Source organism: Streptomyces rugosispiralis, assembly GCF_024505145.1.
In the GTDB taxonomy this organism is placed as follows: domain Bacteria; phylum Actinomycetota; class Actinomycetes; order Streptomycetales; family Streptomycetaceae; genus Streptomyces; species Streptomyces rugosispiralis.
This window is the reverse complement of sequence record NZ_JANIAA010000003.1, coordinates 1-57671: the sequence shown is the minus strand read 5'-3', so window position 1 is coordinate 57671 and position 57671 is coordinate 1. Positions and strand designations below refer to the sequence as shown.

General features: G+C 73.4%; 42 protein-coding genes and 2 pseudogenes (1 of these 44 running past the window's edge). 27 read left to right on the top strand and 17 right to left on the bottom strand.

Features of this window, described 5'->3' with window-relative positions; genetic code table 11:
• Window positions 1-651, bottom strand: partial view of a PP2C family protein-serine/threonine phosphatase gene (locus NP777_RS06760; RefSeq protein WP_256649138.1) — the 5' portion only. Its footprint begins 924 nt before the window's first position; only the first 651 of its 1575 coding nucleotides appear in the window; its start codon is at window positions 649-651; its stop codon lies off the left edge, out of view.
• A gap of 313 nt (window positions 652-964) precedes the next feature.
• Here NP777_RS06760 and NP777_RS06755 point away from each other — a divergent pair, with 313 nt between their 5' ends.
• The 8 genes from NP777_RS06755 (at window position 965) to NP777_RS06720 (ending at window position 11658) form a co-directional block, all read left to right on the top strand.
• A complete protein-coding gene (locus tag NP777_RS06755; protein WP_256649137.1) occupies window positions 965-2389 on the top strand; it encodes a HEAT repeat domain-containing protein in 1425 nt (474 codons plus the stop codon).
• Window positions 2390-2750: 361 nt separating this feature from the next.
• A complete protein-coding gene (locus NP777_RS06750; protein ID WP_256649136.1) occupies window positions 2751-3917 on the top strand; it encodes a glycosyltransferase family 4 protein in 1167 nt (388 codons plus the stop codon).
• Between the two features lie 32 nt (window positions 3918-3949).
• The gene (locus NP777_RS06745; RefSeq protein WP_256649135.1) at window positions 3950-5179 is read left to right on the top strand and encodes a glycosyltransferase; all 1230 of its coding nucleotides are present in this window, start codon (window positions 3950-3952) and stop codon (window positions 5177-5179) included.
• A gap of 95 nt (window positions 5180-5274) precedes the next feature.
• Window positions 5275-6594 (top strand): SGNH/GDSL hydrolase family protein, encoded by a 1320-nt coding sequence (locus tag NP777_RS48035; RefSeq protein WP_308405035.1) that lies wholly within the window; start codon window positions 5275-5277, stop codon window positions 6592-6594.
• A complete protein-coding gene (locus NP777_RS06735) occupies window positions 6591-10235 on the top strand; it encodes a hydantoinase B/oxoprolinase family protein (RefSeq protein WP_256649134.1) in 3645 nt (1214 codons plus the stop codon). The genes NP777_RS48035 and NP777_RS06735 overlap by 4 nt, the downstream gene beginning before the upstream one ends.
• The gene (locus NP777_RS06730) at window positions 10232-10576 is read left to right on the top strand and encodes an ankyrin repeat domain-containing protein (RefSeq protein WP_256649133.1); all 345 of its coding nucleotides are present in this window, start codon (window positions 10232-10234) and stop codon (window positions 10574-10576) included. The genes NP777_RS06735 and NP777_RS06730 overlap by 4 nt, the downstream gene beginning before the upstream one ends.
• A 394-nt stretch (window positions 10577-10970) precedes the next feature.
• Complete coding sequence (locus NP777_RS06725; RefSeq protein ID WP_256649132.1) at window positions 10971-11168, top strand: hypothetical protein; 198 nt, start codon at window positions 10971-10973, stop codon at window positions 11166-11168.
• 223 nt (window positions 11169-11391) lie between these two features.
• The gene (locus NP777_RS06720) at window positions 11392-11658 is read left to right on the top strand and encodes a WhiB family transcriptional regulator (protein WP_256649131.1); all 267 of its coding nucleotides are present in this window, start codon (window positions 11392-11394) and stop codon (window positions 11656-11658) included.
• On the opposite strand, the gene NP777_RS06715 is transcribed toward NP777_RS06720, so the two are convergent.
• Genes NP777_RS06715 through NP777_RS06705 form a run of 3 tightly spaced genes read right to left on the bottom strand, consistent with a single transcriptional unit; the run spans window position 11655 to window position 13989 of the window.
• Window positions 11655-12566: a 5-oxoprolinase subunit C family protein gene (locus NP777_RS06715; RefSeq protein WP_256649130.1), complete on the bottom strand. Its 912-nt coding sequence runs from the start codon at window positions 12564-12566 to the stop codon at window positions 11655-11657. The genes NP777_RS06720 and NP777_RS06715 overlap by 4 nt on opposite strands.
• A complete protein-coding gene (locus NP777_RS06710; protein WP_256649129.1) occupies window positions 12563-13213 on the bottom strand; it encodes a 5-oxoprolinase subunit B family protein in 651 nt (216 codons plus the stop codon). Before NP777_RS06710 ends, NP777_RS06715 begins: the two co-directional genes overlap by 4 nt.
• Window positions 13210-13989: a LamB/YcsF family protein gene (locus NP777_RS06705; protein ID WP_256649128.1), complete on the bottom strand. Its 780-nt coding sequence runs from the start codon at window positions 13987-13989 to the stop codon at window positions 13210-13212. Before NP777_RS06705 ends, NP777_RS06710 begins: the two co-directional genes overlap by 4 nt.
• Before the next feature lie 222 nt (window positions 13990-14211).
• Between NP777_RS06705 and NP777_RS06700 the strand changes: the two genes are divergently transcribed.
• The 8 genes and pseudogenes from NP777_RS06700 (at window position 14212) to NP777_RS06665 (ending at window position 26739) form a co-directional block, all read left to right on the top strand.
• Window positions 14212-14958: a GntR family transcriptional regulator gene (locus NP777_RS06700; RefSeq protein WP_256649127.1), complete on the top strand. Its 747-nt coding sequence runs from the start codon at window positions 14212-14214 to the stop codon at window positions 14956-14958.
• A 140-nt stretch (window positions 14959-15098) separates the two neighbouring features.
• Window positions 15099-15821 carry a DUF969 domain-containing protein gene (locus tag NP777_RS06695; protein ID WP_256649126.1) on the top strand — a complete coding sequence of 241 codons (723 nt, stop codon included), beginning with the start codon at window positions 15099-15101 and terminating at the stop codon, window positions 15819-15821.
• The gene (locus NP777_RS06690; RefSeq protein WP_256649125.1) at window positions 15818-16786 is read left to right on the top strand and encodes a DUF979 domain-containing protein; all 969 of its coding nucleotides are present in this window, start codon (window positions 15818-15820) and stop codon (window positions 16784-16786) included. Before NP777_RS06695 ends, NP777_RS06690 begins: the two co-directional genes overlap by 4 nt.
• 14 nt (window positions 16787-16800) lie before the next feature.
• Window positions 16801-17445 carry a pyroglutamyl-peptidase I gene (pcp, locus tag NP777_RS06685; protein ID WP_256649124.1) on the top strand — a complete coding sequence of 215 codons (645 nt, stop codon included), beginning with the start codon at window positions 16801-16803 and terminating at the stop codon, window positions 17443-17445.
• Between the two features lie 301 nt (window positions 17446-17746).
• Window positions 17747-18484: pseudogene (locus NP777_RS06680) on the top strand (DUF2891 family protein); the annotation flags it as partial.
• A gap of 130 nt (window positions 18485-18614) precedes the next feature.
• Window positions 18615-20147 (top strand): hypothetical protein, encoded by a 1533-nt coding sequence (locus tag NP777_RS06675; protein ID WP_256649123.1) that lies wholly within the window; start codon window positions 18615-18617, stop codon window positions 20145-20147.
• A 67-nt stretch (window positions 20148-20214) separates the two neighbouring features.
• On the top strand, window positions 20215-21075 hold the full coding sequence (locus tag NP777_RS06670) for a hypothetical protein (protein ID WP_256649487.1): 861 nt from the start codon (window positions 20215-20217) through the stop codon (window positions 21073-21075).
• A gap of 63 nt (window positions 21076-21138) precedes the next feature.
• Window positions 21139-26739, top strand: a complete 5601-nt coding sequence (locus NP777_RS06665) for a hypothetical protein (protein WP_256649122.1) — start codon at window positions 21139-21141, stop codon at window positions 26737-26739.
• 10 nt (window positions 26740-26749) lie between these two features.
• Here NP777_RS06665 and NP777_RS06660 read toward each other — a convergent pair whose 3' ends face one another.
• The 6 genes from NP777_RS06660 to NP777_RS06635 form a co-directional block, all read right to left on the bottom strand.
• Window positions 26750-28561 (bottom strand): Ig-like domain repeat protein, encoded by a 1812-nt coding sequence (locus NP777_RS06660; protein WP_256649121.1) that lies wholly within the window; start codon window positions 28559-28561, stop codon window positions 26750-26752.
• A gap of 72 nt (window positions 28562-28633) precedes the next feature.
• Window positions 28634-30100: an aldehyde dehydrogenase family protein gene (locus NP777_RS06655; RefSeq protein ID WP_256649120.1), complete on the bottom strand. Its 1467-nt coding sequence runs from the start codon at window positions 30098-30100 to the stop codon at window positions 28634-28636.
• Window positions 30097-31254: an aromatic ring-hydroxylating oxygenase subunit alpha gene (locus NP777_RS06650; RefSeq protein ID WP_256649119.1), complete on the bottom strand. Its 1158-nt coding sequence runs from the start codon at window positions 31252-31254 to the stop codon at window positions 30097-30099. The genes NP777_RS06655 and NP777_RS06650 overlap by 4 nt, the downstream gene beginning before the upstream one ends.
• Window positions 31255-31385: 131 nt before the next feature.
• On the bottom strand, window positions 31386-33860 hold the full coding sequence (locus tag NP777_RS06645; protein ID WP_256649118.1) for a GcvT family protein: 2475 nt from the start codon (window positions 33858-33860) through the stop codon (window positions 31386-31388).
• Between the two features lie 113 nt (window positions 33861-33973).
• Window positions 33974-35059, bottom strand: a complete 1086-nt coding sequence (locus NP777_RS06640) for an S-(hydroxymethyl)mycothiol dehydrogenase (RefSeq protein ID WP_256649117.1) — start codon at window positions 35057-35059, stop codon at window positions 33974-33976.
• 323 nt (window positions 35060-35382) lie between these two features.
• Entirely contained in the window at window positions 35383-36180 is a 798-nt protein-coding gene (locus tag NP777_RS06635; protein WP_137976695.1) for an IclR family transcriptional regulator, read from the bottom strand.
• A gap of 151 nt (window positions 36181-36331) precedes the next feature.
• Here NP777_RS06635 and NP777_RS06630 point away from each other — a divergent pair, with 151 nt between their 5' ends.
• Together NP777_RS06630 and NP777_RS06625 are read left to right on the top strand one after the other, a co-directional pair.
• Window positions 36332-36694, top strand: coding sequence for a bifunctional 3-phenylpropionate/cinnamic acid dioxygenase ferredoxin subunit (locus NP777_RS06630; protein ID WP_086880347.1), 363 nt, complete (start codon window positions 36332-36334; stop codon window positions 36692-36694).
• Window positions 36691-37893 (top strand): NAD(P)/FAD-dependent oxidoreductase, encoded by a 1203-nt coding sequence (locus NP777_RS06625; RefSeq protein WP_256649116.1) that lies wholly within the window; start codon window positions 36691-36693, stop codon window positions 37891-37893. The genes NP777_RS06630 and NP777_RS06625 overlap by 4 nt, the downstream gene beginning before the upstream one ends.
• Here the strand turns inward: NP777_RS06625 and NP777_RS06620 are convergent.
• A complete protein-coding gene (locus NP777_RS06620; RefSeq protein WP_256649115.1) occupies window positions 37841-38260 on the bottom strand; it encodes a hypothetical protein in 420 nt (139 codons plus the stop codon). The two genes, NP777_RS06625 and NP777_RS06620, sit on opposite strands and share 53 nt — an antisense overlap.
• 365 nt (window positions 38261-38625) lie before the next feature.
• On the opposite strand from NP777_RS06620, the gene NP777_RS06615 reads away from it, so the two are divergent.
• From NP777_RS06615 to NP777_RS06600, 4 genes are read left to right on the top strand one after another with little or no spacing between them, the layout of a single operon-like run.
• Window positions 38626-41310, top strand: coding sequence for a sensor histidine kinase (locus NP777_RS06615; protein ID WP_256649114.1), 2685 nt, complete (start codon window positions 38626-38628; stop codon window positions 41308-41310).
• Window positions 41307-41735 (top strand): roadblock/LC7 domain-containing protein, encoded by a 429-nt coding sequence (locus NP777_RS06610; protein WP_137976693.1) that lies wholly within the window; start codon window positions 41307-41309, stop codon window positions 41733-41735. The genes NP777_RS06615 and NP777_RS06610 overlap by 4 nt, the downstream gene beginning before the upstream one ends.
• Window positions 41736-41750: 15 nt before the next feature.
• Window positions 41751-42146, top strand: coding sequence for a DUF742 domain-containing protein (locus NP777_RS06605; RefSeq protein WP_256649113.1), 396 nt, complete (start codon window positions 41751-41753; stop codon window positions 42144-42146).
• On the top strand, window positions 42127-42717 hold the full coding sequence (locus NP777_RS06600) for a GTP-binding protein (RefSeq protein WP_256649112.1): 591 nt from the start codon (window positions 42127-42129) through the stop codon (window positions 42715-42717). The genes NP777_RS06605 and NP777_RS06600 overlap by 20 nt, the downstream gene beginning before the upstream one ends.
• Window positions 42718-42806: 89 nt before the next feature.
• Here NP777_RS06600 and glpK read toward each other — a convergent pair whose 3' ends face one another.
• From glpK to NP777_RS06580, 4 genes and pseudogenes are all read right to left on the bottom strand, one after another.
• The gene (gene glpK / locus NP777_RS06595) at window positions 42807-44339 is read right to left on the bottom strand and encodes a glycerol kinase GlpK (RefSeq protein ID WP_256649111.1); all 1533 of its coding nucleotides are present in this window, start codon (window positions 44337-44339) and stop codon (window positions 42807-42809) included.
• A 14-nt stretch (window positions 44340-44353) separates the two neighbouring features.
• Window positions 44354-45118 carry an MIP/aquaporin family protein gene (locus tag NP777_RS06590; RefSeq protein WP_256649110.1) on the bottom strand — a complete coding sequence of 255 codons (765 nt, stop codon included), beginning with the start codon at window positions 45116-45118 and terminating at the stop codon, window positions 44354-44356.
• A 313-nt stretch (window positions 45119-45431) separates the two neighbouring features.
• Entirely contained in the window at window positions 45432-46622 is a 1191-nt protein-coding gene (locus tag NP777_RS06585; protein ID WP_256649109.1) for a lipid-transfer protein, read from the bottom strand.
• 95 nt (window positions 46623-46717) lie between these two features.
• Window positions 46718-47158 (bottom strand): annotated as a pseudogene (locus NP777_RS06580) (Zn-ribbon domain-containing OB-fold protein); the annotation flags it as partial.
• A 153-nt stretch (window positions 47159-47311) separates the two neighbouring features.
• Between NP777_RS06580 and NP777_RS06575 the strand changes: the two are divergent.
• The 4 genes from NP777_RS06575 to NP777_RS06560 all read left to right on the top strand — a co-directional run bounded on the left by NP777_RS06575 (window position 47312) and on the right by NP777_RS06560 (window position 51399).
• Window positions 47312-48409 carry an ABC transporter ATP-binding protein gene (locus NP777_RS06575; RefSeq protein ID WP_256649108.1) on the top strand — a complete coding sequence of 366 codons (1098 nt, stop codon included), beginning with the start codon at window positions 47312-47314 and terminating at the stop codon, window positions 48407-48409.
• 91 nt (window positions 48410-48500) lie between these two features.
• Window positions 48501-49682 carry an ABC transporter substrate-binding protein gene (locus NP777_RS06570; protein ID WP_256649107.1) on the top strand — a complete coding sequence of 394 codons (1182 nt, stop codon included), beginning with the start codon at window positions 48501-48503 and terminating at the stop codon, window positions 49680-49682.
• Window position 49683: 1 nt separating this feature from the next.
• A complete protein-coding gene (locus NP777_RS06565) occupies window positions 49684-50529 on the top strand; it encodes an ABC transporter permease (RefSeq protein ID WP_256649106.1) in 846 nt (281 codons plus the stop codon).
• A 57-nt stretch (window positions 50530-50586) separates the two neighbouring features.
• Window positions 50587-51399, top strand: a complete 813-nt coding sequence (locus NP777_RS06560; RefSeq protein WP_086880336.1) for an ABC transporter permease — start codon at window positions 50587-50589, stop codon at window positions 51397-51399.
• A 15-nt stretch (window positions 51400-51414) separates the two neighbouring features.
• Here the strand turns inward: NP777_RS06560 and NP777_RS06555 are convergent, their stop codons facing one another.
• Both NP777_RS06555 and NP777_RS06550 read right to left on the bottom strand, forming a co-directional pair.
• Window positions 51415-52215: a M15 family metallopeptidase gene (locus NP777_RS06555; RefSeq protein ID WP_256649486.1), complete on the bottom strand. Its 801-nt coding sequence runs from the start codon at window positions 52213-52215 to the stop codon at window positions 51415-51417.
• Window positions 52216-52628: 413 nt separating this feature from the next.
• Window positions 52629-55361, bottom strand: a complete 2733-nt coding sequence (locus NP777_RS06550; RefSeq protein WP_256649105.1) for a TIM-barrel domain-containing protein — start codon at window positions 55359-55361, stop codon at window positions 52629-52631.
• Window positions 55362-55569: 208 nt separating this feature from the next.
• Here NP777_RS06550 and NP777_RS06545 point away from each other — a divergent pair, with 208 nt between their 5' ends.
• Window positions 55570-57588 (top strand): acetoacetate--CoA ligase, encoded by a 2019-nt coding sequence (locus NP777_RS06545; RefSeq protein ID WP_256649104.1) that lies wholly within the window; start codon window positions 55570-55572, stop codon window positions 57586-57588.
• Window positions 57589-57671: the final 83 nt, after the last annotated feature.

Below are 57671 nucleotides of genomic sequence, written 5' to 3'. Positions count from 1 at the left end.
CTCGTCCTCGCGCACGACACGGAACTCGCCGTCGATGGGCTTTCCGTCCACCAGGCAGTCCGTGACCATCCCGGTCAGGATCGGCTGGTCCTCGGAGAAGACCCAGGAGGGCAGCTCGTCGAGGGTGAGCCCGCCGTCCCCGGGGTCGCGGCCGAAGATCCGGCAGAGCTCGTCGGACCAGGTCACCTCGTCGGTGAGGAGGTTCCACTCGGCGCTGCCGACCCGGCTCAGCGGCGAACCGTGGCCGGTGGGGGCATGACCGGCGGCCTCGCTCCCGGCCGTTGCGTCCGCCTCGGGCCCGGCGGGATCGGCCGTCTCGGGGGAGTCGACCGGCTCGGATGGCTCGACCGTCGTCTCGGCGGCATCGGCGGCATCGGCGGCATCGGCGGCATCGGCGGCATCGGCGGGCAGTCCCTCGCGCAGCTCGCCCAGATGTCGGCCCAGATCGTCCAGCTGGTGGACGGCGAGCTCGCACAGCGCGCGTTGCCAGCGCACCTGCGCGTCATCCGTGCCGCCCAGCTCCGCGACGGTGTCGCGGCGGACGGCGTCGAGCCCGCCGCGGAGCCGCCGGGTCTGCGAGATGAGGGCGTCCACCGTGTCACGCTGGGGAGGCGATACGGCGGGATGGTCCGCGGAGCGGGGGGACGGCATGACGTTCTCCGATACGGGCGCGGCGCGGCCGGGTCTTGAGGGAGGGACCGGTAACGACTCTTGCACAGGCTGCGACATCCCGTAAGCGGTTTGGCAATACCCGATCCGGTGGTGCTTGCGGCATATGCCGATGGCCTTCCGGGGGCATGTCGGGCGGGAATCGGCGGAGGGCGCGATTCCGGGTAGGCTGCGGCGCTCGGGAGTCCCTCAGTCTCGCACCGTTCATCAGGCATACGGCGGCAGGACATCGGCAAGAATGCCGATCGACGGAAATCCCGTTGCCAGCGAACCTCCCGCACCGGATGCTGACCTCATGTTCGATCCAGACATAGCGCCCAGCGGCACCCTGCTCGGCCTCCTGCAGCGAGGCCGCGGCGACGGGACCCTGCACGCCCTCGCCGCGCCGCGGGCCGAGGCGCTCGCGGCACTGCACCACTGTGTGCTGCGCGACCCCCGCCGTGACTGGCAGGTCGAGAACCGCTCGCTCTATTACGCCAGGCTCTGTCTGGACCTCGACGCCGGGCTCGACGAGATCGAACAGCATCTGTTCCACCCCGACGACCTGGTCGACGACGACGAGGAGCGCACCGGGCTCGCCCTCTCCGTCCTCGGCCACCTCGCCGCCTACGGCAGGTCCGACGCGCTGCGGCTGCTGCGCCGCTACGCCGCGGCCGGCAGTAACTGGGAATGGGCCCTCGACGAGCTGGCCCTGCGCGACGACGACACCGGGCTGCGCGGCCTCGCCCCCGCGATCCTCGCCCACTTTCCCCCGACCCCCGACGGCGACGCCGAACTGGCCGCCGTGGTGCGCGGCGCCTACGAACCCCGGCCCTGGCGGCTGTGGGCCGACGATCCGGACCACGGGCCGCGGGTGCGCGCGGCCGCCGAGCGCGGCGCCTTCGACCGATGGCAGCGCCAGCTGCGGCCCTCGGGGCCGCGTCCGGGCTGGAGCGTCCACGACATCCTGCTGTGGGCCCAGCGGGAGCACGATCTGAAGCCGGACGCCCGCCGTCCCGACGCGGCCGCCCGCTGTCTGGCCGCCGTCGCCGGTCCCGAGGACCGGCCCGAGCTCCTCGCCGCCGCCGCGTCGGCCCCCGACGCCGCCCGCGCCGCGGCGCTGCGGCACCTCGCGGAGATCGGCGACCCCGAGGTGCTCGACCTGATCGAGGCCGCCGTGACCGAACCGGACGCCTCACAGCTGGTCTCCCAGGCGGCCCTCTCCGCCTTCGAACGCATGCGCAGTATCGCCGCCCTCGACCGGGCCCGGGTCTGGGCCCACCGCCCGGACGCGCTCGGGGACGCGGCGGCCGCGATGCTCTCCTGCCGCGGCGGTCAGTACGACTCCCCGCTCGTGCTCGCCGCGCTCCGCCGCGCGGTGCGGGCCGAGGGCCCGGACGCCCAGACCCTGTGGACGCTGGTCGACGGCGCGGGGCGCCTGACGATCTCCTGCGCCGCGCCCGTCCTGCGCCATATCTACCGCGAGACGGCCTCCTCCCATCTCCGTGGCCGCGCCGCCCGTGCGCTGGCCGCCACCGATCCGTCCTTCGCGGCGGGCTTCGCGGTCGAATGCCTCTGGGACTGTGAGGAGAGCACCCGCGAAGTCGCCGCCCGCCACGCCGCCACCGCCGACGCCCGCGTCGTCGAACAGCTCCGCCGGCTGGCCGCCGACCCGGCGGAGGAGGCCGAGGTCCAGACGGCGGTCCGCAGCCGCATCGGGCCCGAGACCCCGGGCTTCTGACCCCGGGCCGCCCCCGGCGTACGGCCCCGGGGGCGGGCACCCCGAGACCGCCCGGGGGACGGGCGCCTGCGAGGTGTCGGACCCAGGCAACCCTCGGGGCGCCCGGCGCGTCTTTCCTGGCACGGGTGAGAGGATCATCACCCTCCGTGTCTCCGCTCCGCCCCGAGCAGGGCGTTCGCAGCGAAACATTCACGCCGAGTGACCGGACGCCGATTCCAGCGGGTTCATACGGGTTTGCGGTGGTCCCTCCAGGGGCCCTCAGAGGGGCCCGTGGGGTGCGAGGGCCAACGCTCATGGGACGTTCTACGGCGCGAAACGTTCACGATGCCGGGGCCACCCTTCGTACGCCGACAACACCGGTATGCGTGTCGCCATCGTGACTGAATCCTTCCCACCCGACATCAACGGCGTCGCTCACTGCACGCTGCAGACCGCGGACCACCTCCACCGCCGTGGCCATCACCCCTTGGTCATCGCACCGGCCGGTCCCCCCGGAGGCCCACCGCCCGCCGCGGCCGGCGGTCCACCCGAGAGCCAAGGGGAGATGGACCGGTCGCACCCCTACCCCGTCGTCCGTATCCCGTCCCTGCCCCTGCCCGGCTATCCGCAGGTGCGGGTCGCCCTGCCGAGCCGGAAGCTCGCCGCCGCGATCACCTCCCACGGCAGCGATGTCGTCCACCTCGCCAGCCCCTTCGTCCTGGGTGCGCGCGGGATGACGGCCGCGCTCCGGCTGCGGATACCCGCGGTGGCCGTCTACCAGACCGACCTGGGCTCCTACGCCCGCACCTACCTCGGCGCGGGCGAGAACGCGGCCTGGCGGCGCATCCGCGCCGTGCACACCGCCGCCGACCGGACCCTCGCGCCCTCCACCGCCGCCGCTCGCGACCTGGACGAGCACGGCGTGCCGAGGATCCGGCTGTGGCCGCGCGGGGTCGACACCGAGCGCTTCCACCCGTCGCGCCGCGACCCGGAGCTGCGCCGCTCGCTCGCCCCCGGCGGTGAGCTGATCGTCGGATACATCGGCCGCCTCGCCCCGGAGAAGAACGTCGAGCTGCTCGCGCCGCTGAGCGAGCTCCCCGGCATCCAGGTCGTCGTGGTCGGGGACGGGCCGAGCGAGCCCGCGCTGCGGGCGGCCATGCCGACGGCCCGCTTCCTCGGCCGCCGCACCGGCGACGACCTGGCCCGGGTCTTCGCCTCGCTGGACGTCTTCGCCCACACCGGGCCCCAGGAGACCTTCTGCCAGACCGTGCAGGAGGCCCAGGCCAGCGGCGTTCCGGTGATCGCGCCCGCGGCCGGCGGCCCGCTGGACCTCATCGACCACGGGCGCACCGGACTGCTGGTGCCGCCCGGGGACACGACCGAGGTGACCGACGCCGTATCGCTGCTCGCGGCCGACGCGAGGCTGCGCGCGGCGCTGGGGCACGCCGGCCGGGAGGCGGTCGAGGGCCGCACCTGGGAGGCGATCGGCGACCAGCTCATCGACCACTACACCGAGATCCTGGCGGCCCGCACGGCGGTCGCCGCATGAGCGTCGTCGGAGCTGTGGGAGGAGAGCAGAACATGAACGACGGCAAGGGGCTGCGCATCGTCCGGCTGGCCAACTTCGTCACCCCCGCCTCCGGCGGCCTGCGCACCGCGCTGCGCGAGCTCGGGGCCGGGTACCAGGCGGCCGGGCACGAGGCCGTCCTGGTGGTGCCGGGCGAGCGGGTCTCGGACGAGCACACCCGGCAGGGGCGGGTGATCACCCTGCCCGGGCCGACCATCCCCGGCACCGGCGGCTACCGCGTCCTGACCGACCGGCGGCGGCTGACCCGGCTGCTCGACGGCCTCGCACCGGACCGGCTGGAGGTGTCGGACCGCACCTCCCTCCGCTGGACGGGGGAGTGGGCGCGGCGCGCCCGCGTACCGGCCGTGATGGTCTCCCACGAGAGCGCGGACGCCGTGCTGCGCACCTGGGGTGTGCCGGACGCGTTCGCCGAGGGAGCCGCGGACCGGCTCAACCTCCGTACCGCGCGGGCGTACTCGCGGATCGTCTGCACCACCGAATGGGCGGCGCGCGAGTTCGTACGGATCGGCGCCCGGAATGTCGTACGCGCCCCGCTGGGCGTGGATCTCGGCCACTTCCACCCCTCCCACCACGACGCCGACCTGCGGGACCACCACCGTGGTGAGGCGGCCGTGCTCATCGCCATGTGCTCGCGGCTCTCGCCGGAGAAGCGGCCGGGCCGGGCGCTCGACGCGCTCGCCGAGCTGCGGCGCCGGGGCGTCTCCGCGGCGCTCGTGGTCGCCGGGGACGGGCCGCTCCGGCCGCGCCTGGAGGCCCGCGCCCGCGCCGAGGGGCTGCCGGCCGTCTTCCTCGGCCATGTTGCGGAGCGGGCGGGGCTCGCCGCCATCCAGGCGAGCGCCGATGTGGTGCTGGCGCCGGGTCCGGCGGAGACCTTCGGCCTCGCGGCGCTGGAGGCACTGGCCTGCGGTTCGCCCGTCGTCGTCAGCGCGCTCTCCGCGCTGCCGGACATCGTGGGCGCGGCGGGCGAGACCGCGGCCGACAACGGAACGGCCTTCGCGGACGCCGTCGAGCGCGTCCTCGGCCGCTCGGAGCCCCTGCGCCGGGCGGCGGCTCGGGCGCGGGCCGAGCGCTACGGCTGGCCCGCGGCGGTCGCCTCCTTCCTGGCCGCCCATGACGCGTCCACCGAGGGCGTCCGGTGCGCCGACGGCGGCCGGCTCCCGGCCGCCGCGCTCCCGGCCGCCCCGGCGGTCCCGGCGCCCCGGGCCGTCGGCGGTGTGCGGTGAGCGCAGCCGGCGCTCACACGGGGGACCGCGCTGGTACGGAACCGTCTCGTAAGGAGGCCGCCGTTACGGATGGCGCCCTTACGGAGGCCGTCGTCGTGGAGGCCGTCCTTACGGAGACGGGGTGTGCGGGGCAGGACGCGGCCACTGCCCCGCACCGAGCGGGCACCGCTCCGCACCGGGCGGCCCGGACCCCGGGCACGACACCGGGCACCGCCCCGCACCGGGCGGCCCGGACCCCGGGCACGACACCGGGCGACGGGGACGCAACGGGCGAGTGCGCGGGCGAGGGTCCGGGCGAGGGCGCGGAACCGCGCAGGCTGCGGTTCGCCGCCCTCGGCGACTCGCTCACCGAAGGGCTCGGGGACCCGGCGCCCGGCGGCGGATGGCGGGGCTGGGCCGCGCTGCTGGCGGCGGCGGCCGGGCCGCACCCCGACGAGCCCGTGGAGTTCGTCAACCTGTCCCGCAGCGGGGCACTGGCCGCCGATGTCGCCGACGAACAGCTGCCCGCCGCCCGCCGCGCCCGTCCGCATCTGGTGTCGGTCGTGGTCGGCGGGAACGACACGCTGCGCGACTCGTTCGACATCCACCGGGTCGCCGAGGCCCTCGACCGCACGATCGGCGCGCTGCGCGCCGACGGCGCCGTGGTGCTCACCGCCTGTCTGCCCGACCCCGGGCGGATGCTGGGACTGCCATCCGCGCTGGCGCGCCCGCTGGGGCGCCGGATGCGCGCGGTGAACACCGTGGTGCACGCGCTGTCCCAGCGCCACGAGGCGGTCCATGTGGAGCTGAGCGACCACAGCTGGGTCACCGACCGGCGGGCGTGGAGCGTGGACCGGCTGCATCCGAGCGAGCTGGGGCACCGGCTGCTGGCCAGGGAGTTCCACAGCGCCCTGCGCGCCCGGTCCATCGCGACCGGGGTCCCGCCGTCCCTGGAGCTCGACGGCTCCGCGCCCTCGCGCGCCGCCTCCGCGTGGTGGATGGCCACCCGCGGCACCCGCTGGATCGCGGACCGCTGCACCGATCTCCTGCCCGGCCTGGTCGCGCTGGCGGCCCTGGAGTGGCGCCACCGCCTCAAGGGCACCGGACATCTGCTCGAGGACCGGGACCGGCGGGCGACGCTCGCCGCGCTCACCGCGGTGACCCGCGGCCCGGTCCCCGCCCACCTCCCGCACCCGTCCGCCACCGACCCACTGCCCCGCCCGTCCGCCGAGCCGCTCGCCCCGCAGCCCGCGCCCGCCTCCGCCGGTCCGCGCGTCCAGGTGCCCGTGTCCGCCGATCCGCGTGTCCAGACCGCCGCGTCCGCCGAGCCGCTCGCCCCGCAGTCCGCGCCCGCCTCCGCCGACCCGGTGCCCCACCCGCCCGCCGAGCCGCTCATCGCCGACACACCGCCGTCCGCTGCGACAATGGCGGGGTGACGGGTCGCTGGGAATTCTGGATCGACCGGGGCGGAACCTTCACGGACGTCGTCGGCAAGCGTCCGGACGGCCGCCTGGTCACCCGCAAGCTGCTGTCCCACCACCCCGAGCGCTATACGGACGCCGCCGTCGCCGGGATCCGGCAGACGCTGGGGCTCGGCCCCGGCGATCCGGTCCCGGCCGACCGGATCGACGTCGTCAAGATGGGCACCACGGTCGCCACCAACGCCCTGCTGGAGCGCAAGGGTGAGCCGACTGTCCTCGTCGTGACCGAAGGGTTCCGGGACGCGCTGCGCATCGCGTACCAGAACCGCCCCCGCCTCTTCGACCGCCGGATCCTGCTCCCCGAGGCGCTGTACGACCGGGTGGTGGAGATCCCCGAGCGGGTGGACGCCCATGGCGAGGTCGTCCGCCCCCTGGACCTCGACGCCGCCGCCGAGGCGCTGCGCACCGCCCACCGCGACGGCTTCCGCAGCGCCGCCGTGGTCCTGCTGCACGGCTATCGGCACGCCGCCCACGAGCGGCGGGTCGCCGCGGTGGCGCGCGACCTCGGCTTCACCCAGGTGAGCTGTTCCCACGAGGTCAGCCCGCTGATGAAGCTGGTGTCGCGCGGCGACACCACCGTGGTCGATGCCTATCTCTCGCCCATCCTGCGCCGCTACGTGGAGGGCGTGGCCGCCGAACTGAGCGGTATCCGGCTGATGTTCATGCAGTCCAACGGAGGGCTGCGGGAGGCCGCGCACTTTCGGGGCAAGGACGCGGTGCTGTCCGGGCCCGCGGGCGGTGTGGTGGGCATGGCGCGCTCCTCCGGCGAGGCCGGACACGGCCGGGTCATCGGCTTCGACATGGGCGGCACCTCGACCGATGTCTCGCACTACGCGGGCGAGTTCGAGCGCATCTTCGGCACCGAGGTCGCCGGGGTGCGGATGCGCGCCCCGATGATGAACATCCACACCGTGGCCGCGGGCGGCGGTTCGGTGCTCCACTTCGACGGCCGGCGCTACCGCGTGGGGCCGGATTCGGCCGGGGCCGTCCCCGGACCAGCCTGCTACCGGCGCGGCGGCCCGCTGACCGTGACCGACGCCAATGTGATGCTCGGCCGGATCCAGCCGGACCACTTCCCGGCGGTTTTCGGCCCGCACGCCGACCAGCCGCTGGACGCGGCGACGGTCCGGGAGCGCTTCGCCGCGCTCGCCGAGGAGATCGCGGAGGCGACCGGCGACCGGCGCGGGCCGGAGGAGGTCGCGGCGGGCTTCCTGGACATCGCGGTGCTCAACATGGCGAACGCGGTCAAGAAGATCTCCGTGCAGCGTGGCCGTGACGTCACCCGCTACGCGCTCACCAGCTTCGGCGGCGCGGGCGGCCAGCACGCCTGCGCGGTCGCCGACGCGCTCGGCATCGGCACGGTGATCGTGCCGCCGCTGGCGGGCGTCCTCTCCGCGTACGGCATCGGGGTGGCCGACGCCACCGCCATGCGCGAGCAGGCCGTCGAGGCCGAGCTGGGCGAGGAGACGCTGCCGCGGGTGCGTGAGCTGTGCGCCCGGCTGGCCGATCGGACCCGCGGCGAACTGCTCGCGGACGGGGTCCCGGAGAACACCCTGGACACCGTCGCCCGGGTCCATCTGCGGTACGCGGGCACCGACTCCAGCATCCCCGTACCCGTAGGCTCCGCCCCCGCGATGACCGAGGACTTCGTCCGGGCGCACCGCGCCCGCTACGCCTTCACCATGGACAAGCCGCTGGTCGTCGAGGCGGTGTCGGTCGAGGCGGTCGGCGCGTCCGGGCCCACCGGCGGCCATGCCGTGGAACCGCCGCCCAGGGAGGGCGAACTGGCGCCCATGACGACCGTAAGGATGTTCTCGGAAGGGCGCCGGCAGCGGGCGGAGCTCTACGAACGCGACCGTATGCGCCCGTCGGACCGGGTCACCGGGCCCGCGATCCTCGCCGAGGAGGACGCCACCACCGTGGTCGACCCGGGCTGGCAGGCCACCATGGGCGAGCGCGGCCATCTGCTGCTCACCCGGGTCCGGCCGCGCCCGGGCACCACCGCGGTCGGCACCGACGTGGACCCCGTGATGCTGGAGGTCTTCAACAGCCTCTTCATGGCCATCGCCGAACAGATGGGCGTCCGCCTGGAGCACACCGCCCACTCCGTCAACATCAAGGAGCGGCTCGACTTCTCCTGCGCCCTCTTCGACGCCGAGGGCAATCTCATCGCCAACGCCCCGCACATCCCGGTGCACCTGGGCTCCATGGGCGAGTCCATCAAGGAGGTGCTGCGGCGCAACGGGGGCGCGATGCGGCCCGGCGATGTGTACGCGATCAACGACCCGTACCACGGAGGCACCCATCTGCCGGATGTCACCGTGGTCAGCCCGGTCTTCGACGAGGCGGGGGACCAACTGCTCTTCCTCGTCGCCTCGCGCGGCCACCACGCCGAGATCGGCGGCATCACCCCCGGCTCCATGCCCGCCTTCAGCCGCACCATCGAGGAGGAGGGTGTCCTCTTCGACAACTGGCTGCTGGTACGGGACGGGGCGCTGCGCGAGCGGGAGACCCGCGAACTGCTGACCGGCGGGCCGTACCCGTCCCGCGCCCCGGACGCCAACCTCGCCGATCTGCGCGCCCAGATCGCCGCCAACGAGAAGGGCGTCCAGGAACTGCGCCGGATGATCGGGCAGTTCGGCCTCGATGTCGTGCACGCCTATATGGGCCACGTCCAGGACAACGCCGAGGAGTCGGTGCGCCGTATCGTCGCCGGGCTGCGCGACGGCTCGTACCGCTACGAGACCGACGGCGGGGCGGTCATCCGCGTCGGTCTTACGGTGGACCGCGAGGCGCGTGGCGCCGTCCTGGACTTCACCGGCACCTCGCCCCAGCGGCCGGGCAACGACAACGCGCCCAGCTCGGTGGTGATGGCGGCCGTGCTCTATGTCTTCCGGACGCTGGTGGCCGAGGACATCCCGCTCAACAGCGGCTGTCTGAAGCCCCTGGAGGTCCGTATCCCCGAGGGCTCCATGCTGGCGCCCGTCTTCCCGGCCGCCACGGTCGCCGGGAACGTCGAGACCTCCCAGGCCGTCACGGGCGCCCTGTACGCGGCCCTGGGCGTCCAGGCCGAGGGCTCCGGCACGATGAACAACATCACCTTCGGCAATGACCGCGTCCAGTACTACGAGACGGTCGCCAGCGGCTCCGGCGCGGGGGACGGCTTCGACGGCGCCGACGCCGTGCAGACCCATATGACCAACTCCCGGCTGACCGACCCCGAGGTGCTGGAGTGGCGCTATCCGGTGCGGGTCGAGAGCTTCACGATCCGCCGGGACAGCGGCGGCCGCGGCCAATGGCACGGCGGCGACGGCGTCACCCGCCGCATCCGCTTCCTGGAGCCGATGACCGTCGCCCTCCTCACCGGCCACCGCCGGGTGGCGCCGTACGGCATGGCGGGCGGTGAGCCGGGCGCGCTGGGTGCCAACCTGATCGAGCGCGCCGACGGTTCGGTGGACCGCCTGGACGGCCGCGACGCGGCGGATGCCGGGGTAGGGGACATCCTGGTCGTCCACACGCCGGGCGGCGGCGGCTACGGCCCACCGGAGGAGGCCGGGGACGGATTGTCGGTGGCGGATGCCAGATTGGACGCATGACCGACTGGCAGGACATCCACGACTGGACGGATCTGCGGGCCGTGCGCGCCGCGCTCGCCGCGGGGGCCGACCCCGACCGCGTCCTCGGCGGCCATATGGCGCCGCTGCACTCCGCGGGCTACTCGGGAAGCGCCGAGGTGCTGGCCGAACTGCTCACGGTGGCGCGGGAGGCGGACCAGCCGGACGCGGCGGGCCGCACCCCGCTGTGGCACGCGGTGCGCGACTGGGACCGGGAGAAGGTGTCGGCGCTCATCGCGGCCGGGGCCGACCCCTGGCGGCCCCGGGCACCGTGGCCGTCTTGGTCTTCGACCACCCCGACGCGTGAATCTGCGCCTCCATAGCCCGCGACGGGGTGCTGGCTGCTGTTCGAGGGGTGAGCGTGAGGTCGTTTTAGCTCGATCGTGTGATGGTCGGTTTCCGGGGTTGCGGTGGTCTTTGCGGGTCGGGGTAGCGTGAAGTCGCGATCTGGGACGCCGGGTTCGGTGCCAGCGTGCGGGGCCCCTGCTCCACCGGAGTGATGGTTCAGGGCCTCCCCGTCGCCTCTGGCTGAGCCCACAGGCCAGGTCGCGCAGGGAACCGGCCTCCCGGGATTGGACCACGGACAGGATCCGTGTCGCTGCCCCGGGGTCGAGTACGCCGGGGACCAGTGCGCTCAAGACCGTTCGGGGCGTGCCAGTGCGCGGGGTCACTCCCGCTCACTGCTCAGGAACGGTGATGTGCCCCTGCGAGGAGGTCATGCCCGACCCGGAGCCGGGCGATCCGGACGAGGCGTGGCGCTATCGCTTCGGGGACGGCGGGCATCCGTCCGGCTGGACCGCTCGGGCGCTGGCGATGGCCGCCGCGGTCACGGGGGTCGCGGTCGACGGCGGGCCGAGGTGGATCGGCCGGCCGGGCAGCAGCGTCATCCTGCTGCCCGAGCGACTGCGGGACTGACGCCCCTGGGAGGGGTCTCGGTCCGCCCCGGGGCTCAATCGGGCAGCCCGATATGAGGCATGGCGTGTTCGGATCCGTTTGCCGCCGCCACGATCGGAAACCCGAACCTTGTCAAAGCCCGCCCGGACGCGCCCGCATGACCCACGGGCGCACGCCGCGCGCACCCCGCGCGTGAGCCCGACGGCGGGTGCTTTCAGGAACGTCGCTCAGGGAAGGGGCAGCCATGGCCTGGTGGCATGACGCCGAATGCACGCACGAGGATCCGGAACTGTTCTTCCCCGTGGGGGTGGCGGGTCCGGCCGCGCGGCGGCAGGAGACGCTGGCCAAGGAGGTCTGCCGGCGCTGTCCGGTGATCCAGGAATGCCTGGACTACGCGCTGGAGAGCGGAATGACCCACGGGGTCTGGGGCGGCACCGGTGAGGAGGAGCGCCGCGCGCTGCGCCGCAAGGCACAGCGCAGGGAGCGCGTCGGCGCACGGCGCGCCCGCTAGCCGCCGTCCGGCGCGGTCCGCCGGGCGGGCGGCCCCCAGGAGGGCCGGCCCAGCGGGGTGAACCGCACCGGAGTGCCGGGGACGGCCTGCCCCGCGGCGGCCAGATACCGCTCCGGCACGACGCCCACGACCGGGTAGCCGCCGGTCGTGGGATGGTCGGCGAGGAAGAGCACCGGCCGTCCGTCCGGCGGGACTTGGAGCGCGCCGAGCGCCATGCCCTCACTGGCCAGCTCACCGTCCCGCGCCCGCTCCAGTGAGGGGCCCTCGGTCCGCAGGCCGATCCGGTTGCTCGCGGCCGAGACACGGAAGTCCCCGGTGGAGAGGGTGCGCAGCGCCGCGGGGGTGAACCAGTCGTCACGCGGGCCGAGCACCACGGGGAGCACCAGCTCGGGTGCGACGCCCCGATGCGGCACCGCGTCCACGGCGGGCACCGGCCCGCCCGGCCGCCCGAGCCGCAGCACCGCGCCGTCCGCGAGCGGCGCCGGGCCCAGGCCGGAGAGCACATCCGTGGCCCGGCTGCCGAGCACCGGCTCGGCCTCGACACCGCCGTCGAACGCCACATAGCTGCGCACCCCGTGGGCGGCGGCCCCGGCCTCCAGGAGCGCGCCCGACGGCACCCGTACGGGCCCGCCCCACGCGACCGGGCGGCCGTCGACCGTGACCGGGCAGGGCGCGCCGGTGACCGCGACCGTCGCCGGGCGGCGCAGCCGCACCGCACAGCCGGTCAGCGTGGTCTCCAGGGTCGCGGCCCCCTCGGCGTTGCCCACCAGGCGGTTGGCGAGCCGGTGGGCGGGCTGGTCGAGCGCCCCCGAGCGGGGCACCCCGAGATGGGCGTGGCCGATCCGGCCCAGGTCCTGGACGGTGGTCAGGGCTCCCGGCCGTACGACGACGAAGGCGCTGTCGGTCATGGCGCCGCCCCTTCGGGGATCGCGCCATCCGACACCGCGACGAAGCGGACGCGAGTGCCGGGGGTGAACAGCGCCGCCGGTTCCCGTTCGGTGTCCCACAGCACGGCGTCCGTGGTGCCGATGAGCTGCCAGCCACCGGGGGAGGAGCGCGGATAGACGCCCGTGTATCCGCCCGCGAGGGCCACCGCGCCGACCGGCACCCGGGTCCTGGGCGTCGCGTGGCGCGGTACGTGGAACCGCTCGGGCAGTCCCGTCAGATAGCCGAAACCGGGCGCGAAGCCGCAGAAGGCCACCCGGAACTCGGCCCCGGAGTGGATCCGTACGGCCTCCTCGGGCGGCACCCCCCACCGCTCGGCGACCGCGGCCAGATCGGGCCCGTCGTAGCGCACGGGCACCTCGACGATCTCGCTGTCGCCGCGGTCGAGGGGCGGTATCCGCCAGCCGGGCAGCTCGGCGGCGAGCCGCCCGGGATCGGCGAGCCCGTCGAGGAACACGGTGCGGGCGGCGGGCACGATCTCGCGCACGGCGGGCAGCCGCCGCGCGGCGGCGCGGCGCAGCAGCTCCGCGTGGAGCGCCTCGGCCGCCTCGCCGCTGTCGAGCTCGATGAGCAGCCCGTGCTCACCGACGGGCAGGGTCCGCAGCGTCATGTGAACGCCGCCACGCGCACCCCCGCGGCGGCCAGCTCGGACCGCACCCGGCGGGCGAGGTCGGCGGCGCCGGGGGTGTCGCCGTGGACGCACAGCGAACGCACGTCCACCTCGACGCGCCGTCCGTCGATCGAGGTCACCGCGCGGTCGCGGGCGAAGCCGAGGGCGCGCTTGACCACCGTGTCCGGGTCATGGACCACGGCGCCGGGCTCGGTGCGCGGCACGAGCGTCCCGGCGGCGGTGTAGGCGCGGTCGGCGAACGCCTCGGCGATCACCGGCAGCCCGGCCGCGCGGGCCGCCTCGTGCAGCCGGGACCCGGGCAGCCCCAGCACCGGCAGTGGACCGCCGGCGGCCAGTTGGACGCCCCTGACCACGGCGCCGGCCTGCGCCTCGTCGTGCACGCTGCGGTTGTAGAGCGCGCCATGGGGCTTGACGTAGTGCACCCGCGTCCCGGCGGCACGCGCGAAGATCTCCAACGCGCCGATCTGGTAGGCGATCTCGTCGGCCAGCTCCCGGGGCGGGACGTCCATGCTGCGCCGGCCGAAACCGGCCAGGTCCCGGTACGAGACCTGGGCCCCGACGCGCACCCCGCGCTCGGCGGCCAGCTCGCACACCCGGCGCATGGTCGAGGGGTCCCCGGCGTGGAAGCCGCAGGCGACATTGGCGCTGGTGACGATGGACAGCAGGGCCTCGTCGTCGGTGAGCTGCCAGCGGCCGAACCCCTCGCCGAGGTCGGCGTTGAGATCGATGGACAGGTTCGCCAAGGATGCGGTCATATCCGTCCGTTCGGGCGTGGGGGATACGTGCGGGTTGCGGATGGCACCACAAGGTAAGCGATCGTTGAACGATCCGACAAGATGGTTGTTGTCCGGTGACGGTTTCTGGGCTTGACTTCTCGCTATACGGGACGAACGAGACACCGAACAGGGGCTGATGTGGCGAACGGTGCAAAGGGTGCGAATCGCCGTTCCGGCGGGTCGTCGGACGAGTCGCCGGAGATGCCGGATGCGCCGGGGGCAGCGGAGCCGGCCGAGCCGGACGGGTACGCCCCGGCCCCCGGTCTCGCCGCCGGACTCGAGGCCGACCGGGCGCTGCTGGGGCGCACCAGCACGGCGGAGCGCGTCGCGGACATCCTGCGCGACCGCATCGCCGAGGGGTTCTTCCCGCCCGGTACCCGGCTGTCCGAGGACAGCGTGGGCGGCGCGCTCGGCGTCTCGCGCAACACCCTCCGGGAGGCGTTCCGCCTGCTGACCCACGAGCGGCTGCTGGTGCACGAACTGAACCGCGGCGTCTTCGTCCGCGTCGTCACGGTCGACGACCTCAACGACATCTACCGCGTGCGCCGCCTCGTCGAATGCGCGACGGTGCGCGGCCTGGGCGAGCCGCCGTACGAGGTGCGGGCGGTCGAGGCGGCGGTCCTGGCGGGCGAGCGGGCCGCGCGGGACCGGGCCTGGCAGGACCTGTCCACCGCCAATATCCGCTTCCATCAGGCGATCGTCTCCCTCGCCGGAAGCCCCCGCGCCGACGAACTCATGCGCGCGGTGCTGGCCGAGCTGCGGCTGGTGTTCCACGTCATGGCCGATCCCCGCCGCTTCCACGCCCCCTATCTGGTGCGCAACCGCCAGATCCTGGAGGTGCTGCAGGGCGGTGACGCGGTGGAGGCCGAGCGGCTGCTCGCCTCCTATCTGGACGATTCCCAGGGGCAGTTGGCCGATGCCTACGGGCGGAAGATGTCCCGGCGATAGGGGTTTCCCGGCGGTAAACGATCCGGCGGCGCCGGAACAAGTTTGTTTCAGGCTCTTGTCGGATCGTTGAACGAACGCCTAGCCTCCGGTGCACCCTCCTCACGCCCCCGTGAGGTCCTTGTGCGCGGAAGGCCGGACGCATGATCGTTCTCCTTGGCGTCCTCGTGGTGATCCTCGGATTCGCCACACGACGCAACCCGTTGCTGGTGGTGGGGGTCGCCGGCATCGCCACCGGACTGCTGGCCAAGCTCTCGCCCCAGGAGATCCTGGCGGCCTTCGGCAACGGCTTCGCCTCCAGCCGCTCGGTGACGATCTTCGTCATCACCCTGCCCGTGATCGGCCTCCTGGAGCGCCACGGCCTCCAGGAACAGGCCCGTACCCTCATCGGCCGGCTCGGCAAGCTCACCACCGGCCGGTTCCTCGCCCTCTACCTGTTGCTGCGCCAGCTCACCGCCGCCCTCGGCCTCACCAGCATCGGCGGCCCGGCCCAGAGCGTCCGGCCGATGGTCGCGCCGATGGCCGAGGGCGCCGCGGAGCGCCGCCACGGCCCGCTGCCCGAGCGGGTCCGCGAGCGCGTCCGCTCGTACTCCGCCAGCGCCGACACGGTCGGGCTGTTCTTCGGCGAGGACTGCTTCCTGGCCATCGGCTCGATCCTGCTGATCACCGGGTTCGTCAACACCACGTACCACACCCATCTGGAGCCGCTTCAGCTGGCGCTGTGGGCCATCCCCACCGCCGTCTGCGCGTTCCTCATCCACGGCTTCCGGCTGCTGCGCCTGGACCGCTCACTGGAGCACGACCTCGCCGCATCCGGCGGCCGAACCGCTGCCGAGGGCAGCCGCACCGCGGAGGAAGCCAAGTGATCAAGGCGGAGTGGTTCTACTGGCTCGTCGGCGCCGTCTTCCTCGCCATGGCCGCCCAGATGGTCGTCGACCGCACCAACCCCAAGCGCCTGGGCTCGGCCGCCTTCTGGGGGCTGCTCGGCGGCTGCTTCTTCTACAGCAGCTGGGTGGTGGAGAAGAAGGCCCCGGCCGAACCGCTGGGCGTCGCCGTCCTCGCCATGGTCTGTCTGGGCGGCTTCCAGCTCACCGGGCGCGGTGTGCCGCGCACCACCACGCCCGAGCAGCGCACCGCGTCCGCCGCCCGGCTCGGCAGCAAACTGTTCGTCCCGGCGCTCACCATCCCGCTGGTCGCCGTCGTCTGCGCCTCGGCCGTCAAGCACTGGCACATCGGGGGCGAACCGGTCCTGGAGGCGGGCAGCGAGACCATCCTCGGCCTCGGCTTCGGCGCGATCGCCGGGCTGGTGGTCGGCATGGTCGTGGTGCGCGAGCGGCGGCCCGCGGTGCCGCTGCACGCCGGCCGGAGCCTGCTGGAGTCCATGGGCTGGGCGCTGCTGCTGCCCCAGTTGCTCGCCGTGCTCGGCTCCATCTTCCAGGAGGCGGGAGTCGGCACCCAGGTCGGCAAGATCACCGAACAGGTGCTGCCGGAGGGCCAGAAGTACGTCGCCGTGGCCGTCTACTGCGTGGGAATGGCCCTGTTCACCGTCATCATGGGCAACGCCTTCGCCGCCTTCCCGGTGATGACCGCCGCCATCGGCTGGCCCGTGCTCATCCAGCAGATGCACGGGGACGCGCCCGTCGTCCTCGCGGTCGGCATGCTGGCCGGATTCTGCGGCACGCTCGTGACACCCATGGCCGCCAACTTCAATCTGGTGCCCGCCGCCCTGCTGGAACTCAAGGACCAGTACGGGCCCATCAAGGCGCAGATCCCCACCGCCGGGGCGCTGCTGGTCTGCAACATCGCCATCATCTCGCTGTTCGCCTTCTGAAGGGGGCCGCTGCTGTGACCCGTGTGCTTCTCACCGGCTTCGAACCCTTCGCGGGCTCGGCCAACAACCCGTCCTGGCAGGCCGTGTCCCTGGTGGCCGCCGATCCGCCGCCCGGCACCGAGGTCACGGCGGTACAACTCGCCTGCGTCTTCGGCACCGCCCTCGAGGAACTGTCCGCCGCGGTGGCGGAGGCCGACCCCGACCTGGTGCTGTGCGTGGGCCAGGCGGGTGGCCGTCCCGGTGTCACCGTCGAGCGGGTCGCGATCAACGTGGACGACGCCCGGATACCCGACAACGCCGGACGGCAGCCCATCGACGAACCGGTGGTCGAGGGCGGCCCCGCCGCCTACTTCGCGTCCCTGCCCGTCAAGGCGTGTGTCGCGGCCGTCCGCGAGGCGGGAATTCCGGCCGCCGTCTCGCAGACTGCCGGAACGTTTGTGTGCAACCACGTCTTCTACGGTCTGGCCCATCTCATCGCCACCGAGCGGCCCGCGCTGCGCGGCGGCTTCGTCCATCTCCCGTACGCGCCCGAACAGGTCGTGGACGGGGCGGAACCCGCACTGCCCGCCGCCATGGCCGCCGACGCGCTGCGGGCGATCATCGGGGCGGCCGTGAGCACCCGGACCGATCTGCGCGTCGCCGAGGGGGCAACGCATTGAACGCGCCTGATGAATTCGACGAACCGGACGAGCGGGGCGAGCCGGACGGGACGGGGAGCGAACTCGGCCGGTACGCGGCCCGGTTCGCCGCCCTCGCCACCGCCAACCAGTCTCCTTGCGAGAGGGCCACCGTCTTCAGCCGGTGGGGAATCGCTTGTCGGGATCTATGGTATTTTCCTTCCGTCCCGGAAGGGATCGGTTCGGGCTGGACCGCAACATTTGGGTTGGAAGCCCCCTCCTTCGGATGGGGAGCGGAGTCACATGCACTGGCTGCTGGTACAGCCGGTTACCTCGCGCCGGGGCTGGCTGTTTGCGGGCCCGTCCCGGTTTCGAGCGCCCTTACGGATGGGCCTGGCTGCTGGCGCTGACCGCCGAGTGCCGGAGCCTGCCGGGGCCCGCGGGCGAGCGCTGGGCCGAGGCCCTGGAACCGGCCGCCGACGCCGTCTGCGCACTGCTGGGCGGATGGCTGGAACGCGCCACCTACCCGGTGCGGCACGGCGTCCACACCAACAGCGCCTTCGCCCTGGGCCTGGTCCTGGACAGCGCGGCCGCCGCGGGCGCCAAGGGGATCGTCGAACCGGTCACCGAGGCCGTCGTCGACTGGTTCGCCGACGACCACGACGCCCCCGTCCACTGGGAGCCCTCCGGGCAGGACTTCCTCTCGCCCGCGCTCACCGAGGCCGAGGCGGTCTGCCGGGTGCTGCCGGAGGAGGAGTTCGCGCGCTGGCTGGAACGCTTCCTTCCCGGCGTCGAATGGGGCGCGCCGGTCACCGTGCTCACCCCGCCCATCGTCTCCGACCCCACCGATCCGCAGATCGGTCACCTCCTCGGCCTCGTCCTCAGCCGGGCCGCCGCGCTCCGCCGGCTGGCCACCGCCCTGCCGCACGGCGATCCACGGGCGGACGTGCTGCGGACGGCGGCCCGTGACCATCTGGCCGCCGGGCTCCCGGCCACCGTCTCCGGGGACTTCACCGGCGACCACTGGCTCGCCACCTTCGCCGCGCTCGCCCTGGACGGACCACCGGCCGGTGAGCCGTAGACTGACGGCTCGGTGAGGTGCGGGGGACGCGCCGGTGTACGCGCGTGCACGCGCGGGGGACTTGGTATGCCATAGCGGGATCTCCGTGCCGTTTCGTACGTTGTCGGTGCGACCGCCTACTCTGTGCGACGTGACATCTCCACCCCCGGGGGCCGCCGCGCCCCAGCTCAACACCGCTGAAGGGGCCGCCCGGCCGGCCCCGGGCCCGGCCGCCGACGAGGGCCTGGCCCGGCGGCTGCGTGCGCTCGCCTGCACCGCGCCGCTGCACGACCTGGACGCGCGCAAGGCCAACCTCGCGGGGGAGTACGGGGTGTACGCGATGGCGGAGGTCGCCCTCGCCGCCATCGACCTCGTCACGCTCCACATGGACTTCGACACCGGCGCCGACCACGAGCAGATAGTGGCCAGGCTGCTGCCCCGGGTGGCGGCCCAGGCCCCCGGGCGCCCCGCCGCCGAGCACGACCGGGTCGCCCGCTGGGTGCTGGAGAACCTGATCAACGTCGGCAGTGTGGACCGCGGCTTCCGCGCCGTTTACGGCACGTTCGGGCCTGATGGGGTGTATGTCCGCAGGGACTACGACTTCAAGCTGATCGAGGAGGTGCCGGGGCCCGGCGGCAGCGTCTATCTGCGCACCACCGACGAGGCGGTCAACGTGCTGGTCGGCGCCCTCGACACGGACGTCACCAGCGCCCAGATCGCCGCCGAGGTCAAGCTGGAGGTCCTGATCAGCCGGGGCCGCCTCGCCGACGCCCAACTCGCCGCCGAGCAGGCCCGCTACCGCACCGTGCAGTACTCGGAGACGCTGCGCCGCACCCTCGACGCCACCCGGCGCAACGTCCGCGCCGTCGACTGGCTGAGCACCGTCCCCGAGCTGATCAGCGAGGCGCTCGACCACGTCGCCGACCGCTACCGCCACGAGAACGCGATCCTCACCAACATCCGCAAGGCGCGCGACGAGGCCGAGAGCGCCGAGCACAAACGCCGCGCCGCCGAGCTCGTCGACATCGTCAAGGACTGCATCCGGCGCCACACCCAGCTGCAGTCCCGGCTGCTGGAGGCCGGTCCGCTGTTCCGCGCCGAGCAGGACCGGCAAGCCTTCGCGCCCCCGGCCCCGCGCTCCGGTTACGACCTGTACGGACAGCTGCTGGCCCCCGTCCTCCCGCTGCCCCTCGAGCGCGCGGGCCGGGTCACCGACGCGTTCTTCGCCCGCGGCACCGGGCTGCGCACCCCGACCTCGGTGCGGATGAGCGACCTGGTCGAGATGCTGCTCACCCCGCCCGTGGAGCGGGAGCACCTCGGCGCCGAGATGCCCGAGCCCGATCTCATCGCCACCCCCGACGACAGCCGGTTCAGCGAGGAGCAGCTGGCGGTCGCCATGGAACTGCTCGAACTGCCCGCGGACGCCCCGCGCCGGCTGTCCGGGCTGCTCGCCGACGCCCGCCGCCGCGACCCCGAGCTGCCCTATCTGATCGCCCTCCTCGCCGTCCACGCCGCCAGCCCCCCGGTCGGCACCGCCTACCGCCAGGGCGAGCAGCGGCTGCTGTTCGCCGTGGACGACGGCACCGAGCTGGACGACCCCGAATTCGGCGGCGCCGACCTGATAGTGGGCACCGCCCTGCTGGACGCGGTCGGTATGGCGGCCGACCGCGCGGAGGTGGCGTGATGACCGCGATCGACGAGTACGCCCCAGGCGAGGAGGTTCAGCCGTGACCGAATACGACATCGACGAGATGACACCGCCGGACGCGGCGCCCGCCCCGGCGGCGGCCGGGCTGACGCCCGCCGACGCGGCCGACGCCGCGCGGCTGGTGGCCTTCGGGCTCCAGCCCAAGCTGCTGCCCGCGCGGGACGTCGAATACTCCGAGCTGCTGCGCCGCCACCGCGACGAACCGGCGTTCGCGCGCCTCACCGACGCCATCGCCGCCGGGCTCGGGCTCATCGTGCTGGAGGTGTCGACCCGCGCCGGAATGGCGGTGACCGCCGCCGAGGACTCCGTCTTCGCCGTCCGCATGGGCGACTACGCCCGCCGCGCCGCCACCGACTCCGCCGACCGCTTTCTGCACGGCCTCGCCCATCTCGCCGTCGCCGCCCTGGCGTTCCCCCGCCCCGAGGACCTCGCCGACGACGGCTATATCGGCCGCGTCACCGTCAACGGCGTCGACGCCTTCGTCCGCCAGGCGTGCCGGCGGCTGGAGGAGCGCGCCGAGGAGCAGGGGGAGAACACCGACCCCGCCACCGGTGCGCCCATGCTGGAATCCGCCTGGCGGGTCTACGCCCGGCGCAGCGCGACCGGCGCCACCAAGGACGCGCGCAGGCTCGCCGGTTCCACCACCGGCATCGTCGGCAAGGCCGTCGCCTTCCTGGTCGACTCCGGCTTCCTCCAGCGCACCGGCGACGAATCCGGCGGCACCTACCGCACGACCGCCCGCTACCAGCTCCAGGTGCGCGACATGGCGGCCTCCGCCGCCATGGCCGAGCTGCTGGAGCTCGGCGTCGTCCCCGTCGGCGACGGCAGCGCCACCCTGCTGCCCCCCGACCAGGGCGACGACCTCGACCTGGTGGCCGACGCCGGTCTCCCCTTCCACTCCTGAACCCGACTCCCGGCCCCCACCGCCCGACACCACCACACCTTCCGACAACGAGAGTCCGCCGCCATGTACGAGCTGTCCCGGATCCGCCTCTACTCCATCGGGCCGGCCGGTGCGCGGTACGCCGACACCGTGCTGGACCTGCGCGGAGTCGGCGAGCCGGTGCCCAGCCCCGCGCCCACCCAGGCGGAGTTCTTCGAGGAGGAGCCGGTCGGCCCGCCGCGCCGCCCCGCCCCCGCCGGGGTGCTTTTCCTGGAGAACGGCGGCGGCAAGTCCGTCCTGCTCAAGCTGATCTTCTCGGTGATGCTGCCCGGCCATCGCAACACCCTGGGCGGGGCCAGCTCCGGTGTGCTGCGCAAGTTCCTGCTCGCCGACGACTGCGGGCATGTCGCGCTGGAGTGGCAGCACACCGTCACCGGTGAGACCGTCGTCGTCGGCAAGGTCAGCGAGTGGCGCGGCCGTCAGGTCTCCAACGACCCGCGGAAGTTCGCCGAGGCGTGGTACTCCTTCCGGCCCGGCCCCGGGATGAGCCTGGACTCGCTGCCGGTGGCCGAGTCCGCTGCGGTGCGGCCCGCCGTCGACGGCGCCTCCACCGCCCGCGGCCGCCGCCGCACCATGAAGGGCTTCCGTGACGCCCTTACGGAGGCCGTCAAGACGTATCCGCATCTGGACATGGTCTGGGTGGAGATCCACGAGCGCTGGAACGAACACCTCGGCGAACTCGGCCTCGACCCCGAACTCTTCCGCTACCAGCGGGAGATGAACGCCGACGAGGGCGAGGCCGCCGGGCTCTTCGCGGTCAAGAACGACTCCGACTTCACCGACCTCCTGCTGCGCGCCGTCACCGACACCCGCGACACCGACGGGCTCGCCGACCTCGTCCACGGCTTCGCCCACAAGCTGGGCCGCCGCGCCGAGCTGACCGCCGAGCGTGACTTCACCGCCGGTTCGCTCGATCTGCTCCAGCGCATCGCGGACGCCGCGGACCGGCGTGAGCAGGCCCGCGGTGTGCACGCGGGCGCCGAGCGCCGCACCCGTACGCTCGCCCGGCGGCTGTCCGCGCGCGGCGCGGAGGAGCGGGCGCGGGCCGCCGAGCTCGCCGAGCGGGTCGCCGCCGCCGCCGAGGCCGTCACCGACGCCGAGGGGGCGCGCGGCCGCAGCGATCTCGTCGCCGCCGAACTCGCCTACCGGCATGCCTCCTTGGCGCTCGCCGCCGCCGAGAAGGGCGCCGCCGCGCAGCGCCGCGAGCTGAACGACGCCCGCACCCTGCACTCCGCCTGGCAGGCCGCCGAGACCGTGCTGCGCCACCGCGCCGCCGCCGACCGCTCCGCGCGCGTGGCCGCCGCCATCCGCGAGGCCGAGCGGGACGCGGCCCCCGCGCTCGCCGCCCGCGCCAAGGCCGCCGCCGACCTCGTCCGCGCCCTGCACGCGGCGGCGGAGGACGGTGAGCGGGTCGCCAACGAGGAGGAGGAGCGCTCGGCCGGGCTCCAGGAGGCGGGCGAGGCCGCCCACCGCGACGCCACCTCCGCCGCCACCGCGGCCCAGCGCGCCCGCAGCGACGCCGAGCATCTGCGTCAGCGGCTCGCCGAGGTCGAGCAGGAGACCGCCGAGGCCGTCCGCGCCGGATGGCTCGACGACTCCGCCCCCGACGCCGACCCGGCCCGTGCCGCGCTCGCCGCGAGCGACGCCGAGAAGACCACGGTCGCCGCCTTCGACGAGGCCCGCGAGACCGCCCGGCGCACCGCCGACCACGCGAAGTCGGCCGCCGCGGAGGAGGCCCGCGCCGAACTGGCCGCGGCGCGAGCGGCGGACGCGGCCCGAGCCGCGGAGTCCGCGTACGACGCGGAACGGCGCGCCGCGGAGGCGCTGGGCGCGGAGCAGCGCCTGGTCGAACTGCTGGGCCTGCCGCAGCCCTCCGCCGCCGTCCCCGCCCCACGCGGCGCCGCCACCCGCCCGGCACCGGCGGACGCGCGCCCGGCGCGCGGGGTGACGGTACGCGTTCCGGATACGGACGGTGTGGGCCGCCGAGGTACCCGCGCCCTGCCGACCGACGCCGACCGGACCGGGTGGATCACGGTCCACGTGGACGAGGAGGACGCGGACGACGTCGGCCTCTCCCAACTCCCCGCCGCCTTCCGCGCGGACCCCTCCGCGATCCCCCTGGACGACGCTCCCGCCCCCTCGGACCACGCCTACGCCCCCGAGGAGCCCCCCACCGACACCCGCGAACGCCTCACCGGAGAGGATCACGCCGGGCGGGGTCCCGCCTCCGGCCCGGCGAGCGGTGACGGCGTTGCCGCCTCCCGCGCGCTCGGCGAGCCGTGCCCGGTGGGCGAGGCGCCGGCGGACGGCTCCGCCCCCGCCGCCGGTGCGCGGAGGGATGCCGGACCGGTGGATGAGGCGGAGGAGACGCGCCCCGCTCGACATGGAGGGGTGTCCGCGGAGGACGCGGAGGCGGGCCCCGGAGAGTCGCCCCAGCGGCGTCCGCTCGCGGCGGAGGCGCGGCCCACGGGGCGGGTGACGGTTCGGATCGACGAGGTCGAGGACGATCCGTCGGGCGATGACGGCCCGCGCGGCGGCGCCCCGGCCGGGGCGGCCGATTCCCACCGCGACGGCGGTAAGGCCGTCACGGACTCCGCCGACGTCGCCCACGCGGCCCCGCCGGGCGGCTCGCGCGGCGGCGCCCGGGTTGTGGCGGCCGAGTCCCGGCCGTCCGGAGAGGTGTCGGCCCGGGTCGGGGACGGTGACGACGGCCGTGCCGAAGGGGAGGCCGACACCGATACCGGCGGTGCCGACGTGACCCGGACCGACTCCGCCACCGACGACTCCGACTGCTGGAGCCCCGAGCCCGGCGGCGAACCCGAACCCGAAGGCGACCGCGGCCACCGCATGTCGCCCGCCCCGCGGCCCCTCGCGGACGGGCCGCTCACCGCCGAGGAGCTGGACCGGAACGCCGAGGCGCTGCGGGAGCTGCTCGAGGAGAGTGTGGGCTCCGCCGAGCGGCAGTTGTTCGAGTTGCGGACCGCCGCCGCCGAGGACGCGCGAATCCTGGGGGCGCTCGGTGACGGGGGGCTGTTGCCGCCCAGCGCCGATGTGCTGGCCGCCGTCGAGTTCCTCGGGGAGCACGGCATCCCCGCGCTTCCCGGCTGGCGCTATCTCGCCCAGGCCGTGGACCCCGTCGACCACGCCGCCGTGCTCGCGGCCCGGCCCGAGCTGGTGGACGGGGTCGTCATCACCGACCCGGGCACCCACGCCCGCGCCCGTGAGGTGCTCGGCCAGGCGTCGCTGCTGCCGCGGTCCGCCGTGGCCGTCGGGACGTCGGCCGCGCTGCTCGCGCCGACGCCCGCGCCCGGCGCCGAGGACAGCGGGGTCTTCCTCGTGCCGCCGAACCCGGCGATGCACGACGAGCGCGCCGCCGACGACGAGCGGCGCGGGCTGCGGGCCCGTGCCACCGCGCGGGACGAGGAGATCAGGGCGCTCGCCGCCCGGCTGGCCGGGGACCGGGCGCTGTCCGCGCGGCTCGCCTCCTGGCGCACCGGCTGCCCGTCCGGGCGGCTCGCCGAGCTGGCGGCCGCGGCCGAGACCGCCCGGGAGACCGCCGACACCGCGCAGAGCGACCTCGTGGAGGCCCGCACGGCCCGCGCGGAGGCCGACGAGGCCGCCACCGAGGCCGCCCGCGTCCGGGACGAGCGCCAGGAGGCGGCACAGCGGGCCCGCCGGGTGGCGGACGCGCTGGCCGGTCTGGCGTACCGGTTGCGGGAGCGCGCCACCTGGCAGACCCGGCTGCGCGAACTGGCCGAGGAGGCCGCCGAGTACGAGGAGCGCGCCGCGGGCTGCGTGGACCGGGCCCGCGCCGCCGACGAGGACCGGCGCGCCGCCCAGCGAGCGGCCGACGACGCGCACCGTACCGCCCGCGCCCTGCGCGCCGAGCGCGCGGAGATCGCGGGCGCCCCCGACGACCTCGGCGAGGACACCGAGCCGCCCTCCGCCTCGCTGCCCGCGCTCCGCGAGGCGTACCGCGCCGCCTCCCAGGTCTACGAGAAGGTCGGCGTCGGCGCCGACCTCCGGGCCGAACAGGCCCGCGCCGAGAGCGACGAGAGCGCGGCCCTCGCCACCCTCGACCGGCTCACCAACAAGGTCCGCACCCGCGCAGCCCAGCTCTTGGAGGGCACCGACGGCGCCGACGGCCCCTCCCGGCAGGCCGCCGCCGCCCGCGCCGAATCGCTGGTCCAGATGTTGGAGAGCCGCGCGTCGGCGGCGAGCGAGCAGCTCGGCCGGCTGCGCGGCGAGGCCGAGCGGCTCGCCCCCGCCGACGGCGACGCCCACACCGAGCTGCCGGAGGAGCTGGCCCCGGCCGACGCCGAGCAGGCGAAGGAGCTGCTGCGCACCGCCAACGGCGAACTGGCCGCCCGTACGGACGCCCTGGACACCGCCCGTACCGCCCACTCCGACCTGGTGCGCGCCCACCGCGCCGCCGAGGACGCGGCGGGCGGATTCGACGAGACCGCCGCCCTGCTGCGGGATCTGCTGCGGGACGGCCCCGGCGCGGAGGACGACGGCGAGCGGCCCGAGCCGTACGCCGGGGAACTCGCCGAGGCCCGCCAGGCAGCCGCCGAGACCCGCCGCTCACTGCGCGGCTGCGCCGCCGATCTGTCGGCGGCCGAGTCCTCGGTGCGGGAGGCGAGTGACGTCCTCGTACGGCACGCCAACTCCACCCGCTACGAGCAGGTGCGCACCCCCGCCCGCCAGCAGATCCGGGAGCTCCCCGCGGCCGCCCTGCCCGAGCACGCCACCGCCTGGGCCGAGGCGTTCGCGCCCCGGCTGCGCGTGCTCACCGACGAGCTGGAGCAGCTGGAGCGCAACCGCGACTCGATCGTGGACCGGCTGCGCGGCCTGGTCGAGTCCTGCCTGGCCACGCTGCGTTCGGCGCAGCGGCTCTCCCGGCTCCCGGAGGGGCTCGGCGAATGGTCGGGCCAGGAGTTCCTGCGGATCCGCTTCGAGGACCCCGACCAGGCCACGCTCACCGAGCGGCTCGGCGAGGTCATCGACGAGGCGACGCGCTCCGCCGTCCGGAAGAACTCCGATCTGCGCCGGGACGGCATGTCGTTGCTGCTGCGGGGGGTCCATGCCGCGCTCCAGCCGCGCGGGGTGGCGGTGGAGATCCTCAAGCCGGACGCGGTGCTGCGGGCCGAGCGGGTGCCGGTGGGGCAGATGGGCGATGTGTTCTCCGGCGGCCAGCTGCTGACCGCCGCCATCGCGCTGTACTGCACGATGGCGGCCCTGCGCAGCAACGACCGGGGCCGGGACAAGCACCGCCACGCGGGCACCCTCTTCCTCGACAACCCCATCGGCCGCGCCAACGCCACCTATCTGCTGGAGCTCCAGCGGGCGGTCGCGGACGCGCTGGGAGTGCAGCTGCTCTATACGACGGGGCTGTTCGACACCACGGCGCTGGCCGAGTTCCCGCTGGTGATCCGGTTGCGCAATGACGCGGATCTGCGGGCCGGACTGAAGTACATCAGCGTCGAGGAGCATCTGCGGCCGGGGCTGCCGGTCCGGGAGCCGGAGGCGGAGCAGCAGGTCCACGGCCAGATCACCGCCACCCGGATGTACCGCCGCCCCGAGGCGGACGCGGAGGCGTCCGACGGGGCGGCGGACCGGACGTGAGCACGGAGGGCTACCCCGAACCGGTGTTCACCGTCTGGGTGATGGCAGCCGAGGAGGACGCGAAGTTGATATCGCCGTTGTAGTTGGCGGTGACGGTGTGGGTCCCCTTCTGCAGCGGGTTGAACGTCGCGGAGGCGGTGCCGTTCACCAGTGTCACCACCACGGGGGTGCGGTCGGTGATGGCCAGGGTGACGGTCCCGGTGGGCGTCCCCGTGCCGGGGGCGACGGGGGACACGGTCGCGGTGACCGTCACCGGATCGCTCACCAGGGAAGGGTTCGGGGAGGAGACCACGGCCGTGGTGGTGGCCGCCATGTTCACGGTCTGGCTGTCCGTGCCGCTGGACGTGGCGAAGTTCTCGGTCCCGTTGTAGCCGGCCGTGATGGTGAACGGGCTCCCGGTGGTGGTCGTGTAGGTGTGGGTGACGGTCGCGACGCCGCCGGACAGGATGCCCACGGCGGTGCTGGTGCCGTCGCCGAACAAGAAGGTGACCGCCCCGACCGGGGTCCCGGACGCGGACGGGACCGTCGCCCTGATGGTCACCGGCTGACCCACCACCGAGGGGTCGGGGGTCGAGATCACCGTGGTGGTGGTCGCGGCCTTGTTGTTGATGGTCTGGGTGTCGGTGCCGCTGGACGCGCTGAAGTTGGTGTCCCCGTTGTACGTGGCCGTGATGGAGAAGGGGCTGCCGGTCCTGGTGGTGTAGGTGTGGTTGACGGTCGCGACGCCGCCGGAGAGGGCCACGGTGCTGTTGCCCGTGCCGTCGCCGAAGCTGAAGGTCACCGTGCCGGTCGGGGTTCCGGCGCCGGGGGAGAGGGACCCCACGGTGGCGGTGAGGGTCACCGACTGCCCGGTCGCCGAGGGATCCGGCGCCGAGACCACGGTCGTGGTGGTGGCCGCCCGGCTCACGGTCTGGGTGTCGGTGCCGGTGGAGGCCGCGTAGTCGGTGTCCCCGTTGTACGTGGCGGTGACCGTGTAGGGGCTGCCGGTCCTGGTGGTGTAGGCGTGGGTGGTGGTCGCCACCCCGCCGGTGACCGGCGCGGTGACGGCCCCCGTCCCGTCGCCGAAGTCGAAGGCGACCGTGCCGGTGGGGGTGCCGGCTCCGGGCGCGACGGCCGCGATGGCGGCGGTGACGGTCACCGGCTGACCGGTGACCGAGGGATTCGGCGGCGAGTTGACCGTCGTCGCCGACAAGGCCCGCTGGACGAGGTGCGTTTCCGTGGTCACCGAGCCGATGAAGTGGGCGTTCCCGCCGTAGGTGGCGGTGACCGTGTACGGGCTGCCCGCCGCGGTGGCGTAGGTGTGCACGGCCGTCGCCACACCGTCCGCCACCGGGACGTCGACCGCCTGTGTGCCGTCGCCGAAGTCGTAGGTCACGATGCCCGTGGGCGCGCCCGCGCCCGGGGCGACCGGTGCCACCCTCGTGAGGAACGTCACCGGCCGGCCCGTGACCGACGGGTCCGGCAGATCGCTGACGGCGACGGTGGTCGAGGCGCGGCCCACGGTCTGGGTGCCGGTGCCGAGGGACGTGCGGAAGTCCGCGTCGCCGTCGTAGGTGGCCGTGATGGTGTACGGGCTGCCGGCGCCGTCGGTGTAGACGTGGGTGACGGTGGCCACGCCCGCGGTCATGGGCGCGGTGACGGCGGGGCTGCCGGCGCCGGGGTCGAAGGTGACGGTTCCGGTGGGGGTTCCGGCTCCCGGGGAGACGGCCGAGACGGTGGCGGTGAGGGCAACCGGCCGGCCCGTCACCGAGGGATCGGGCGATGAGGCCACATCGGTGTGGGTGGCGGCCGGTGCGACCGTCCGCCCCGGCCCGGTCCGCATCCCCGCCTCGCCCCGGTCCCACGTCCCCGCCCCGGCCCCGTCCCGGACTCAGAGCCGGGGTGGACTCCCCGGTCAGGCGAACCAGCCCTGCGGCCGTGGCCGCGTATTGCGCCAGACGTGCTTGGCCTCCCGGTACTCCGCGAGCCCGCTGGGCCCCAACTCCCGCCCCGTCCCGGACTGTTTGAACCCGCCCCACTCCGCCTGCGGGAGACAGGGGTGGTAGTCGTTGATCCACACGGTGCCCAGCCGCAGCCGCGAGGCCACCCGCTGCGCCCGCCCCTCGTCACCGGACCATACGGCCCCGGCGAGCCCGTACACGGTGTCGTTGGCCAGCCGCACGGCCTCGTCCTCACCGGCGAAACGTTCCACCGTGAGCACCGGCCCGAAGGACTCGTCGGCCAGCACCGACATCCCGCTGTGGCAGCGGTCGAGGACGGTCGGCAGGAAGTAGTAGCCGTCGGCCAGGGCCGGATCGTCGGGGCGGGTGCCGCCGCAGCGCAGCCGGGCGCCCTCCGCGAGCCCGGCCGCCACATACGCCTCGACCTTGGCCCGGTGCGCGGCCGAGATCAGCGGTCCGGTCTGGGCCCGCTCGTCGAACGGCCCGCCGAGCCGGATCCCGCGGGCCCGGCGCACCACCTCCTCGACGAAGGCGTCGTGCACCGGGTCCTCCACCAGCAGCCGGGCCCCGGCCGAGCAGACCTGTCCGGAGTGGAGGAAGACCGCGGTGAGCGCGTAGTCCACGGCCGTGTCGAAGTCCGCGTCGGCGAAGACCACATTGGGGTTCTTGCCGCCCAGTTCCAGCGAGGTCCGCTTGACCGTGCCCGCGGCCGCGGCCATGATCCGGCGCCCGGTCCGCAGGCCCCCGGTGAAGGACACCATGTCCACATCGGGGTTGTCGGTGAGCGGGGCCCCGGCCTCGGCGCCCGGGCCGAGCACCAGATTGGCCACCCCGTCCGGCAGTCCGGCCTCCGCCAGCAGCCGCATCAGGGCGATCGCGGTGCTGGGGGTGAGCTCACTGGGCTTCAGTACGAAGGTGTTGCCCGCGGCGAGCGCGGGCGCGACCTTCCACGCGGTCTGCAGCAGCGGATAGTTCCACGGCGTGATCAGCGCGCAGACCCCGACCGGTTCATAGACCACCCGGCTGACGGCGTGTTCGCTGCCGGTGTCCACGACCCGGTCCGCCTCGGTGCGCACCAGTTGCCCGTAGTAGCGGAAGCACGCCACCACACCGTCGATGTCGACGTCGCTCTCGGCCAGGCGCTTCCCGGTGTCCAGGGACTCGGCGCGGGCGAGTGCGGCCTTGTCGCGCTCCACCAGACCGGCGACGCGCAGCAGCAGATCGCCACGCGCCCCGACCGGGGTACGGGGCCAGGGCCCCTGGTCGAACGCCAGCCGGGCGGCGGCCACCGCCTCGGCCGCGTCCTTGCCGCCGCCCTCGTCGACGACCGCCACCAGCGATCCGTCGGCCGGGCAGCGGATCTCCCGGGTGCGCTCGTCGATCGAGCCGGTCCACTGGCCACCGATGAAGAGGTCCGTCACGGGCATTCCTCCGCTTCCGGGGTCGGGACGTGGTCGGTCACCCATCGGTGGAAGGCGCCGATGTGGTGTTCGCTGGGGACCAGCACCCCGCCGTCGCGGTAGGCGCGGGAGTCCATGGCGGGCTGGGTGCGCTCACAGGCGTCGAAGTCCTGGGTGTTGACCCGGTGGAACAGCTCCACCGACTTCGACAGATCCCTTTCGGACGCCACCACTTCGGGTGCGTAGAGCCAATCGCATTCGACCAGCGTGCGATCGGGGGCGAGCGGGAACATCCGGTGCATGATCACGTGGTCGGGGACCAGATTGAGGAAGACCTGCGGCCGTACCGTGATCGCGTAGTAGCGGCGGTCCTGCTCGTCGGCGATCCCCGCGAACCGGCCGAACCCCTCGCTGCCGTCCACCGTGAACCCCCGGGCCTCCTCGGCGAACTCCGCGCCGTGTCCGACGAAGTACTGCGCCGCCAGCCCGTCCGCGAACTCCGGGAGCACCTCGGTGAGTTCGGGGTGGATCGTCGCGCAGTGGTAGCACTCCATGAAGTTCTCGACGATCAGCTTCCAGTTGGCCTTGACGTCGTACGAGATCCGGCGGCCCAGCGCCAGCCCCGCCACGCCGTAGCGCTCCACGGAGTCCGTGTCGCCGAGCCGCTCGGCCACCGCCCCGATGACCGTCTCCTCGAACGACGGTGGCTCCTCGGCCAGGCAGACCCAGACATAGCCGAGCCATTCGCGAAGCCGTACCGGCACCAGTCCACGCTCGGCCCGGTCGACATCGGGCATCTTCGATAGGTTGGGGGCGGCGGTGAGCCGGCCGTCCAGGTCGTAGGTCCAGGCGTGGTACGGGCACTGCAGCGAGCGCCGCACCGTACCGGACTCCTCGGTGCACAGCCGGGCGCCGCGGTGACGGCAGATGTTGAGGAACGCCCGTGGTTCACCCCGCCGGTTGCGGGTGATCAGCACGCTCTCCCGGCCGATCCGCACGGTGCGGAAGGCGCCCGGCCGGTCCAGGTCGGCCCCGCGCACCGCGCAGAACCACATGGCCTCGAACAGGTGCTCCTGCTCCCGGCGGAAGACCCCGGGAGCGGTGTACCAGTGGCCGGGGAGAGTGGCGAGCAGACTGGGGGGCGTGATGGCGGGGGACTCGGGAGCCACGGTCATGGGTTCTCCTCATCAGGCGGTCGCGGCGGTCGGCCGGCGGGGGTCGAAGAGCTCGATGGGGTGGGCGGTGGCACCGGCGCGTGCCAAGGGGGCCGCCAAGCGGTCGTTTCCGGCTCTCGCGGCGCTCGGTGTCAGCGGCGGATGCGCTCCATGCGCGGGTCGAAGAGGGGCTCGGCGGCGACGGTCGCGGGCACCTTCTCGCCGAAGTACTCGATGTGGACGGCGGTGCCGGGCACCGCGGCCGCGGCGGGCAGCCAGGCGTAGGCGACGGTCCGGCCGATGGTGTAGCCGTAGGACGCGCTGGTCACATAGCCCGCCGGGACGCCATCGGCGTACACCGGCTCCTTGCCCATGACGACCGCGGCCGGGTCGTCCAGGGTGAGACAGGTCAGCCTGCGCGCCGCCGTCTCCTCGGAGCGGCCCTCGAGCGCCGCGCGCCCGAGGAAGTCGCCCTTGTCCATCCGGACGGCGAAGCCGACCCCGGCCTCGTAGGGATCGTGCTCGGTGGTCATGTCATGGCCCCAGGCGCGATAGCCCTTCTCCAGCCGCAGGCTGTTGAAGGCCGAGCGCCCGGCGGCGATCACCCCGTGGCGCTGTCCGGCCTCCCACAGGGTGTCCCACAGCCGCAGGCCCATGTCGGCGGTGGTGTACAGCTCCCAGCCGAGCTCGCCCACGTAACTCAGCCGCATCGCGGTCACCGGGACATGGCCGATATAGGTCTGCCTGGCCTTGAAGTAGCCGAACGCCTCGTGCGAGAAGTCGTCGCGGGTCAGCGGCTGGACCAGCTCCCGGGCCAGCGGGCCCCAGACCCCGACGCAGCAGGTGCCCGGGGTGATGTCCGCGACATGCACTCCCCCGGTCTTCGACTGGGAGGTGCCCCCCTCGGGCGCGTGGCGCAGCAGCCAGTCCAGGTCCAGCCCGCCGTTGGCGCCCACCTGGAAGTGGTGCTCGGAGAGCCGGGCGACGGTGAGGTCGCTGCGGATGCCCCCGGCCTCGTCCAGCAGCAGGGTGTAGGTGACCGCGCCGGGTTTCTTCGCCAGCTGATTGGTGGTCATGCGCTGGAGGAAGTCCAGCGCCCCGGGCCCGGTGACCGCCAGCCGCTTGAGCGGCGTCATGTCGTACAGCGCGACCCGCTCCCGGGTGGCCCTGGCCTCGGCGGCGGCGATCGGCGACCAGTAGCGGGCCGACCAGGCGTCGCGCGGGGGCAGTTCGACGGACTCGGCGAGCGGGGCGTTCGCCTCGTACCAGTGCGGCCGCTCCCACCCCGCCGCCTCCAGGAAGTACCCGCCCAGCTCCCGCTGCCGGACGTGGAAGGGGCTGACCCGCAGCGGACGGGGCTGCTCCATCGGCTGCAGCGGATGGATGACGTCGTAGACCTCGACGAAGTTCTGTTGCCCCCGCTCGGTGACGTAGGCGGGGGAGCGCTGGGCGTCCTCGAAGCGGTACAGATCGCATTCATGGACGTCCATGCCCGGCCGTCCGTCCGTCATCCACTCGGCCAGGACCCGGGCGACGCCCGCGGAGTGGGTCACCCACACCGCCTCGGCCAGCCAGAAGCCGCGCACCTCGCGGGACTCGCCGATCACCGGCATACCGTCGGGGGTGAAGGAGAAGACGCCGTTGAACCCCTCCTCGATCCGGCTCGCGCCGAGCGCGGGGAGCAGCTGGACGCTCTCCTCCCAGCTGGGGGCGAAGTCCTCCGGGGTGAACGGCAGCGAGGACGGCATCACCGGCGCGTCGTCGTACGCGGGCAGCCGCGCCGGGTCCACGGGGAGCGGACGGTGGGCGTAGCTGCCGATGCCGATGCGGTCGGTGTGCTCGCGGTAGTACAGGTCGCGGTCCTGGAACCGCAGGATCGGCTTGCTCGCCTCCGTACGCGGGTCGTTCACCCCCGCCAGCTCGGGCAGCGGCCCGGTCCTGGCGTACTGGTGGGCCAGCGGCTGCAGTGGGACGGGCACCCCCGCCATCGCGCCGATCAGCGGGCCCCAGAAGCCGGCGGCGGAGACCACGATGTCCGCCGGGAAGGTGCCCCGGTCGGTGACGACGGCGGTCACCCGGCCGCCCTCCCGCTCGATCGCGGTCACGGTGTGCCGGTCCAGGAACCGGGCGCCGTGCGCGGTGGCCCGCTCCAGCTGGGCGCGGGACGCGAGCAGCGCCCGAGCCAGCCCGTCGTCCGGGGTGTGGAGGCCGCCGAGGATCCGCTCCGGGTCCAGCATCGGCCACATCTCGGCGCACCGGGCCGGGCCGATCAGCTCGGCCCGTACGCCCCAGGAGGCCGCGAGACCGGCCTTGCGGTGCAGATCGGCCCAGCGCTCCTCGCTGGTGGCGATCTCCAGACCGCCCACCGGGTTGAAGCAGGGCAGCCCGTCGACCTCGAGGGAGGAGAACTTCTCCACGGTGTACCGGGCGAGGTCGGTCAGGGTCTTGGAGGGGCTGGTCTGGAAGACCAGGCCGGGGGCGTGCGAGGTGGAGCCGCCGGGGGCGAGCAGCGGGCCCTGCTCCAGGACGGTGACGTCCCGCCAGCCGCGGGCGGTCAGTTCATCGGCGAGCGAGCAGCCGACGATGCCCGCACCGACGATCACAACTCGGTTGGTTCGAGTGTTCACAGCACCCTTTTGTTCGCTTCTCCGCCCGCGCGGCGCAGGTGCGGGCTTCGTTGTCGTCTGCGGCCCGGCGGCCGCGCGTACTCCCCCAGCTACCGCTGGGAGGTGCCCCCCGCTCACAGGACCACCACCGACCGCAGCACCTCGCCGCGCTGCATCTTCGCGAACGCGGCCTCGACCTCGTCCAGCGTGATCGTCTCGCTGACGAACGCGTCCAGATCCAGCTTGCGGCTGAGGTGGAGGTCGACCAGGACCGGGAAGTCCCGGCTGGGCAGGCAGTCGCCGTACCAGGACGACTTGAGCGCGCCGCCCCGCGAGAACAGATCGATCAGCGGCAGATCGATGCGCATCTCCGGATCCGGCACCCCGACCTGCACCAGCACCCCGGCCAGATCGCGCATATAGAAGCCCTGGGTGTAGGTCTCGGGGCGGCCCACCGCGTCGATGACCACATTCGCGCCGAAGCCCCCGGTCAGCTCGCGCACCGCCTCGACCGGGTCCGTACCACGGGAGTTGACGGTGTCGGTGGCGCCGAAGCGGGTCGCCGCGTCCAGCTTGGCGTCGTCGATGTCCACGGCGATCACCCGGCGCGCCCCGGACAGCGAGGCCCCGGCGATCGCGGCGTTGCCGACGCCGCCGCAGCCGATGACCGCGACCGTGTCGCCGTTGGACACCCCGCCGGTGTGTACGGCGGCGCCGTACCCGGCCATCACCCCGCAGCCGATCAGGCCCGCCGCCTCGGGCGGTGCCGAGGGGTCGATCTTCACCGCCTGCCCGGCCGCGACCAGCGTCTTCTCGGCGAACGCGCCGATGCCCAGCGCCGGGCTGAGCGGGGTGCCGTCGGTCAGGGTCATCGGCTGGGCGGCATTGCGGCTGTCGAAGCAGTACCACGGGCGGCCCCGGCGGCAGGAGCGGCAGCCGCCGCACGGCGCCCGCCAGGCCAGGACCACATAGTCACCCGGGGCGAGCGCGGCGACGCCGGGGCCCACGGCCTCGACCATTCCGGCCGCCTCATGCCCGAGCAGATACGGGAATTCGTCACCGATCGCGCCGTCCCGGTAGTGCAGGTCGGTGTGGCACACCCCGCACGCCTGCACTCCCACCAGCACCTCACCGGGGCCGGGCTCGGGCACGAGAACGGGCACCACCTCCACCGGGGCGCCCTTTTTGACCGCGACGACGGCGCGGGCTTCTTGCGGCATGGCTCACTCCTCTGTTCTCCTGCGATCGCAGGGACCGGTGCACGGGAGCTGGCATGACTGCCTCGAAGGAGGGTGATACCGAGGCCGTTCAACGGCCGCCGGTTACCCCCCAGTTGCGTATAGCGCGGTGTGTTGCGCGATGAGAGACATCCTGAAAGTCGCCGCCCCGTGTGGTCAAGGGGTGCGCGTAATCCGTCTGTGAACCGGCGGTGACGGGGGAATTCGCGTAGCTCGCACGCTTCGCGGAACGCCTGGGCACGGACGCGACGAGGGGGCCGGAGTCATCCGGCCCCCTCGTCGGGTGGGTGGTGTGGTGGGTTGGCTCAGCCGGGGAAGCCCATCCGTCGGGACAGCTCCTCGGCGGTCTTCACGGCGTACTCGGCCAGATCGGGCAGTCGGCTCTGCGCCATCCGGTACGCCGGTCCCGAGACGCCGATCGCCCCGATGACCGCGCCGTCGTGGCCGCGCACCGGCGCCGCCACCGCGTTCAGCCCGATCTCCAGCTCCTCGCAGGAGTAGGCGAACCCGCGCTCGGCCGCCGTCTCCAGCTGCTGCCGCAGCTCGGCGGAGGTGGTGATGGTGTGCTCGGTGAACCGCGGCAGCTTCCGCGTCACCAGCCGCTCCCGGCGCTCGCCCGACAGATGCGCGAGCAGCACCTTGCCGCTCGCGGTCGCGTGCAGCGCGGTGCGCCGTCCCAGCCAGTTGAAGGCGGTCACCGCGGCGGCGCCGCGCGCCTGCATGATGTTGACCGCCGCGTCCGCGTCCAGGACGGCGATATTGGCCGTCTCGCCGGTCTCGTCGGCCAGCGCCCGGCACACCGGGGCGCCCTCCTGCGAGATGTCGAGGCGGATGGCGGCGGCGCCCGCGAGTCTGAGCACCCCGGCGCCGAGGTAGTACTTCCCCCGGTCCCGCTCCTGCCCGACGAGTCCGCGGTTCTCCAGTACGCCGAGCAGCCGGAAGGCGGTCGACTTGTGGACCCCCAGCTCGTCGGCGATCTCGGTCACTCCGGCCTCGCCGAGTCTGGCAAGGATCTCCAGGACGCTGACCGCCCTGTCCACCGACTGCACTGCCCCGGCGGCCCCCCGCTTCTCCTCGGCCCGATCCTCGGTCGTGTTCGTCATGGTTCTGATCTCACCATCCGGCGGCTCTGCGTGGGGCCCCTCGGGCCGGGGAACTCTTGACGGCTGCCTTCCCGATCTGGATTCTGTTGCGCATCGCGCTTTTCAGTGCACTATCCACAACGCATGATACCGATCAACGTGAGGGGGGCCAATGATTCCCGTCTGCCGTATCGAGGACCTGCCGGAGGGTGAGTCGGTGCGTATCGAGGCCGGCGACGCCACCGCGCCGATCGCGGTGTTCCACACCGACGGTGCGTTCTACGCCATCGACGACACCTGCAGCCACCAGGACGCCTCCCTCTCCGACGGGTGGCTGGAAGGCTGCTACGTGGAATGCCCGCTGCACGCCGCGCTGTTCGATCTGCGATCCGGCGAGCCGACCTGTCTGCCCGCCCGCAAGCCCGTACGGACCCACGCTGTCACGGTCGTGGACGGAATGCTGTATGTCCACCCCGCGACACAGATCGTTCCCGGTCAGCCCGTGCACGCGGCGCCGGAAGAAGCCGTGGCATGACGGCGGTCGGGACGGTCACCGTGGTCGGGGCCTCGCTCGCGGGTCTGCACGCGGCGCGGGGCCTGCGCTCCCAGGGGTACGAGGGGCGGCTGGTCGTCGTCGGCGAGGAGCGCCACCGCCCCTACGACCGCCCGCCGCTGTCCAAGGAGTTCCTGACCGGGGACGGCGACCCGGGCGAGGGTCCGGGGCCGCTGGCCCTCGCCGACCCCGAGGAGGAGGCCGAACTGGACGCCGAGTGGCTGCTCGGCGTCCGGGCCGAGGCGCTGGACACCGCGGCCGGGGAGATCCGTCTCACCGGCGGCCGCGCCCTGCGCACCGACGGCGTCGTCATCGCCACCGGCGCCACGCCCAGAACGCTGCCCCTCCCGCCGCTGGACGGGGTGCACACCCTGCGCACCCTCGACGACGCGCTCCGGCTCCGCGCCGAGCTGCGGGCGGGCGCCGCACGGGCGGTGGTGATCGGCGCGGGCTTCATCGGCGCCGAGGTGGCCTCCTCCTGCGCCGCCCTCGGGCTCGACGTCACCGTCGTGGAGGCCGCGCCGCTGCCGCTGGTGCCCCAACTGGGCGAGGAGATGGCCCGGGTGTGCGCCGGGCTGCACACGCGGGGCGGGGCCACTCTGCTGTGCGGCACCGGCGTGGCCGGTCTGCGCGGCACCGGCCGGGTCACCGGCGTCGAGCTCACCGACGGGCGGGTGCTGCCCGCCGATGTGGTGGTCGTCGGCGTCGGGGTGCGCCCCGTCACCGGATGGCTGGAAGGCTCCGGTCTGGCCCTGGACGACGGGGTGCGGTGCGACGAGGGCTGCGTCACCGCGCTGCCCAACGTGGTGGCCGTCGGGGACGTGGCCCGGCTGGACCGGCCGGGCGCCGCCGGCACCGTCCGGGCCGAGCACTGGACCAGCGGCATGCTCCAGGGCGAGGTGGCCGCCCGCAATCTGCTCGCCGGGTCCACCATCGAACCTTTCGACGCGCTTCCCTACTTCTGGTCCGACCAGTACGGCACGCGCATCCAGTACGCCGGGCGGCGCGAACCCGGGGACACGGTCCGGATCCTCGAGGGGGACCCTGCCGACGGCGGCGGCTTCCTCGCCGTCTACGAACGGGACGGGATTCCCACCGCCGCCCTCGGCATGGACCGGCCCCGGCCCTTCACGCGGCTGCGCCGCGAGCTGGCCCGCGCTCCGCAGCCGGCCGGGAGGTGACCGTCGGATCCGCCTCACGGGCCCGCTCCCGGCGGCGCATCTCGCGGGCCGTGCTGCTGGGCCGGGACACCACTCCGTAGCGCTGGCGCCAGACCTGCCGGGTCACCCACACGTCCAGCACCCCCCAGGTCGCCACCACCGTGCTCGCCACCGTGGCGAGCACGACGGGGAAGGCGGACCAGGAGCCCGCCAGGGTGCACAGCAGAGCGACCATCACCTCCACCAGAGTCACGGCGATGATGATGACCGACCGCACCGCCGCCGTACGGACGGGATCGGGCAGCCGACGCCTGCGCGCCGGCTCCTCGGTCCACAACGGCCGGACCCCGTGCGCCGGGATGTCGCGATCCTTGTCCACCGCGTCCATGACGCTCCCACCCCTTTCCATGCTCTGCCCCGGCGCGGCCGAGTCAGATAGCGGGACTTGGGTCGTATGCCCCCCTAGTGTGCCCCGTTGGATCACGAATGGCACCGACCACGGGTTCCCCTGGGGAGGGGAAAACAAGCCAAGCGCGACCGAATGGTCGCAAGTGGTGGCCGGGGAGGGGTGCCGAGCGGTGGGGGGTAAGTCGGGGAATTACCCGACAACTCCTGATCACGGACCGTAAGGGACTCCCTGCATCAAGCGGACACGCCTTCGATCTGTCCAACTGGCAGTAGTAGGCTCGCGCCCGCTCGATGTCGGAACTCGGAACCCCGCCCCTGGAATTCGGGGTTGACGTTAGGGAGGCCATGCGCTTTCGCGGTAAGTCCATCCGCAGGAAGATCGTGGCGCTGTTGCTGGTGCCGCTCGTGTCACTGACGGCGATCTGGGCCTTCGCCACGGTGATCACCGGTCGTGAGGCAAAGCAACTGCTGGACGCGTCCGACATCATCGACAAGGCGGGCCAGCCGGCCGAGGACGCGGTGCACGCCGTCCAGAAGGAGCGCCGGCAGACGCTCATCCTGCTGGCCGACCCGCGGCAGTCGGACGCCCTGCCCGTGCTCCACTCCCTGCAGCGGAAAACCGACCAGGCGATCGACAAGCTGCGGGCCGCCGAGTCGGACGGCAATGTGCACGGCAAGATGAACGACGACTCCGAGGAACAGCTCGACAACATCCTCAAGGCCGCGGACGGACTGGACAGCCTGCGCCGCAAGGCCGAGGACGACGGCATCTCCTCGACCCAGGCGTACGAGTATTACAACAAGCTCGTCGACCTCTGCTACACCTTCCGCAGCTCCCTCCACGCGGTGCCCGACACCGACCTCGACAAACAGGGCCGCGCGCTGGTCGCCATGATCCGCGCCCGGGAGGCGCTCTCCCGCGAGGACGCGCTGTACGTCTCGGCGCTGACGGCGCGCAAGATGACGCTGGCGGACCTCCAGGCGATGTCCGACCTCATCGCCGAGCGCACCCTGCTCTACGAGATCAACCTGCCGATCCTCCCCGACTCCGAGCAGAAGGTCTTCGCCGACTACCGGCGCACCAACGCCGCCCCCGCCGCCCTGCGGGTGGCCGAGGGCAAGATCCTCTCCTCGATGGACCCCGCCACCGCCATCAAGTCGCTGGACCAGGAGCACTGGGAGGCCGCGGCCCAGCCCGTCCTCAACGACTACGACCGGCTGGGCGATGAGGCCACCGACCGGCTCCAGAAGCGCATCGACCCGGTGGCCAGCAGCGTGATGCTCAAGGCGGGGGCCGCCGGCATCCTCGGCCTGGCCGCCCTCATCGTCTCCATCTTCGTCTCGTTCCGCATCGGCCGCAGCCTGGTCCGCGATCTGTCCCGGCTGCGCAGGGACGCCCAGGAGGTCGCCAGCGTCCGGCTGCCGAGCGTGATGCGCCGGCTCGGCGCGGGCGAGCAGATCGACGTGGAGACCGAGGCGCCCCGGCTGGACTACGGCCCCGATGAGATGGGCCAGGTCGGCCAGGCACTCAACACCCTCCAGCGGGCCGCCGTCGAGGCCGCGGTGAAACAGGCCGAACTTCGCCAGGGCGTCTCCGAGGTCTTCGTCAACCTCGCCCGCCGCAGCCAGGTGCTGCTGCACCGTCAGCTCACCCTCCTCGACACCATGGAGCGGCGCACCGAGGACACCGACGAGCTGTCCGACCTGTTCCGCCTTGACCACATGACCACCCGTATGCGGCGGCACGCCGAGGGTCTGGTCATCCTCTCCGGCGCGGCGCCCTCCCGGCAGTGGCGCAAGCCGATCCAGCTGATGGACGTCGTGCGCGCCGCCGTCGGCGAGGTGGAGGACTACGAGCGGATCGAGATCCGCCGGCTGCCCCGGATCGCGGTCGTCGGCCCGGCCGTCGGCGACCTCACCCATCTCGTCGCCGAACTCCTGGAGAACGCCACCGTCTTCTCGCCGCCGCACACGGCCGTCCAGGTGCACGGCGAGCGGGTCGCCAAGGGCTTCACGCTGGAGATCCACGACCGCGGTCTCGGCATGACGCCCGACGCGCTGCTGGAGGCCAACCTCCGGCTCGCCGAGACCCCCGAGTTCGAGCTGTCCGACACCGACCGGCTCGGGCTGTTCGTGGTCAGCCGGCTCGCCCAGCGGCAGGGGGTGCGGGTCTCGCTCCAGCCCTCCCCGTACGGCGGCACCACGGCCATCGTGCTCATCCCCTCCAAGCTGCTGACCGACGACGGCACCCGGGGGGACACCGACGACCGCGACACCGGCGGCCGTCACACCGAGACCGCGCGGCACGGCGTGGGCGACGTCCGGCTCGGGCCCGCCGATGCGGCCGAGCCGGCCTCCCAGCTCGCCTCCCTGACCGCGTCCCTGACGCACGAGGACGCCGACGAGGACGACGAGGCGGGCGGCATCTTCCGCGCCCGCGACCTGCAGGCGCGCCAGTCCGGGCGCACCGGACCCGTCCCGTCCACCGTGGAGCAGCATCAGCAGGCTCCGGACGGCCCGGTCCCCGAAACGGGCGGCGGCCCCGCGCCGCTGCCCCGCCGTGTCCCGCCGGTCCTGGTCGCCGACCACGGCCGACCGGTCGAGGGCACGTCCAACGGACGGCACGGCCGTGGCCAGGGCCCGGGACAGCCGTCCTGGGCCGAGCGCTCCGAAGGCCAGGGCCAGGACCAGGCCCAGGGCCGTGACCAGGGCCGTGACCAGGGCCCGCGGCGCACGGGGCCGGAGCGCCGGGGCCCGGAGCAGAGCCCGGTGCCCACCCAGCGGGCGGCCTCCGGCCTCCCCAAGCGGGTACGGCAGGCCAGCCTGGCCCCGCAGTTGAAGAACGACCCCGCACCCCCGACCGACGACCGAACCCCTGCCGAGATCGATCCCGAGCGCGAAGCCGAGCAGGCGAGGGCCACCATGGCTTCGCTCCAACGGGGTTGGCAGCGCGGTCGGCGGCAGTCGGCCACCGGATCCGGAGGCGCGGACGCAAGCCCGGGAACGACACATGAGGGGGACGGTCGATGACCGCATCGAACGCCGCAGCGCCCAACGGATCGCCCAACGCGTCGGGCGAGCTGAACTGGCTGCTGGACGAACTGGTCGGAAGAGTGGGCAGCATCCGCAAGGCGCTGGTGCTCTCCGGGGACGGACTCCCCACCGGCGGCTCACGCGATCTGTCCCGGGAGGACGGTGAACACCTGGCCGCCGTGGCCTCCGGCTTCCACAGCCTCGCCAAGGGCGTCGGCCGTCACTTCGACGTCGGCCGGGTCCGGCAGACCATCGTCGAGCTCGACGACGCCTTCCTGTTCGTCACCGCGGCCGGCGACGGCAGCTGTCTCGCCGTCCTGGCGGACGCCGACTCCGATGTGGGCCAGATAGCGTACGAGATGACGCTGCTGGTCAAGCGGGTGGGCGTGCATCTGGGCTCGGCCCCGCGCTCCACCGGGTGACGGAGGCCGGCGGAAATGAGCGGAGACCCGGAGCGCGCCGCCCGGTGGTTCGACGACGCGGCGGGACCGGTGGTCAGGCCCTACGCGATGACGCGGGGACGCACCCGCAGCGCCGCCGAGGAGAAGCTGGATCTGATCGCGGTGGTCGTCGCCGACAGCGCCGGCCACCGGACCGTCGCCGACCAGACGCTGTCCCCGGAGCACATCGACATCGTCGAGCTGAGCCGGGACAGCCCGCAATCCGTCGCCGAACTGGCGGCGGAGCTCGACCTTCCGATCGGCGTGATCCGTGTGCTCATCGGCGATCTGCTCCACGCCGCACTCGTCCGAGTGTCCCGGCCCGTACCTCCGGCGGAACTGCCGGACGAGAGGATTCTGCGCGAGGTGATCAATGGTCTACGGGCACTCTGACCCGGGCCGCCCTCATATCGTCGAACCGGTCACGCTGAAGATACTGGTGGCCGGCGGCTTCGGAGTGGGCAAGACGACCCTGGTGGGCGCGGTCAGCGAGATCAGACCGCTGCGCACCGAGGAGATCCTCACCGAGGCGGGCCGGCCGGTCGACGACATAGCGGGGGTGGAGTCCAAGACGACCACCACCGTCGCCATGGACTTCGGGCGCATCACGCTCCGCGAGGATCTGGTGCTCTACCTCTTCGGCACACCGGGCCAGGACCGCTTCTGGTTCCTGTGGGACGAGCTGGCCACCGGCGCGCTGGGCGCGGTGGTGCTGGCCGACACCCGCCGTCTCGAGGACTGCTTCGCCGCGATCGACTACTTCGAGCGGCGGAGCATCGCCTTCACCGTGGCCGTCAACTGCTTCGAGGGGGCCGACCGCTATCCGGAGGACTCGGTGCGCGACGCCCTGGACCTCGACCCGGGCACCCCGGTCGTCCTGTGCGACGCCCGGGAGCGCGAGTCGGCCAAGCATGTGCTGATCTCGGTGGTGGAGCACGCGATGCTGGCTTCCGCACGGGGCTGAACGGCACGGCCCGCACCCCGCCGTCCGGGGTACGGGCCGCCGTTCCCGCCGGCGGTACGAACCGCCGTTCGTGGGCGCGGGGTGACGGCTCAGGAGTCCTCGTCCCGCTGCCCCTCCCGGTGCCAGCCGAAGCTGCGCTCCACCGCCATGCGCCAGTTCCCGTACTCGCGCGTCCGCTCCTCCTCGGACATCCGCGGGGCCCACTCGGCGTCCCGCTTCCAGTGGGCCCGCAGCTCGTCCAGGTCCTGCCAGGCGCCGGTGGCGAGCCCGGCCGCGTACGCCGCGCCCAGACAGGTGGTCTCGGCGACCACCGGACGGATCACCGGAACGCCCAGCACATCGGCCTGGTGCTGCATCAGCAGGTCGTTCGCGGTCATCCCGCCGTCGACCTTGAGCGTGCTGATCCGCACCCCGGAGTCCTGGTACATCGCGTCGACCACCTCGCGCGTCTGCCAGCTGGTCGCCTCCAGGACGGCACGGGCCAGATGCGCCTTGGTGACATAGCGGGTGAGGCCGGTGATCACACCGCGGGCGTCCGAGCGCCAGTACGGGGCGAACAGCCCGGAGAAGGCCGGGACGATGTACGCCCCGCCGTTGTCGTCCACGCTCGCGGCGAGCGGTTCGATCTCGTCGGCGGAGCGGATGATGCCCAGTTGGTCGCGGAACCACTGCACCAGCGCGCCGGTGATCGCGATCGATCCCTCCAGGCAGTAGACGGGCCGCTCACCGCCGAGCCGGTAGCCCATCGTGGTCAGCAGCCCGCTCTTGGACGGCACCGGGCGCTCACCGGTGTTCAGCAGCAGGAAGCTGCCGGTGCCATAGGTGTTCTTGGCCTCGCCGACGCCGTAGCAGGTCTGACCGAAGACGGCGGCCTGCTGATCGCCGAGCGCGGAGGCCACCGGCACACCGGCCAGCTGTCCGACCGCCGTGCCGTACACCTCGGCGGAGGAGCGGATCTCCGGCAGCATCGCCTCCGGGAGGCCCATCGCGGAGAGGATCGAGGCGTCCCACTGGAGGGTCCGCAGATCCATCAGCAGGGTGCGTCCGGCGTTGGTCACATCGGTGACGTGCACCCCGCCGTCGGTGCCGCCGGTGAGGTTCCAGATCAGCCAGGAGTCGATGGTGCCGAAGGCGATCTCGCCCATCTCGGCGCGGCGGCGCAGCCCGGGTACGTGGTCCAGCAGCCAGGCCGCCTTGGGCCCGGAGAAGTAGCTGGCCAGCGGCAGTCCGGTGGTGTCCCGGAAGCGGTCCTGGCCCACCTCGCCGCCGAGTTCCTCGCACAGGCCGGAGGTGCGGGTGTCCTGCCAGACGATCGCGTTGTGCACCGGTTTGCCGGTGCGGCGGTCCCACAGGACCGTCGTCTCGCGCTGGTTGGTGATGCCCAGCGCGGTCAGCTCGTCGGCCCGCAGCCCCGCCTTGGCCAGCGCACCGGCCACCACGGCCTGCACCTTGGACCAGATCTCGGTGGCGTCGTGCTCCACCCAGCCGGGCTTGGGGAAGATCTGGCGGTGCTCGCGCTGGTCGACGGCGACGATCGCGCCGTTCCGGTCGAAGATGATGCAGCGGCTGGAGGTGGTGCCCTGGTCGATCGCGGCGACGTACGTGTCCGTCGGATGCGGCATGGCGTCTCCTTCGGTCAGAAGGCTGCGTTGAAGACGAGACCCGCCAGCACGGCCCCGATCAGCGGGCCCACCACCGGTATCCAGGCATAACCCCAGTCCGAGGTGCCCTTGTTGGGGATGGGCAGCAGGGCGTGGGCGAGGCGTGGCCCGAGGTCGCGCGCCGGGTTGATGGCGTAGCCGGTGGGCCCGCCCAGGGAGAGGCCGATGCCGACCACCAGGAAGGCGACGAGCAGGACGGAGATGCCCGAGCCGAGCACCGCGGTGCCGCCGCCCTCGGTGACCGGGCCGATCCCGATGCCGTCGACCTGGCCGAACGCGAGCAGCGGCAGCACCAGCGCGGCCGTCGCGATGATCTCGGTCACGAGGTTGGCCACCGGATTCCGGATCTCCGGGACGGTGGAGAAGACCCCGAGCGTGGGCAGGACGGTCTTCTCGTCGGCGTTGGCGGCGAACTGCGCGTAGTACAGCGCCCAGGTCAGCACCGCGCCGATCACGGCGCCCACCAGCTGGCCGAGGATGTAGAGCGGCACCTTGTCCCAGTCGCCGGTGTCCACGGCGACGCCGACGGTCACCGCCGGATTCAGATGGGCGCCGGACAGCGGGGCCGCGGTGTACGCGCCGGCCATGACGCCGAAGCCCCAGCCGAAGGCGATGACGATCCACCCGGCCGACTTGGCCTTGGAGTGGTTCAGGGTGACGGCGGCGCACACGCCCGCGCCGAAGAGAATCAGTATCGCGGTGCCGATGACCTCACCGGTGAAGATGTCCCCATTGCTCATGGCGGCTCCTAGGACCTCGCCCGGGGCGGGTGGCCCCGGTCCTCCGTGCTGGGTCGTTTCGAGCGTGCGGGTGCATCGGAATCGCCCATGGGGGGTGACCGTGGAGAGAGCCTGCGCGCGGCGACGCCGACTGACACCGCAGCAGTGTTCACCGGTGGTCAGGGAGCGTCAAGGTGGTGGACGGCAACGGTGTTCGTGACAACCGTAAGGGCGTTGCCCTGGTATCGCGGCACACTCGGGCACCACTTGGGCACCGGGCGGTCACCACACGGCCACCCGGCGGCCATCGGGGAGTTACTGCTCGGGCGCCCGCTCAGCGGACCGCGACGACCGACGAGCCGTGCCCGAACAGCCCCTGGTTGACGGTGATTCCGGCGCGTGCGCCCGGCACCTGCCGGTCGCCCGCCTGCCCGCGCAACTGCCAGGTCAGCTCACACACCTGGGCGATCGCCTGCGCCGGAACCGCCTCCCCGAAGGACGCCAGCCCCCCGCTCGGATTGACCGGAATCCGCCCGCCCGGCGCGGTGGCCCCCTCGCGGAGCAGCTTCGCGCCCTCCCCGGGCGCGCACAGCCCCAGGTCCTCGTACCACTCCAGCTCCAGGGCGGTGGACAGGTCGTACACCTCGGCAAGCGACAGATCCTCCGGCCCGAGACCCGCCTCCTCGTACGCCGCCCGCGCGATCGAGGGGCGGAACGGATCGGGGACCGGGGAGCCCGGCGGGGCGGAGTCGGTCGCGATCTCCGGCAGGTCCAGCGCGGTGCGCGGATGGGTGGGGGAGACCGACGAGACGGCGCGGATGCGGACCGGGCGCGCCATCCCGAGCCGCCGCGCCGTGTCCACGCTGCCGAGCACCAGCGCGGCCGCCCCGTCGGAGGTCGCGCAGATGTCCAGCAGCCGCAGCGGATCGGCGACGACCGGGGACGCGGCGACCTCCTCGGCGGTGACGGGGGAGCGGTAGCGGGCGTACGGATTGGCGGCGCCCGCGGCCGCGTTCTTCACCTTCACCCGCGCGAAGTCCTCGGCCGTGTCGCCGTAGAGCGCCATCCGGCGGCGCGCCCAGAGCGCGAAGTAGGCGGGGTTGGTGGCGCCCAGCACCCGGAAGCGCAGCCAGTCCGGATCGTCCGGCCGCTCACCGCCCGCCGGGGCGAAGAACCCCTTGGGCGCCGCGTCGGAGCCCACCACCAACACCGTGTCCGCCATCCCGGAGAGGATCTGGGCGCGGGCGGTGTCGATGGCCCGCGCGCCGGACGCGCAGGCCGCGTAGACGCTGGTGACACGGGCGCCCTGCCAGCCCAGCGCCTTGGCGAAGGTCGCGCCCGCGACCTGCCCGGGGTAGCCGCAGCGCACGGTGTTGGCGCCGACCACGGACTGGATCGCGGACCACTCGAGCCCGGCGTCCGCGAGCGCGGCCCGCGCCGCCTTCGTGCCGTACTCCACGAAGCCGCGGCCCCACTTCCCCCAGGGGTGCATCCCCGCGCCGAGCACCGCCACCTCACCGGTCATGACGCCTCCCCGGGGGCGGGCCGCTCGTCGGGCACCGGTCGCTCTTCGGGCACCGGTCGCTCTTCGAGAACCGGCCGCTCCCCGGGGACGGGCCGTTCCTCGGAAACGGGCCGCCAGTGCCAGGTGGTGAGGGTGCGCCCGTCCTCCTCGGCCAGCACCCCCGGCACCACCTCGACCTCCATGCCCACGGCCAGATCGGCCACGGTCACCCCGGGGGCGCCCTGCCCCAGCACCACCATCCGCTCGGCGGCCAGCTCCACGGCGATGAGTGTGTAGGGCCGCCACTCGCCCTCGGGGCCGGACGGGTAGGGGGCGGGTGGCCGGTAGCGGCCGTCGGTGAAGGACCACACCCGCCCGCGGCGGGACAGCGGCACCTCCACCGGCTCGGTGCCCGCGCAGCCGGGGACACGGCAGAAGGCGTCCTCCCGGGGGAAGTACACCGCCCCGCAGTCCCGGCAGCACGTCCCCAGCAGCCGGAACTCCCCGCCCTCGTCGCTGAACCACCCGTCGACCACGGGCACACGCGTGGGGGACACGGCCCCTCCCGATACCTCGTAACTGACGATGTGTCAGAAGTGTGGCACGGGGACCGCGGCGCGCGTAACCCCGGTACAGTGACCGCGATCACAGGCCGCGATCACGGGCCGCGATCACGGGCCTGATCAGCCGAAGGGCGAGGGGAGCGGTCGGTGGCGGAGACGGAGACCAGGGCCCGGACCGGGACCACGACGACGCGCACGGCCGTCCGGCTCGAGGCCGTCACCAAGGACTTCGGGACGGTGCGCGCGGTGGACGCCGTCGATCTCACCGTCCGCGAGGGCGAGTTCTTCTCGCTGCTCGGCCCGTCCGGCTCGGGGAAGACCACCCTGCTGCGGCTGGTCGCGGGTTTCGAACAGCCCACCGCGGGGCGTATCGAACTCGCCGGGGACGACGTCACCGCGACGCCCCCCAACCGCCGCGACGCGCACACCGTCTTCCAGGACTACGCGCTCTTCCCGCATATGAGCGTCGAGCAGAACGTGGCCTACGCGCTGACCGTGCGCGGCGTCCGCAAGGCCGAGCGGCTCGCCCGCGCCCGCGAGGCGCTGACCACCGTACGGCTGGACGGCTTCGCCGACCGCCGCCCCGCCGAGCTCTCCGGCGGCCAGCGCCAGCGCGTCGCCCTCGCCCGCGCCCTCGTCGACCGGCCCGCCGTGCTGCTGCTCGACGAACCGCTCGGCGCGCTCGACCTGGCGCTGCGGCAGGAGATGCAGACCGAGCTCAAGGAGTTGCAGCGGACCACCGGCATCACCTTCCTCCTGGTCACCCACGACCAGGACGAGGCGCTGACCATGAGCGACCGCATCGCCGTGGTGCGCGACGGCCGCGTCGAGCAGACCGGCCCGCCGGTCGAGGTGTACGAACGCCCCGCCACCGCCTTCGTCGCGGGCTTCGTCGGCACCACCAACCTGCTGCGCGGCGAGGCCGCGGTGCGTGTCGTGGGCCGCCCCGGCACGTTCTCCATCCGGCCGGAGCGGATCCTGCTCACGGACCCCGCGGAACCGCCCGCGGAACCGCCCGCGGAGCCGCCCGCGGAGCCGCTCCCTGGCGGCCGACGGGCCGTCACGGGGCGCATCACCGACATCGTGCACGCCGGGGCGCACACCCGCTTCACCATCGCGCTTCCGCACGGCGACCGGCTCACCGTGCTCCGCCAGAACCTCGACGGACTCCCTCAATCCGCCCGTCTGGACGGCGAGATCGGGCTGTCCTGGGACGAGAAGGACGCCTTCCCGGTGCCGAGTTGACCTTGTCATTGCCGACGGCACCCTGGCGAGGGCCCACCGACCGCCCGATACTGGCCGGGCCTCAAGTGCCTAGTGGGACGAGGAGGACCGGATGCGGAAACGGAAGACATCTGCGTGGAGGTCCGCGGCCGCCGTCTGCGCGCTGCTGCTTGCCGCGGCCGGGTGCGGCTCGGGCGGCGGCGACGACAAGGGCGGCCACGCACCCGACAAGCTCGGTAAGGGCGAGGGCAAGGTCAACATCATCGCCTGGGCCGGCTACGCCGAGGACGGCTCCAACGACCCCAAGGTGGACTGGGTTCACCCGTTCGAGAAGAAGACCGGCTGCCAGGTGAACACCAAGACGGCCGGCACCTCCGACGAGATGGTCTCGCTGATGAAGACCGGGCAGTACGACACGGTCTCCGCCTCCGGCGACGCCACCCTGCGCCTCATCGCCTCCGGCGACGCGGCCCCCGTCAACACCAAGCTGGTCCCCAACTACAAGGACATCTTCCCGGCCCTCAAAAATCAGCCGTTCAACTCCAAGGACGGCCGGATGTACGGCATTCCGCACGGCCGGGGCGCCAACCTCCTCATGTACCGCACCGACAAGGTGAAGCCCGCGCCCGACTCCTGGCGCGCCGTCTTCGACGACTCCGCGCGGTACGGAGGGCACGTCACCGCCTACGACTCGCCCATCTACATCGCCGACGCCGCGCTCTACCTGATGCGCGCCAAGCCCTCGCTCGGCATCAAGAACCCCTACGCGCTCGACCAGAAGCAGCTCGACGCGGCCGTCTCCCTGCTGGAGAAGCAGCACAAGGCGGTGGGGGAGTACTGGAGCGACTACCAGAAGGAGATCACCGCCTTCAAGGGCGGCGACAGCGTCATCGGCACCACCTGGCAGGTCATCGCCAACCTCACCAAGGCCGAGAAGGCCCCGGTCAAGGCGGTGCTCCCCAAGGAGGGCGCCACCGGCTGGTCCGACACCTGGATGGTGTCCAGCAAGGCCGAGCACCCCAACTGCGCCTACAAGTGGCTCGACTGGATCGTTTCGCCCAAGGCCAACGCCCAGGTCGCGGAGTACTTCGGCGAGGCGCCGTCCAACCGTAAGGCGTGCGCCGAGACCTCCGACCCGAACCACTGCGCGATCTTCCACGCGGACGACGAGAAGTACTTCCAGCGCGTCCACTTCTGGACCACGCCCATCAAGGAGTGCCTCGACGGCCGTAAGGACGCCACCTGCACCGACTACGCCCAGTGGACCCGGGCCTGGACGGAGGTCAAGGGCTGAGATGCCCGCCGCGCCCACCTCTGGCTCGCGGCTGCGCCTCACCGCGCTCCTCGCCCCGCCCCTGCTCTGGCTGACCCTGGCCTATCTGGGCTCGCTCGCGATCCTGCTGCTGTCGGCCTTCTGGGCCACCGACTCCTTCACCTCCGATGTCGTCCACACCTGGAACACCGACAACTTCCACGAACTGCTGACCACCCCCGTCTACCGCACCATCGCCCTGCGCACCCTGTCCATCGCGGTCGCCGTCACGGTCATCGACGCGCTCCTCGCCCTGCCCATGGCGTTCTGCATGGCGCGGGTCGCGGGGCGGCGGTGGCGGCGGCCGCTGCTGGTCGCCGTGCTCACCCCGCTGTGGGCCGGCTATCTGGTCAAGGCGTACGCCTGGCGGGTCATGCTGGGCGAGGACGGCGTGGTGGGCGCCGCCCTCGGCCCGTTCGGGCTGCACGGGCCCGGCTACGGCACCACCGCCGTCGTCATCGTCCTCGCCTACCTCTGGCTGCCGTACATGATCCTGCCGGTGTACGCGGCCCTGGAACGGCTCCCCGAGCGGTTGCTGGAGGCCTCGGCCGACCTCGGCGCCGGCGCCTGGCGGACCCTGCGCTCCGTCGTCCTGCCCGCCGTACGCCCCGCTGTGCTCGCCGGGTCCGTCTTCACCTTCTCGCTCAGCCTGGGTGACTACCTCACCGTGCAGATCGTCGGCGGCAAGACCCAACTGCTGGGCAATGTCATCGCCTCACAGGTCACCCTGGACCTGCCGATGGCCGCCGCGCTCTCCGCCGTACCGGTGGTCCTCATCGTCTGCTACCTGGCCGCCGTACGCCGTGCGGGCGCCCTCGACTCGCTCTAGCCGCTCCCGTCGCCCCAGCCGCTCCCGTCGCCCCAGTCGCCCCCAGGAGGTGGGCCCATGCGCCTCTCGCGCACCGCCCGAGTGGTCCTCGGCTGTGTCACCGCGGCCGGCCTCGCGATCGTCTACGTCCCGCTGCTGCTGGTGCTGCTCAACTCCTTCAACGCCGACCGCTCCTTCGGCTGGCCGCCCAGCGGACTCACCGGCCGCTGGTGGCGGGCCGCCCTGCACAGCGACGGCGCCCGCGAAGCCCTGCTCACCTCGCTCAAGGCCGGACTCGCCGCCACCGCGATCGCCCTGGTGCTCGGCACGCTGGCCGCGTACGCCGTCCACCGGTACCGCTTCTTCGGCCGGCGGACCGTGTCCTTCCTGCTCGTCCTGCCGATCGCGCTGCCCGGCATCGTGAGCGGCATCGCCCTCAACGCCGCGTTCCGCACCGTCCTCGACCCGATCGGCATCGGCTTCGGCCTGTTCACGGTGGTCGTCGGGCACGCCACGTTCTGCGTCGTCATCGTCTTCAACAACATCGGCGCCCGGCTGCGCCGTATCGCGCCCTCCCTGGCCGAGGCGTCCGCCGACCTCGGGGCCCGCTCCTGGCAGACCTTCCGGTACGTCACCTTCCCCGCCATGCGCTCGGCGCTCTTCGCGGGCGGGCTGCTGGCCTTCGCGCTCTCCTTCGACGAGATCGTCGTCACGACCTTCACCGCCGGGCCCGGCACCCGCACCCTGCCCATCTGGATCTACGAGAACCTGGCCCGCCCGCACCAGGCCCCCGTCGTCAACGTCGTGGCCGCGCTGCTCATCCTGGTGTCCGTGGTGCCCGTGTACATCGCCCAGCGGCTGTCCTCGGACACGGCGGGGGGACGGCTGTGAGGCGCGCTCAGCAGGTCAGCCGCTCAGCGAGCGGCGCGAGACGGGAAAGTCGAAGTAGGTGTCCGGGAACAGCTCCGGCTTGAAGGTGTAGTGCCACCACTCCTCGGCCAGATTGACGAACCCGAGCTTCTCCAACGTGCCCTTGAGCAGCAGCCGGTTGGCCCGCTGCACACCCTTGATCCGCGGATCGAGCGTATGCGAGCGCGTGTCGAAGCAGTCGTACCCGGTGCCCATGTCCACCGAGTTGTCCGGGAAGCGGTCCTTCTTGGCCGCGTAACACGGCACCAGCTTCTCGCCCGGCACATACGGACGCGTGGGCGGCGCGGGCAGCCGCGCGATCGTCAGATCCACGGTGCTGCCCCGGCTGTGCCCCGACTTCTCGGCGATATAGCCGTCCTCGAACAGCCGCGTCTTGTCGACCTCCGGATAGAACTCGCCCTTCATCCGTTGATCGCCCAGATCCTTGGCCCATTCGACGAAGTCGTTCACCGCGCGCTGCGGCCGATAGCAGTCGTACACCTTCAAGGTGTAGCCGCGCCGCAGCAGTTGACGCTGCGCCCGACGCAGCGCCTCGGCGGCCGGGCGGGTCAGGAGGCACATCGGCCGGCGGTAGCCGTCCACCGGATCGCCGGTGAAGTTGTGCGGCGTGAAGTAGCGGATCTCCTGCCGGATCGTCGGATCGACGTCCCGGAGAGCCACGAACTCCTTTGGAGCCTTGGGCTCCGCCTTCGCCTGCGCCGGGGTGTACGGCGCGACGGCCAGCAGAGCGGCAACGGGCAGAGCGAGCGCACGCAGCGCGACGGCGAGTCTTGGCATGCCCATCACTTATCCCACCCCGAGAAGCGAAAACAAGCCCGCGGCCGCGGGGTATCCCCGGCGCCGTAGCCGCGGGGTCTCCACGCGGCGGCCGGCTTTCGGCGAGTCGGCTTTCTGCGAGTCGGTTTCCTGCGAGTCGGTTTCCTGCGAGGGGCTGCCTCGGCTTGCCGTATCGCGACCGGTCCTGGCGTCCCGGCACCCCGGCCGTCCGGGCGCGGCTCGCCGCTCGCCGCCGCGAACTGCTTCCGCCGACGGCCCCTCGCCGAGCCGTCAGGGCTCCCGCTGCCGACCATCGCACGGTGGTCCAGGGCGGACAGCTTTGGCCGGGGCCGTTTCCGCCGGGGCGCGCTTCGGCCCTCGTCCGCAGCCCGGCGTGCCACTCGGGGGCGCAGCGGGCAGGCCGCGCGTTGCGGTCAGCTCGTTCGGAGGCCGCGGCGGTCCTCGGGGGGCGGGGCCACACCGCGTATCCGTATCGGGTAGCCCACCTCACCGCCGCCCTCGCGCTCGATCGTCACCTCGCCGTCCCGCAGCCGGGTGGTGAAGCGCAGCAATTCCGGCTTCTCCCAGCCGTCGCCCGTGTCCACGGCCAGCGAGCCCGCGCCCGCGCCCTTGCGGCCCTGGCACGGGGTCCACACCTCCAGCTCCACCCCGCCGCCGGGTGCCGCCACCGGTATCACCGAACCGGCCCGGGCCAGCACCGGGACGCCCGACAGGGGAGCGTCCAGCACCACCTGGCCGGGGCCGTGGTACGCCCGGCCGGTCACCGTGTCGTACCAGCGGCCGCGCGGCAGCCGGACCGGGCGACGGCGGGCGCCCTCCTCCAGCACCGGCGCCACCAGCAGCGCGTCCCCCAGCAGAAAGGCGTCCTCGCAGTCGCGCAGCGCCCGGTCCTTGGGCGTCCGCCACCACACGGGCCGCACATAGGGGGCGCCGGTGCGCGCGGCGAGCTGCGCCAGCGTGGTGAAGTACGGCAGCAGCCGCTGCCGTTCGCGCAGCGCCGCCGCCGCGTGCTCCAGCACCTCAGAGCCGAACTCCCACGGCTCCCGCCGCCCCGCCGAGATCGCCGAATGGGTGCGGAACAGCGGCAGATACGCGCCCAGCTGGAACCACCGCAGATACAGCTCGGGGGAGGGGTGGCCGGTGAAGCCACCGATGTCGGGCCCCGAATACGGCACCCCGGACAGGCCCAGCCCGATCACCAGCGACAGCGAGGCCCGCAGCCCCGCCCAGCCCGTGGCCACATCGCCGGACCAGCTGCCCCCGTACCGCTGGAGCCCCGCCCACCCCGAGCGCGAGAAGAGAAACGGCCGCTCGCCGGGGCGCAGCTCGCACAGCCCCTCGTAACCCGCCCGCGCCATCGCCAGCCCGTAGACGTTGTGCGCCTCGCGGTGGTCGCCGCCCCGGCCCTCCAGGGCGTGCCGGGCCGAGCGCGGCAGCGTGGTCTCCCCGAAGGCGGCGAACGACACCGGCTCGTTCATGTCGTGCCACACCCCGGAGAAGCCCTGCGCCAGCCGCTCCGCGTACAGCCCGCCCCACCATTTGCGCACCCGGGGATCGGTGAAGTCGGGGAACACCGACTCGCCCGCCCACACCACCCCGCGCACCTCACGCCCCCGGGCGTCGCGTACGAAGACGTCGTCCGCCGCCCCGCTCTCGTACACCGCGTTGCCCGGCTCCGCCTTCACCGCCGGGTCGACGATCGACACCAGCCGCACCCCGTCCCCGAGCAGCTCGGCGGCGAGCCCCGGCAGATTGGGGAAGCGCGTGCCGTCCACCGTGAACACCCGGTGGCCGATGAAGTGGTCGATGTCCAGATGCAGCGCGGACAGCGGCAGATCCCGCTCCCGGTAGCCCGCCACCACCCGCCGGACCTCCGCCGCGTCGCGGAACCCCCAGCGCGCGTGGTGATGGCCGAGCGCCCACCGCGGCGGCACCGCCGGGGCGCCGGTCAGCGCCGTCCAGCCGTGCAGCACCCGCGCCGGGGTGGTGCCCACGATCACCCAGTAGCGCAGCGGGCCGCCCTCCATCCGCGTCCGGCAGCGGCCGGGCCGGTCGTGGCCGGAGCCCGCGCCCTCCTCGCCCTCCCGCAGGGTGACCGTGCCGTCCCAGGAGTTGTCGTGGAACACCAGATGGGTGCCCGCGTCGGCCACCACCAGCTGTACCGGCATGGTCAGGTACAGCGGATCGTCGCCCGGCTCGAAGCTGCCGCCGGGATCGGTGTTCCACAGCCGGTACGCCCCGTCCCGCAGCCGGGGCCCGGAGGCCCGTCCGCCGAGCCCGAAGAAGCGCGCGTCCGCGGCCACTTCGGACAGCTGGAGCCAGCGGGCCCCCTCCCCGACCAGCCCCGCCCCGAGCCCCGGCTCCGCGGGCCCGGGGACCGCACCCGGCTCCGAGGGCCCCGCCACCGCCCCGGCCCCGGGCTTCGAGGGCCCCGCCCCCGCCCCTGCCTCCGGCTCCGCGAGCCTTGGCGCCGCACCCGGCTCGGCGAGCCCCGCGCCCAGCCCCGGTTCCCGGGACCCCGTGCCCAGCCCCGGTTCCCGGGACCCCGTGCCCAGCCCCGGCTCCGCGAGCCCCACAGCCGGCCCCGGCTCCGCGGACCCCGCCCTGTGCCCTGACCGCGTCCCGAGCCCTGACCCCACCCCGGCCGCCACCGGCCCCCGCGCCCCGGCCGGCTCCCACCACCGCGGCGGCAGATCCCGCCGCAGCACCACCCCGCCCGGAGTGCGCACCTCCACCGTCCCGGTCCGCCCCACCATCACCGTGACCCGTTCGGACACCACCCGCCAGCCGCCGCCGGTGTCCGGCTCCAGCACCGCCCGCTCGTCCGCCTCCGGGCAGGGCCCGTCCAGCGCGTACGACGGCTCCGGCTCGGCCCCGTCCCAGCCGCAGAACACCGCGCCGCCCGTGGTCACCCGCACCCGCAGCGAGGACCGCGCGAACCGCACCACCCCGCCCCCCGGCTCCGGATCGGCCCCCTGCACCGCACCCGGCACCCGGGCCAGCTCAGTGCCCCGGCGGGGCAGCGCGGCCGCGTCGGAACGCCGACGCCGCCACGCCGCGCGCAGTGACCGCAGCCCCCGCGCCGTGCAGAGCACCCTCACCGACCGCACCAGCTTCTCCGACCGCACCAGGTCACGCGCATCCATACTGATCAGCCTGCCATTGCCGACGCTCGGCAGAGACTTGGTTCAACTGCCGTTCACCTGTGGTCCCCGCACATGATCCCGGCCTGTGATGTGGAGTGGCCCCCCTGGTGCCGGAGTCGATCACATGGCATCGTCCTGACCGGACGCATACGAGGCGGATGTGCCCCCGTGGACACATCCGGCGCGGACAGCCCGGGAGCCGACACCCATGACCACCGCAGCCCACTCCGACCACCGGCCGCACCCCCTGTGGCAGCCCGGCGCGGACCGGATCGCCCGGTCCCGGCTGACCGCCTTCCACGCCTGGGCGGCCGAGCGGCACGGCGCGCCGGCGCCCGCCCCGGACGACCCGACCGCGAGCTACGCCGCGCTGCACCGCTGGTCGGTGGCGGAACTGGAGACCTTCTGGCGGGCGGTCGCCGAATGGTTCGAGGTGCGCTTCGCCACTCCGTACGAGCGGGTGCTCGCGGACGCCACCATGCCCGGTGCCCGCTGGTTCCCCGGCGCCACCCTCAACTACGCCGAGCACGCGCTGCGCGCCGCCGAGGACCCCGCCCGCGCCGACGGCCCCGCGCTGCTCCACGTCGACGAGGTCCAGGACCCGCGCCCGGTCAGCTGGGCCGAGCTGCGCGGCCAGGTCGGCGCGGTCGCCGCCGAGCTGCGCCGGCTCGGTGTCCGCCCGGGTGACCGGGTCAGCGGCTATGTCCCCAACATCCCCCAGGCCACGGTGGCCCTCCTGGCCGCCGCCGCGGTCGGCGCCGTATGGACCTCCTGCGCCCCCGACTTCGGCGCCCGCAGCGTCCTGGACCGCTTCCAGCAGGTCGAACCGGTGGTGCTCTTCACCGTCGACGGCTACCGCTACGGCGGAAAGACCCACGACCGCACCGCCACCGTGACCGAGCTGCGCGCCGAGCTGCCCAGCCTGCGCGCCGTCGTCCACATCCCGGTGCTGGGCACCCCCGCCCCCGAGTCCACACTGGTGTGGGACGACATCGTCCGCGAACCGGTGGAGCCGGTCTTCGAACAGCTCCCCTTCGACCACCCCCTGTGGGTGCTCTACTCCTCCGGCACCACCGGCCTGCCCAAGGCGATCGTCCAGTCCCAGGGCGGCATCCTGCTCGAACACCTCAAGCAGCTCGGCCTCCACTGCGACCTCGGCCCCGAAGACCGCTTCTTCTGGTACACCTCCACCGGCTGGATGATGTGGAACTTCCTGGTGTCCGGCCTGCTGGTCGGCGCCACCGTCGTCCTCTACGACGGCAGCCCCGGCTACCCGGACACCGCCGCCCAGTGGCGCGTCGCCGAGCGCACCGGCACCACGCTCTACGGCACCTCCGCCGCGTACGTCATGGCCTGCCGCAAGGCCGAGGTCCACCCGGGCCGCGACTTCGACCTCTCCGCCGTGAAATGCGTCGCCACCACCGGCTCGCCCCTGCCGCCCGACGGCTTCCGGTGGATCCACGACGAGGTGGCCGAGGACATGTGGATCGCCTCCGTCAGCGGCGGCACCGACGTGTGCAGCTGCTTCGCGGGAGCAGTGCCCACCCTCCCCGTCTACATCGGCGAACTCCAGGCCCCCGGCCTCGGCACCGACCTCCAGGCGTGGGACCCGCAGGGCGAACCGGTCGTCGACGAGGTCGGCGAACTGATCGTGGCCCGCCCCATGCCGTCGATGCCGGTCCGCTTCTGGAACGACCCCGACGGGGCCCGCTACCGCGACAGCTACTTCGAGATGTTCCCCGGCGCCTGGCGCCACGGCGACTGGATCACCCTGACCTCCCGCGGCACCGTGATCATCCACGGCCGCTCCGATTCCACCCTCAACCGCCAGGGCGTCCGAATGGGCTCCGCCGACATCTACGAGGCGGTGGAACGCCTCCCCGAGATCCGCGAATCCCTCGTCATCGGCGTCGAACAACCCGACGGCGGCTACTGGATGCCCCTCTTCGTCCACCTGGCCCCCGGGGCCACCCTCAACGAAGAACTCCTGACCCGCATCAAAACCACCATCCGCACCCAGCTCTCCCCCCGCCACGTCCCCGACGAGGTCATCGAGGTCCCCGGCGTCCCCCACACCCTCACCGGCAAACGCATCGAGGTCCCGGTCAAGCGCCTCCTCCAGGGCACGTCTTTGGACAAGGCGGTGAACCCGGGCTCGGTGGACGACGTGGAACTGCTGCGGTACTACGAGCGCTTGGCTCGGGAGAGGGGCGGGCCGGGGGCTTGAGTTCGAGCCCCTCCGGGGCTTGTATCCAGCCCCTCCGGCGTTTGAGGAGCGGAGTCTAGGGGCGGAGCCCCGGCGGTGGTCCG

Bases quoted from the DNA above. Each gene is read 5' to 3' on its own strand.
- NP777_RS06720 (WP_256649131.1), top strand. From the start codon at position 11,392: ATGGCCTGGTGGCATGACGCCGAATGCACGCACGAGGATCCGGAACTG.
- NP777_RS06635 (WP_137976695.1), bottom strand. From the start codon at position 36,180: ATGACGAACACGACCGAGGATCGGGCCGAGGAGAAGCGGGGGGCCGCC.
- NP777_RS06745 (WP_256649135.1), top strand. From the start codon at position 3,950: ATGAACGACGGCAAGGGGCTGCGCATCGTCCGGCTGGCCAACTTCGTC.
- NP777_RS06570 (WP_256649107.1), top strand. From the start codon at position 48,501: ATGCGGAAACGGAAGACATCTGCGTGGAGGTCCGCGGCCGCCGTCTGC.
- NP777_RS06650 (WP_256649119.1), bottom strand. From the start codon at position 31,254: ATGACCGTGGCTCCCGAGTCCCCCGCCATCACGCCCCCCAGTCTGCTC.
- NP777_RS06660 (WP_256649121.1), bottom strand. From the start codon at position 28,561: ATGCGGACCGGGCCGGGGCGGACGGTCGCACCGGCCGCCACCCACACC.
- NP777_RS06750 (WP_256649136.1), top strand. From the start codon at position 2,751: ATGCGTGTCGCCATCGTGACTGAATCCTTCCCACCCGACATCAACGGC.
- NP777_RS06630 (WP_086880347.1), top strand. From the start codon at position 36,332: ATGATTCCCGTCTGCCGTATCGAGGACCTGCCGGAGGGTGAGTCGGTG.
- NP777_RS06700 (WP_256649127.1), top strand. From the start codon at position 14,212: ATGCCGGATGCGCCGGGGGCAGCGGAGCCGGCCGAGCCGGACGGGTAC.
- NP777_RS06590 (WP_256649110.1), bottom strand. From the start codon at position 45,118: ATGAGCAATGGGGACATCTTCACCGGTGAGGTCATCGGCACCGCGATA.
- NP777_RS06585 (WP_256649109.1), bottom strand. From the start codon at position 46,622: ATGACCGGTGAGGTGGCGGTGCTCGGCGCGGGGATGCACCCCTGGGGG.
- NP777_RS06670 (WP_256649487.1), top strand. From the start codon at position 20,215: ATGACACCGCCGGACGCGGCGCCCGCCCCGGCGGCGGCCGGGCTGACG.
- NP777_RS06710 (WP_256649129.1), bottom strand. From the start codon at position 13,213: ATGACGCTGCGGACCCTGCCCGTCGGTGAGCACGGGCTGCTCATCGAG.
- NP777_RS06665 (WP_256649122.1), top strand. From the start codon at position 21,139: ATGTACGAGCTGTCCCGGATCCGCCTCTACTCCATCGGGCCGGCCGGT.
- NP777_RS06625 (WP_256649116.1), top strand. From the start codon at position 36,691: ATGACGGCGGTCGGGACGGTCACCGTGGTCGGGGCCTCGCTCGCGGGT.
- NP777_RS06695 (WP_256649126.1), top strand. From the start codon at position 15,099: ATGATCGTTCTCCTTGGCGTCCTCGTGGTGATCCTCGGATTCGCCACA.
- NP777_RS06545 (WP_256649104.1), top strand. From the start codon at position 55,570: ATGACCACCGCAGCCCACTCCGACCACCGGCCGCACCCCCTGTGGCAG.
- NP777_RS06550 (WP_256649105.1), bottom strand. From the start codon at position 55,361: ATGGATGCGCGTGACCTGGTGCGGTCGGAGAAGCTGGTGCGGTCGGTG.
- NP777_RS06725 (WP_256649132.1), top strand. From the start codon at position 10,971: ATGCCCGACCCGGAGCCGGGCGATCCGGACGAGGCGTGGCGCTATCGC.
- glpK (WP_256649111.1), bottom strand. From the start codon at position 44,339: ATGCCGCATCCGACGGACACGTACGTCGCCGCGATCGACCAGGGCACC.
- NP777_RS06730 (WP_256649133.1), top strand. From the start codon at position 10,232: ATGACCGACTGGCAGGACATCCACGACTGGACGGATCTGCGGGCCGTG.
- NP777_RS06715 (WP_256649130.1), bottom strand. From the start codon at position 12,566: ATGACCGACAGCGCCTTCGTCGTCGTACGGCCGGGAGCCCTGACCACC.
- NP777_RS06565 (WP_256649106.1), top strand. From the start codon at position 49,684: ATGCCCGCCGCGCCCACCTCTGGCTCGCGGCTGCGCCTCACCGCGCTC.
- NP777_RS06640 (WP_256649117.1), bottom strand. From the start codon at position 35,059: ATGCCGCAAGAAGCCCGCGCCGTCGTCGCGGTCAAAAAGGGCGCCCCG.
- NP777_RS06610 (WP_137976693.1), top strand. From the start codon at position 41,307: ATGACCGCATCGAACGCCGCAGCGCCCAACGGATCGCCCAACGCGTCG.
- NP777_RS06615 (WP_256649114.1), top strand. From the start codon at position 38,626: ATGCGCTTTCGCGGTAAGTCCATCCGCAGGAAGATCGTGGCGCTGTTG.
- NP777_RS06560 (WP_086880336.1), top strand. From the start codon at position 50,587: ATGCGCCTCTCGCGCACCGCCCGAGTGGTCCTCGGCTGTGTCACCGCG.
- NP777_RS06705 (WP_256649128.1), bottom strand. From the start codon at position 13,989: ATGACCGCATCCTTGGCGAACCTGTCCATCGATCTCAACGCCGACCTC.
- NP777_RS06755 (WP_256649137.1), top strand. From the start codon at position 965: ATGTTCGATCCAGACATAGCGCCCAGCGGCACCCTGCTCGGCCTCCTG.
- NP777_RS06555 (WP_256649486.1), bottom strand. From the start codon at position 52,215: ATGCCAAGACTCGCCGTCGCGCTGCGTGCGCTCGCTCTGCCCGTTGCC.
- NP777_RS06605 (WP_256649113.1), top strand. From the start codon at position 41,751: ATGAGCGGAGACCCGGAGCGCGCCGCCCGGTGGTTCGACGACGCGGCG.
- NP777_RS06620 (WP_256649115.1), bottom strand. From the start codon at position 38,260: ATGGACGCGGTGGACAAGGATCGCGACATCCCGGCGCACGGGGTCCGG.
- NP777_RS06600 (WP_256649112.1), top strand. From the start codon at position 42,127: ATGGTCTACGGGCACTCTGACCCGGGCCGCCCTCATATCGTCGAACCG.